This is a genomic window from Streptomyces sp. NPDC036815 (genome assembly GCF_055609205.1).
Window position 1 is genome coordinate 624,548 of the sequence record NZ_JBVJPW010000001.1, and the last position, 55,877, is coordinate 680,424.

Below are 55,877 nucleotides of genomic sequence, written 5' to 3' on the forward strand. Positions count from 1 at the left end.
AGGGCGGCAACGTATCGCTGAGCAAGGAGGCGCCGGGCCTGACCGCGGTTCTGGTCGGCCTCGGCTGGGACGTCCGGACCACCACCGGTACGGACTTCGACCTCGACGCCAGTGCGATCCTGACGAACGCGGAGGGCAAGGTCAGCAGTGACAGCAACTTCGTGTTCTTCAACAACCTGAAGAGCCCCGACGGCTCCGTCGAGCACACCGGTGACAACACCACCGGTGAGGGCGAGGGCGACGACGAGGCGATCAAGGTCGACCTGGCCGCGGTCCCCGCCGACGTGGAGAAGATCGTCTTCCCCGTCTCCATCTACGACGCCGAGAACCGCCAGCAGTCGTTCGGCCAGGTGCGCAACGCGTTCATCCGCGTCGTGAACCAGGCGGGCGGCGCGGAGATCGCGCGGTACGACCTCTCCGAGGACGCCTCGACGGAGACCGCGATGGTCTTCGGCGAGCTGTACCGCCACGGCGCCGAGTGGAAGTTCCGCGCGGTCGGCCAGGGCTACGCCTCGGGCCTGCGCGGCATCGCGCAGGACTTCGGCGTCAACGTCTGAGCCGAAGACATCTGAGCCGAAGACACCCTCGCGCTCCGCGTCCGGCGCCGCACCACACGCGTGCGGCGCCGGACGTGCTCACGACCCGCTTCTCACCTCGGGGAGGACCATCACCATGGGCGTCACGCTCGCCAAGGGAGGCAATGTCTCCCTCTCCAAGGCCGCACCCAATCTCACCCAGGTCCTCGTCGGACTGGGCTGGGACGCGCGCTCCACCACCGGCGCCCCCTTCGACCTCGACGCCAGCGCACTGCTGTGCAGCGCGGGCAAGGTCCTCGGCGACGAGTGGTTCGTCTTCTACAACAACCTCAAGAGCCCCGACGAGTCCGTGGAGCACACCGGGGACAATCTCACCGGCGAGGGAGACGGCGACGACGAATCGCTCCTGATCGACCTCTCCAAGGTGCCGGCCGGCTGCGACAAGATCGTCTTTCCGGTCTCGATCCACGAGGCCGACAACCGGGGCCAGACGTTCGGGCAGGTCAGCAACGCGTTCATCCGCGTCGTGAACCAGGCGGACGGTCAGGAGCTCGCGCGCTACGACCTCAGCGAGGACGCCTCCACGGAGACCGCGATGATCTTCGGTGAGGTGTATCGGTACGGCGGTGAGTGGAAGTTCCGTGCAGTCGGGCAGGGGTACGCGTCAGGTCTGCGCGGCATCGCTCTAGACTTCGGGGTCAACGTTTCGTAAAGCCGGGGACCGGCGCGGGGGAGACCGCTAAACGGGAGCCCGTACACACACGATTGGGTAGCCAGTGCTTCTGAAAACCTTCGGCTGGTCGTTCGCGGTCACCGCGCTCGGCTTGGTCGCCGCGGTGATCTACGGGGGGTGGACCGGGTTCGGCGTCGTGGCGATCCTGTCCATTCTCGAGATCTCGCTGTCCTTCGACAACGCGGTGGTCAACGCCGGAATCCTGAAGAAGATGAGTGCCTTCTGGCAGAAGATCTTCCTCACGGTCGGTGTGCTCATCGCGGTCTTCGGCATGCGGCTCGTCTTCCCCGTCGTGATCGTGGCCATCAGCGCCAAGATCGGCCCGATCGAGGCCGTCCGCCTCGCCCTCAACGAGAAGGACCACTACCAGCAGCTGGTCACCGACGCCCACCCGTCGATCGCCGCCTTCGGTGGCATGTTCCTGCTCATGATCTTCCTCGACTTCATCTTCGAGGACCGGGACATCAAGTGGCTGAGCTGGCTGGAGCGCCCGCTCGCCAAGCTCGGCAAGGTCGACATGCTGTCGGTCTGCATCGCCCTCGTCGTGCTCCTGATCTCGGCGATGACGGTTGCCACCCACGCGCACCAGCACGGCGGCGCACACGTGGACAAGGCGCAGACGGTCCTCATCTCCGGCATCGCGGGCCTGATCACGTACCTCGTGGTCGGCGGCCTCTCCGGCTACTTCGAGAACAAGCTGGAGGAGGACGAGGAGCGCGAGCACGAGGAGGAGGAAGAGGCCAAGCGGACCGGCAAGAAGGTGCCCGCCGTCGTGATGGCGGGCAAGGCCGCGTTCTTCATGTTCCTCTACCTCGAGGTCCTCGACGCGTCCTTCTCCTTCGACGGCGTCATCGGCGCCTTCGCGATCACGAACGACATCGTCCTGATGGCGCTCGGCCTCGGTATCGGCGCGATGTACGTCCGGTCCCTCACCGTCTACCTGGTCCGCCAGGGCACCCTCGACGACTACGTCTACCTGGAGCACGGCGCGCACTACGCGATCGGTGCCCTCGCCGTGATCCTCCTGGTCACCATCCAGTACGAGATCCACGAGGTCATCACCGGATCCGTCGGCGTCATCCTGATCGCCTGGTCCTTCATCTCGTCCGTGATCCGCAACAAGCGGATGGCGGCGGCCGAGGGGCAGGGCAGCTCGGGAGAGAAGGCTGAGGTCTCCTCGGGGGTCTGACACTGACTGATTCCCTCGCCGACCCCGTCCGATTCCGGTTCCCGGAGTGTGACGGCGGCCGGGGCGAGGAACGCTCTGTGCGGGGCGGCCGTCGAGGAGAGGTCCTCATGGCCGCCCCGTCGGTATTCGTAGGCGGCACAAGGGCACTTGGGGGCGGGAATGTCCTTCTGGGACGGTCTGTGGCGTGGGCGTTCGATGGACTTCGAATCGGGCAGCGCCGCCACCAACTCCATCGAACTGACCAAACGGCACCCGACGGTCTCGCTCTCCAAGCAGGGCGCGGCCACCGGCAACCTGCGCGTGAACCTGTCCTGGCAGATGCGCACGTCCGACCTCATCGGCGGGCCGCGCGGCGGAGGCCTGCTGCGGAACCCCTTCCAGATGTTCCGGCCCGAGCCGGTCCAGGCGCACACGCAGAGCATGGTCAACGTCGACCTCGACCTGGGCTGCCTGTACGAGCTGGCCGACGGCGACAAGGGCGTGGTGCAGCCGCTGGGCAACTTCTTCGGGAGCCTCAACTCCCCGCCGTACGTGAAGGGCAGCGGCGACGACCGCTTCGGTTCGGGGTCGGGCGAGACGCTCTACGTCAACCTCGACCACCGCGAGGCGATCAAACGGTTGCTGATCTTCGTGTACATCTACGACCAGACCCCCGCCTTCGACCGCACCCACGCGAAGGTCACGCTCTACCCCAGCAACGGCCCCCGGATCGAGATCGACCTGGACGAGCGGCAGCCGCAGGCCCGCTCGTGCGCGGTGGTCTCCATCGAGAACGTCAAGGACGAGCTCGTCGTGCGCCGCGAGGTGAAGTTCGTCTACGGATTCCAGGCCGAGCTCGACCGACTGTACGGCTGGGGGCTCCAGTGGGGCCGGGGTTACAAGTCCAAGGTGGGCTGAGCCGTGCGCCCGCCGAGCCCGCCCGCGCCCCTACCGGGGCAGGAACTGCGGCCCCTGCGGGGGCAGCCGGAAGTTCGGGTCCGGCATCGGGGTCACCGGCTGCGGATAGCCGTACGAAGGCTGCGCGACGGGCGCGGGCTGGGCGATCGGAGTGGGCTGGGTGGGCGCCGCCGGAGGATAGCCGTACGAGGGCTGGGGCGCCGGATGCCGGGGCGGCACGGGCGGATAGCCGTACGCGGGACCGGCCACGGCGGGCGGGGCCGTGGGCTGCTGGGGCGGCAGCGGGAGCGAGGCCGAGGGCGAGGGCTCCGAGGAGGCGGAGTCCGAGTCGTCCACGGAGATGCCGAAGTCCGAGGCGAGCCCCTCCAGACCGTTGGAGTACCCCTCGCCGAGCGCGCGGAACTTCCACCCCTCGCCGCGGCGGTAGAGCTCCCCGCAGATCAGCGCCGTCTCCTCGCCGGTCTGCGGAGTGATGTCGAAGTGGGCGAGCGGCTCGCCATCGGCGACGGTGGCGTCGTACAGCAGGATCCGCAGGGCGGGCACGCGCTCGAAGGCCACGCCCTCCGCCGACGCCGCGAGCAGCACCCGGTGCACCGCGGGATCCATGCCCGCCAGGTCCGTCTGGATCGTGTCGGTCAGCCCCTCGGCGACCCGCTTCTTGCCGAGCCGCCAGACCTGGCCCGCGGGGTGGCGCGGCTGGTTGTAGAAGACGAAGTCCTCGTCGGAGCGCACCCGGCCGTCGCCGCCGAGCAGCAGCGCCGACGCGTCGACGTCGGGGACGCCCTGGCCGGGGGTCCAGCGGAGCACGGCGCGGACCGCCGTGGCTTCGAGAGGGACGTTCGACCCCTTCAACATCGCGTGCGTCATGCGGTCATCCTGCCTTCCCCCGCAGCCCTCGGACAACGTGGGGGGCCCGGGGCCCCGGCCGCGTCATCAGGCTCCTGACCTGCGAGTGGTGCGAGCGTGCGACGGTTGTGTGGTGAGCATGTGTGACATGGCCGGGTTACCTGAAGTTCATGCCCTGCGGGAACCCCCGGCACCCGTCTCTACGTACTATTACCGGCCACATCCATACGGCCGACGTCTATGAAACAGGCGATGGCAAGGAGTCACATGCGTCATTTCGGGCACATCGCCCCTGAGGTGCGGCAGCGCCTCTTCCACCGGGAGCCGAGTGCCTTCACTGCCGCCTCCCCGCCGCAGCTGCTCGCGGTGGCCCTCGGAGCCACCCTCTACAGCCCCGCCACCCGCCCCCGCCTCGCCGACGACATCCTGAAACAGGCCGGGCGCGGCGTGGTCTCCATGGTGCTCTGCCTTGAGGACTCGATAGACGACGCCGAAGTCGTCGAGGCCGAGGAGAACCTGGTCCGGCAGTTCGCCGACCTGGCGGCGCGGGACGCGGAGCCGCCGCTGCTCTTCATCCGGGTGCGCACCGCCGAGCAGATACTCGACCTGGTCCGCAGGCTCGGCGCGAGCGTCCGGCTGCTCTCCGGGTTCGTGCTGCCCAAGTTCACCGAGGAGCGGGGCGTTCCGTTCCTGGAGGCGCTGGTGGCCGCGGAGGCGGAACCGACCGAGGACGACCCGGCCGGCGCCGGCCGACGGCTCTTCGCCATGCCCGTCCTGGAGTCGCCCGAGCTGCTGCACCTGGAGAGCCGGGCCGAGACCCTCGCCGGGGTCTCCCGCGCCGTCGACAAGTACCGCGACCGGATCCTCGCGCTGCGCCTCGGCGTCACCGACTTCTGCTCGGCGTACGGGCTGCGCAGGCCGCCGGACATGACCGCCTACGACGTGCAGATCGTCGCCTCCGTCATCGCCGACGTGGTGAACGTCCTGGGCAGGGCCGACGGCACCGGATTCACCGTGACCGGGCCGGTGTGGGAGTACTTCCGCGTCCAGGAGCGGATGTTCAAGCCGCAGCTGCGCCGCAGCCCCTTCCTGGAGAGCCGCGCCGACGAGCTGCGCCAGGCCCTCATCGAGCACGACATGGACGGCCTGCTCCGCGAGATCGAGCTCGACCGCGCCAACGGCCTGCTCGGCAAGACCTGCATCCACCCCTCCCACGTCCTGCCCGTGCACGCCCTCTCGGTGGTCAGCCACGAGGAGTTCAGCGACGCCGAGGACATCCTGCGCCCCGAGCGGGGCGGCGGCGGGGTCCTGCGCTCCTCGTACACGAACAAGATGAACGAGGTGAAGCCGCACCGCGCCTGGGCCGAGCGGACCCTGCGCCGCGCCGAGGTCTTCGGCGTCGCCAAGGAGGACATCGGCTTCGTGGAGCTGCTCACCGCCGGGATCCCCGGCTGATGAACGTCGAGAAGGAACGCAAGGAGCATGACGTACGTGACTGAAGACGCGACGCCGCAGACGACGGGCGCGCCCGTGTGGCCGGGGAGCTGGGTCGCCGAGCGGCTCGGGGTCGGGCTCGACGGCGACCCGGCGCTGCGCGCCATGCTCGGCCTCGCACTGCGCCGCAACCCCAAGCGGGCGCACCTCCTGGTGTCGAATGTCCTGGGCAAGCACGTACCGCAGCGCCCCTCGGTCGTGTACGCGGCCGGGCACGGCCTCGGCGTCCGGGTGCGGGACCTGCTCGGCGACGACGAGGCAGGGCGCGCCGTCGTCCTCGGCTACGCGGAGACCGCGACGGGCCTCGGCCACGCGGTCGCCGACGGCGTCGCCCTCGCGCCCTACCTGCACTCCACGCGGCGCCCCGTCCCGGGCGTCGAGCGCGCGGGCGGCTTCGAGGAGTCCCACTCGCACGCCACGTCGCACCTGCTGCTCCCCGAGGATCCGCGGCTGCTCGCCGGCGACGGCCCGCTGGTCCTCGTCGACGACGAGTTCTCCACCGGAAACACCGTCCTGAACACCGTGCGCGCCCTGCACGAGCGCTTCCCGCGCGAGCGGTACGTGATCGTGGCGCTGGTCGACATGCGCTCGCCCGAGGACCGCGGGCGCCTCACCGACTTCGCCCGCGAGATCGGCGCCCGCGTCGACCTCGTCGCGGCGGCGTCCGGGACGGTGCGGCTGCCCGACGGCGTCCTGGCGAAGGGGCAGGCGCTGGTCGCCGAGTACGAGGCGCGGCCGGCGCCCGTCGTGCCGCGGCCCCGCGCCGAGCCCGGCCCCCTCACCCGCGTCGACCTCGGCTGGCCCGCGGGCGTGCCCGACGGCGGGCGGCACGGCTTCACGCCCGCGCACCGGACCGCCCTGGACGCGGCGCTGCCGGACATGGCGGCACGGATCGCGAAGGCGCTGCCGGACGGCGTGCGCCGGGTGCTCGTGCTCGGCTTCGAGGAGCTGATGTACGCGCCGCTCGCGCTCGGCGCCGAGCTGGAGCGCCGGACCGGCGCCGAGGTGCGCTTCTCCACCACGACCCGCTCGCCCGTGCTCGCCGTGGACGACCCCGGCTACGCGATCCGCACCCGCCTCGCCTTCCCCGCGCACGACGAGCCCGCCGACGGCCCCGGGACGCGGTACGCGTACAACGTCGCGGGCGGCGGCTTCGACGCGGTCGTCGCGGTCGTCGACTCGGTCGCGGACACCCCGCAGCTGCACGCACCGGGCGGTCTGCTGGCGCGGCTCTCCGACCACACCGGGCACGTCCTGCTGGCCGTCGTCCCGTCCTACGTACCGCCGACCGGCGCGACCTCCGACCCGCCGACCGGCGCGCACGCCCCCGAAAGGCCCTCCATGCTCCCCGAGCCCCTACGCGGCCCCGCCTTCTCCTCGTACGCGCCCGAAGACGTCGGCTGGCTGCTCCAGGACCTCTCGGACGTTACGCTCGAAGCGCCCACCGAGGAGCGGGAGGAGGCGATACAGAGCGGTGGCGCGCACTACGCCGAGTCGCTGCCCGTCGAGTACCAGCCCAGCGAGCGCTACCAGGAGCTGTTCCACGCCGCGCTCGGCACGTCCGCCGCCCGCATCGCGCAGGCCGTCGGCGCGGTCACCGAGACCGTACTCGCCGAGCGGTCGCCGCGGCCCGTCCTGGTGTCCCTGGCCCGCGCGGGCACCCCCGTCGGCGTCCTCATGCGCCGCTGGGCGGCCCACCGGCACGGCCTCGACCTGCCGCACTACGCGGTGTCGATCGTGCGCGGCCGCGGCATCGACGCCAACGCGCTGCGCTGGCTCGCCGCCCACCACGACCCCGCCGACGTCGTCTTCGTCGACGGCTGGACTGGGAAGGGTGCCATCACCCGCGAACTGGCGGACGCGGTGCGGGAGTTCGAGGAGGGCGGCGGTCCCACCGGTTTCAGTCCGGAGATCGCCGTGCTCGCCGACCCCGGCTCGTGCGTGCGCACCTACGGCACCCGCGAGGACTTCCTCATCCCCTCCGCCTGCCTCAACTCCACGGTCTCCGGCCTCATTTCGCGCACCGTGCTCCGCGCCGACCTGGTCGGACCCGACGACTTCCACGGCGGCAAGTTCTACCGCGAGCTCGCCGGGGCCGACCTCTCCCGCGCCTTCGTCGACACGGTCGTGGCCCGCTTCGGCGAGGTCGACGACGCGGTGGACGCGCAGGTCAAGGAGGTGCTCGGGGCGGACAGGGAGCCGACCTGGGAGGGCTGGGCCGCCGTCGAGCGGATCAGCGAGGAGTACGACATCCACGACGTGAACCTCGTCAAGCCGGGCGTCGGCGAGACGACCCGCGTACTGCTGCGCCGCGTCCCCTGGAAGATCCTGGCCCGCGCGGGCGCGGGGGCCGACCTCGACCACGTGCGACTGCTCGCCGAGCAGCGGGGCGTGCCCGTCGAGGAGGTCGGTGAACTCCCGTACACCTGTGTGGGGTTGATCCACCCCAAGTACACGCGCGGGGCGACGGGAGCGGACGGCAGAGCGGTGGCCTCGAAGTGACGCGCCTCATCGCGAGCGACCTCGACCGCACCCTCATCTACTCCGCTGCCGCGCTCGGCCTGACCGTGCCGGACGCGGAGGCGCCGCGCCTGCTCTGCGTCGAGGTGTACGAGGGCAAGCCGCTCTCGTACGTCACCGAGACGGCCGCCGGGCTCCTCGCCGAGCTGGGCCGCGCCGCCCTGTTCGTACCGACCACGACGCGCACCCGCGAGCAGTACGGGCGCATCCATCTCCCGGGCCCCGCGCCGCGGTTCGCGATCTGCGCCAACGGCGGGCACCTGCTCGTCGACGGCGTCTCCGATCCCGGTTGGCGGACGACGGTCGCCCGCGCCCTCGCCGCCGAGTGCGCCTCGCTCGACGAGGTCCGCGCCCATCTGGTGCGTACCGCCGACCCCGCCTGGCTGCTCAAGGAGCGGGTCGCCGAGGACCTCTTCGCGTACCTCGTCGTCGACCGGGCGCTGCTGCCGCAGGAGTGGGTCGAGGAGCTCGCCGACTGGGCCGGGGCGCGCGGCTGGACCGTCTCGCTGCAGGGCCGCAAGCTGTACGCCGTGCCGAAGCCGCTCACCAAGAGCGCGGCGGTGCGGGAGGTCGCGCGGCGGACCGGCGCCGAGGAGGTCCTCGCCGCGGGCGACTCGCTCCTCGACGCGGATCTGCTGCTCGCCGCGGACCGGTCCTGGCGGCCGGGGCACGGGGAGCTGGCCGATACGGAGTTCACGGCGCGGGGGCTCACGGTGCTGGCGGAGCGGGGGGTCGCGGCGGGGGAGGAGATCGCCCGGGCGTTCCTCGGGGCGGTTAGCCTGAGCGCATGCCTCGATACGAATACCGGTGCCGGTCCTGTGGTGACTCCTTTGAGCTGAGCCGGCCCATGGCGGAGTCCGGTGCGCCCGCGGTGTGCCCTGCCGGGCACGAGGACACGGTGAAGCTGTTGTCCGCCGTTGCTGTGGGGGGTTCTGCGGTTGGCCCTCGCGGGGGGCGGGGCGGGGGCGGTGGTGGTGGTGGTTGCTGTGGTGGGGGTTGTTGCGGCTGAGGTGGTCGTCGGCGGGGGTGTCGCGCAGTTCCCCGCGCCCCTGGGAGGGGGTGTCTCCGTCGGTGGTCGAGTGGGGGTGCGTCGTGGCTTGTCGCGCAGTTCCCCGCGCCCCTAGGGGGTCTCCGGAGGTCTCGGGTGCGGGTTCGTCGTGGCTTGTCGCGCCGTTCCTCGCGTCCCTGACGGGGCCCTTGGGGGCACCGCTCAGGGTTGGCTAGCGCACCACCGTGCCCGGTTCCGCTCCCAGTAGGGGCAGTTCCGGCCTTGTGGGGGCGCCCTCCCAGTCGCCGGGGGAGGCCACCGCGAACGCGCCCGTGGTGACCGCGCGGTCCAGGCGGGATGCCACGTCCTCGTCGTCGAGCAGTGCCGACAGGTAACCGGCGACGAACGCGTCGCCCGCGCCCACCGCGTCCACGGCCCGCACCTCGCGTGCGGGGGAGTGCAGTGGGCCGTCGGCGGTGTGGGCCGTGGCGCCGTCCGCGCCGAGTTTGACCACGACCTCCCGGACGCCCCGCGCGAGGAGGAACTCCTCCGGGGCTTCGGCGGGCGCCGACTCCGGCAGGCACAGGGGCAGTTCGTCGTCGGAGGCGATGAGGACGTCCACGTACGGTAGCCACGCGCGCAGCTCGGCGGCCGCCTCCCGCCGACTCCACAGCCTGGCGCGGAAGTTGACGTCCAGGCAGACCTGGGTGCCGTGCTCGCGGGCGAGACGCAGGGCGCGCCGGCAGGTCTCGGCCGCCGACGGGCCGAGGGCCGGGGTGATGCCGGTCAGGTGCAGGAGGCGCGGCGCCGCGGAGGCGAACGCGGCCTCGACCGCGGGCGGGGCGAGCCGCGAACCCGCCGAGCCCGCGCGGTAGTAGTGCACCCGGGTCACCTCGGGCAGGCGCGGCTCGAAGAGGACCAGTGCCGTAGGGGCGTGCGGGTCACGCGTGGCGGGGGAGACGTCGACGCCCTCCGCGCGCAGCGTCCGCAGGACCAGCTCACCGGCCTCGTCGGCCCCGACCGCGCCCGCCCAGCGGACGGCGTGGCCGAGGCGGGCCAGGCCGATGGCCACGTTGCTCTCGGCGCCCGCGACGGAGACGTTCATGGTGCCGCCGAGCTTGAGGGGACCGCTGCCGCGCAGGGCGACCATGGTCTCGCCGAGGGTCAGAACGCCGTCGGGCGCCGTCGCGTCGGGCGCGGTCGTGGCGTCGCCGGGCTCCTTCATCGCCGTACCGTCCCGGCCGTCTCCGTCTCCGTCACCTTCACGAACTCCGCGGCCCGAGCCCGCAGCGCGGCGAGGTCGCCGCCGTCCGCCGCGTCGCCGATCAGCGGGGAGCCGACGCCCACCGCGACCGCGCCGAGCGCCAGATACGCCTCGGCGGCCGCCGCGTCCACGCCGCCCACCGGCACGAAGGGGGTGTCGGGGAAGGGGGCGCGCAGCGCCTTGAGGTATGCGGGGCCGCCCATCGCCGACGCGGGGAAGATCTTCAACGCGGTCACTCCCGCCGCCTCGGCGGCGATGACCTCGGTCGGTGTGAGGACGCCGCCGAGGACCGGGAGGCCGAGCCGTACCGCCTCGTCGGCGCCCGCGCCGAGCCCCGGCGTGACGATCAGGTCGGCGCCCGCGTCGGCGGCCCGCCGCGCGTCGTCGGCCGTGCGGACCGTGCCCGCGCCGAGCCAGGCGTCCGCACCCAGCTCGGCCCGCGCCCGGCGCAGCACACCGAGGGCGTCCGCGCTGCTGAGGGAGACTTCGACCAGCGGGATGCCGGACTCCACGAGCGTCATGACCGTACGGAAAGAGGCGTCCGGATCGCTGCCGCGCACGATGGCGACGAGGCGCCGTGCCCGGAGATCCGTGGGGAAGTCGCGCATCTCCCCAGATTCGCACAGCGGTGCGGGACGACCGGAACCGGGGCTTCAGGGCCTGCGCGCCGCGGGTTCCTCCCGATCCCGGATCCCGGTGGCGTGCCTTCCAGTACGGGTTGTCGTGCCGCCTCCTTGGCGTCCGCCAGGGAGGGGGCGACCGCCAACCGGGAGACCGGGGGCGCCGGGGCGCAGAGCGGGCACCCTCAGGCGCCCTGCCCCCGCTCCTCCCGTATCCGCGCGACCACGCGCGCCACCGTCGTACGGACCGCCTCGGTCTCGGTCAGGAAGTGCCAGTAGTCCGGGTGGCGGCCTTCGAGGGAGGCCACCGCGGAGTCCAGTCGGGCCACGGACTCGTCCAGCGGGCGGGCATGGCGCGGCTCCGGGGTCTGGCGGCCCGCCATCGCGAGCCGCTGCGCGTCCCGGATCGCGAACCGCGTGCGCTCGATCTCCTGCTGCGGATCCTTCGCCACCGCGTTCAGCCGCCGCAGCCGGTCGCCCGCCGCCGAGACCGCCTCGTCCGTGGAGTTCAGCAACGCCCGGACGGTGGAGAGCAGCGACGTGGCGTCCGGCCAGCGCTGCTCGTCGCGCGCCTGCTGCGCCTCCTTCAGCTTGGTCTCGGCCTGTCGTACGTTCTCCGCGGCCTGGTCAGGAACGCTCTGCAGGTCCTGCCAGCAGGCGGCCGAGAACCGGCGCCGCAGTTCGCTGAGGACCGGCTCGACCTGGCCGCTGCGGGTGGTCAGCGCCTGCGCGCGGGTGCGCAGCGACACCAGGCGCCGGTCGATCTCGGCGGCGCGCTCGGGCAGCCGCTCGGCCTCGGCGCGCACGGCCTCGGCATCGCGCAGCACACGGTCCGCGCGCTGCAGGGTCTCCGGTACGCCGTGCCGGCCCGCGCCCTGGTTGAGTTTGGTCAGCTCGGGGCCGAGGGCGGCGAGGCGGGCGGCGAGGTCGTCGGCCTTGAGCCCCGCCGCCCGCACGGCATCGAGGGCGTTGCTCGCGGCGAGCAGCGTCTGGCGGGCCCGCTCCACCGCCGGGGCGAGCCGGGCCAGCTGCGTCTCCGCCTTGTCGAGCAGCGGGCCGAGGCCCTGCCGGAAACGCTCCAGGTCCTGCTTGGCCTTGCCCAGCTCGTCCTTGGCCCGGGTGAGCTCGGTCCTGGCGCGGGCCGCGACCGACGAGTCCAGGTCGTCGCGGTCGAGGTCGTGGGCGTCCACGGCGCTGATGTACTGGTGGCTGACCTCGTCGATGCGCCGCCCCATCGCCTCGAAGTCCGATACGGCCCGCTGCCCCGCGGGCGAGGAGTCCACGGCGACGATGGTCTCGATGGAGATGCGCAGATCGCGCTGGGCGGTGTCGAGTTCGTAGAAGGCGGCGGCAGCGTCGTCCTTCGCGGCCTGTGCCTCGGCGCGCAGGCTCTCGCCCCGGCCGCCGAACCACCGGCGCGTACCGCCGCCGGCGAAGGCGGCCGGGGCGGTGGCGGCGAGCAGCGGCAGGGCGAGGGCGACGGCGCCGGTGATGATGAGGAGATCACGCAGGGGGCCGCCGCGGCGTACGCTCCCGCGGGATCGACGGGCGGGTCGGCGCGGAGCGCGAGCCGTGCCCGCCGCGCTGCCTGCCACCGTGCGCTCGGCCGCCGCGCTGTCCGGTGGGTACGGCTGTGTATACGGCTGCGTTCTGTCCGGCGTGTACGGCTGCGAAGGTGTCGCCGTCACTATCCCTCTCCCGTACTGTCATCCGCCCTGCCCGGTGTCACATTCTCCCACCGGTTGAGAACGAATACACGGGCCGGTTAGTTCGCGCTGCGCACGGAGACGCTGCCGTCGTAGCCGTCCTTGCTCCGCGCCTCGCCACGGTCGGGCACGGCGGCCAGCCGGAGCTTCACGGCATGGTCAGCGTCCTGCCCGGCAGCGCGAACGACCGGTGATCGGGATCGGAGTCGTTCCTGGAATCAACCCCCGGGAACGGGTTTGCGGGGCACTGCCTGCGACAAGGTAGGCTGTCCACTCGTCCCGGGCGCGTAGCTCAGGGGTAGAGCGCCTCCCTTACAAGGAGGATGTCGGCGGTTCGAAACCGTCCGCGCCCACCGGGCCTGACCAGCAGCGGAGCCCCGTACCATGATCGGTACGGGGCTCTTCTGTGATCGTTTAGGAGAAATTTAGGGGATCAACTCTTTGGTGATCTCAACTCGCGGCCTGGAGCGCCACCCGTTGCCCGCGCTCCCAGCGAGCCTCCAGACAGACCAGGCGGTGCCTGCGCATCTCCGGCGTCACGCGCTCGTAGGTGCCTTCAATGCCCTTCGGTACCCACCCCATCGTCAAGAACCGCAGAGCCCGGTCCACCCGGTCCTCCTTCATCCACACGTCCGCAGTGTGCCGCGCACCCCGCATCGTGAACCCGGGCGGAATCGGCAGCCACTCATCCCGGCCTACGTACCCGCGCTTGCGGGGGATTGCCTTGCGCCCATCGGCCGCGGGCCGCAGATGCCGGGACGTGAAGTTCCCGCGCAGCCACAGTGGCCCCTTCGGGGTGGAGAACGGGTAGGCGTGCGGCCACGTCTCCATGTGCGCGGAGAGGCGGGATACCAGGAACTCCGGGACATCGATCTCCCGCGCCGAGAACTTGTTCTTCGGCGGCCCCAGGTAGGTCACTAGGCGACTCTTCGGCGGCTTACGCCGGTTCGCTTTCCAGCCCCTGGCCACGCATTCCCGCAGCCGAGCGTCCTCTTCCGAGTGCCAGGCCTTCAGGCCCTCCTCGTCGAGCTCGACGGGATCCTCGTGCCACGCCCCGACCTTCGGGTCGACGCGGATCACATGCCGCACGAACTCCTTGCCGTCGATCCTGTCGACCCTCTTCAGCAGACAGTTGTCGCGGTGGACTCCAGCCAGCTCGCCCCACCACGGTCCGAGGTAGCAGTCGGTGACCACCATCAGACCGTGCACGCCGCCCGTGCGCTGGTCGAGTTGATACACCTCGTGCGGCTGCGAGGCCGTCGCCGACGCCATCGCCCACGACCACGCCCCGCACCTCGACGCCGACCGGCGCCCCCTCGCGCAGGAGTTGAGCCCCGGGGACGGGCTCCGCGCAGCCCGTACCGCCGCAGCGCGCCTGCACTCCTACCGGTGAAGGGGGCCCATGTCGAAGCGTGACCCGGCCAAGTGGCCCCGCATCCACGACGCCAGCCCCGTCGCCGACATCGCCCCTGCCGCGCCCTACGAGGTGCAGGTCAGCGTCGACGGCGGACAGAGCTGGGAGGACCCGCACCCGACCACGGGGGAGATCTTGCGCCTGGCCATGACCGAGGTGCTGTACCACGAGCGCTCGGTCGAGGTCGACGTCGTCACGGTGCAGCAGCCCACGCTGCTCGCCCGCTACACCCCCACCCACTGAGCCCCGGGGCGACCCCCGCCTGGCAGCTGACGGCCGCCCCGGTCCCCATCCCGATCACACGAGACAGGAGCATCACCATGGCATGAGACACCGGGCCCGAGACACAGGCCCTGCGCGCCCTCACCGACCAGTTCCCCGACAAGGTCGCCGACTGGACGCCCGAGCAGCGCGGTCAGTTCGCGAGTGAACACCGGGCCCCGCCGCAGCAGGGGTGCGGTGGGGCCCGGTGTCAGTCTTCTCTTCCGTCACAGCAAGCCGGAATAACGGTTCCGAGAACAACTTCTAAATATCCTCAGAACCTCGGTCGCCGATCCGCGGAACAGGTCGATACGGCCCCAGCTGTGGCCGCTGCGTTTTCCAAAGATGCCGATGCCAGAGCTTGACGCACCACACAGCGCACGCCAGGGGCACAAAGGACAAAAGTGTAGGCACCGCAGGAGGCAGCCACAGCCAAAAAGACATCGGCCACACCGTAGCGACGACAATGGGAGCAGCAAGGCATTGTCCGAGCAGCAGGACCCCCCATACATCGTCCACCCGAGACCACCAAGGGCGTCCCTGCAGGTACGGCTCGAACCGCATCATCACGGAAAGGATCAGTATCACGAATGGTGCGATCAGCCACGGTGACGCGGGCAGACCTCGATTGCCGAATAGTTCACCGATAAAGGTTGCAGGGATGTATCCCGGAAGCAGGAACATGCCCAAATAGACAGTAGCTGACCCTACGGCCCCAAGGTCGTCGGCCGATTCGGGCTGGTCAGCTGAACCATGTTCCACTGCGGCCTCATCCTCTCGCTTGGCTACAAGCATGCCTCAGCTAGCGCGGGAAGCCCCGTAGAGTTGACTATGAGGTTGGCGATGTCCTCGTCGATGTGGCCAGGGTACTTCTTGTGCTTCAAGTAGGCCCAAACTGCCTTTGCTACCTTCGCGCTATTCTTGACAATTTTGTACACCTTCGCGACGCCGATCCCATTTTCGGCAGCGAACTTTCCAACTGCTGCCACGCACTGGAACCAGCCTCGCGGGGTGGGTTGAGCGCTAGAGCTCTGCTTCAGGAAATCCTCCACCTCCTGGGCCGCCTTCTGATCACCCGCTTCAAGTCGCTGGATCAGCGGCTCGGGGATCGAAGCAATGAGGTCCAGTGCCTTCTGAATCGCAGCCTCACCCGCCTCGTCGCTAACCTTGGAGAAGTCAATACGGGACGCGGCGGTTCCGGCACCGTGCACCGTGGCCGTAGGTGCTGACGCCCTCGACCCTTGCGCGCCGTCCGCCGCAAAAGCCGGGCCGGAAATTACAGTGCCCAACATTGCTGCGGCTACGAGAGCAGCAGTACCTGCTCCGGCACGGCGGTGGCGAGTCCAGCGTGAGGACATAACGCTCCTTTGAGTCTCGATTCGGGCGGGGGGGCGTGCATCTGAATGGGAATGATCCAGTTCGCTTGCCCCAGCCGGACTTTACTCGAATCGCCATCCTTAATTAATTAGAAAATTCCTATACGGCGATAGGGGGCCCCTTTCGCTCGACTCTGGATACTGGCTAATTGATCGCTTCGTGGCGAATTGCATGCACCCAGCGCAGGGAAGCTGCACTACCTGGCAACCTCGGACTGGACCTTCGCCTGCAGATGCTGCGTTGCAGCACGCCATGCCGGACGCCGGTTGCCAACCGGGAGATCATGCTCCACGCTGGGCCACAGATCCGGTATGCCCGGAAACAACAGGCCCGCCCCGTGCGGGCCTTACTCGTTTCCCGAATCCGCAGAACCCCGCCCCTTGACCATCTACCACTGGCAGTGTGGGTCCCTCTCTCACCATCCGTACCAGGGGGGTACACGTGGGGTTCATCAACAAGGCCAAGGCCGACGCCGCAACCACGCAGGCACGCGACGCGTACGCGCGGGGGCAGAACACCATCGTCTTCAAGGTCATCGAGGCCCAGCTGAGTCACCGCTCCACCGGCATCATGACCGGCGTCGGCGAGCAGATCGAGGCCATCGAGGCGGAAGGCTGGAGCCTCTACAACATGGCCGCCGCCGAGGGGAAGGCAATCTCGGGTGAGCGCACCGCGCTGATCTGCCTCTTCCGCCGCCGCTGACACCACGACAGAACCCGGCCCGGCCGCGCCCGCGCGTGGCCGGGCCGTCGCACGTCACCAGGGACGTACCCATGGCCGTGCGGAGAGACATGCGCAGGGTCACCGACGACGAGCGCGCCAAGATCATCCACCCGCACGGTGAGGGCAAGGGCCGCAACGAGATCGCCCGCCTCATCGGCCGCGCCCAGCGCACCGTGTCGATCATCTGCTCCGAAGAAGGGCTCGTCTTCGACGTCACCATGACCAAGGACGCCACCCGCCACCGCATCGCCCAACTCGCCGACCGCCACGCGATGCTCGCCGAGGCGCCGCACCTACCGCCTGAAGGAGAAGACGATGTGGCCCACCCTCATCGCCGTACTCGGCACACTCGGAGGCACTGCTCTAGCCAGCCTCACTTGGGGCCGCCCCCGTGCGCTTCGGCGCACGGGGGCGGTCTGCGTGTGAAGCCTGCTTCGGACCCCCTGACCGTGATCGGTCAGGGGGTCTGCTCGTGTGCGGGCCCCGAGCGATACCGTCGGCGCCGTGATCACTCAGATTGTGGCTCTGGTGGGCGTGTTGATCGGTGCTCTGACGTCCTATTTCTCCGTCAGCATGGCCGAACGCGCCAAACATAGACGGGCGATAGCCACGCGCTGGGACGAACGCAAACTCAACGCCTACATCGAATACGCGGCTTGTGTGAAAGAGGTCGCGGATGCTTCGAAGTTCGCGCGCCGGGCCGAGCGAGGGTCAGCGGAGTACCTGCAGTTCATCGAGGCCATGGAGGAAGGGGAGCGCAAACGCTCGGCGCTTTTCGAAGCGCTCGTGCTGCTGGCGGCCTCTCCCGTCGTCGCTGCCGCGCACGAGGTCAACGTGGCGACCTGGAAGATGGAGAAGCAGGCGCGGGAGCATGAGCCCCCGCCCGTGCGTGGCGACCTTCATGAGCGCCTGAACACCTACCACGAGCGCGCCCGGGAGGACCTGGGCATCAACGAGGAGGCCTGGCGCATTACTTGAGTGCGCCGGGGGCGCGGCACGACGGCAGTTTCGTGGACCTGGCCGGGTACCGGGCGGGGCTCAGCGGCCCGAGCCCGGGTGGGTCCTGCGGTAGCGGCGGTCCCAGCGTTCCTGGCGTTCCTTGCGGAGGCGGTAGTCGCGGTAGGTCTTGGGGTAGCCGCCACCGCCACCGCCCGCGCCGCCACCGGAGCCGCCCGCTCCACCACCGCCCCCCGCGCCGCCGCCCGCGCTCCCCGCGGAACCGCTCTTCTTGCCGGAGCCGCCCTCGTAGAAGCGGACCAGGTAGAAGGCGAGCGCGGCCGCGGCCAGCCACAGCAGCGGTTGGTCGAAGCCCAGGCCGACGAGGGCCAGGATCGCGACGACAATCAGGACGTTCATGGCTGCACCTCCGTGACCGTAGGCAGCTCGAAGAGGGCTCGAGAGCGACTCGGAGACGACTCGAAGACGGCTCTCGTGCGTGGCTGGTAGCGAGTCAACGCCCGGCCCCTGCGCCTGTCAATGGCTTGCGGGGAGGGAGCCGTCCGGTGTCTCGTGCACGTGTTTCAGCCGGGCCCTCCCGGTGACCGCGTCCGGGCCCGCGATCTGCTCCCAGTAGCTGTGGCAGCTCACGAAGACCGCCAATTCCCGCTCCCGCGTGCGGAGTTCCTCGACCTCGGCCTGTTCGTGCGGGGTCCAGCCGGCGGAGGCGGGGCGTTCCACTTTGCGCCAGCCGCCGGTGTCGCTGAAGCCGTCGAGGGGCTCCACGGACCAGGGCAGGCGTTTGAGCAGCGCCAGGAGCGTGGAGCGGACCTGGTGCAGTTCCTCCTGGCCGGCGAGGAGGTCGCTCGGGAAGTCATGGGGTGGGGTGGGAGGCACGGCGTAATGGTACTCCTGTTCGAATTCGATGTGCGAGTGAACAGGCCCCCGTGGCGGGGCGCAGTCATGTCTGAGGGCGAGGGCGAGGGCGAGGGGGAGTGAGGGGCGAGGGAGTGAGGGGGGAGGGGGAGCGAAAGGGGTGAGGGGGAGTGAAGGGGGCGACGGTCGCGGACGGCGGATTGCCACCGGCCGACGGCCCCCCGGTGGCAAGCTGGAAGCATGTGCCGAAGCATCAAGACACTCCGCCCGCCCGCCATCCCCGACGACGCCACCGAGGAGGAGATCCGGGCCGCCGCGCTGCAGTACGTGCGCAAGGTCTCCGGGTTCCGTGCCCCGGCCGCGCACAACCGCGAGGTCTTCGACCGGGCCGTCGACGCCGTGGCCGAGGCGACCGCGGAACTGCTCGCCGGGCTGGAGGTGCGCGGGGCACGCGCCGCGTCCTAGGCCGCGGCGCCGGGTCGGACCGGTGTGGGTGGCGCCGGGTTGGTCCGCTCCGATGTGGGTGGCGGGGGCGGCCCGCCGTCGCCGGTCGGACCTGGCGGGGCAGCCCGCTGTCGCCGGTCAGGCCTGACATCCGCTGGGTAGCCCCCACCGTTGCCGGTCAGTCTTGCCGTCGGGCGGGGCAGCCCCCGACGTCGGGTAGTCCTGCCGTCCGCCGAGGCTGCCCGCCGTTGCCGGTCCCACGCCCCCCGGACCAGGCCCGCCACCGCAGGGATAGCCCGCGATCTCCCGCTCCGGCCCGTCATCACGGAGTGGGGCAGCACGCGATCACGGAGTGGGGCAGCCCGCGATCACGGAGTGGGGCAGCCCGCGTCCACCTGAGCCCGGCCCGTCACCGCAGACGCAGCCCGCGACCCCCCGTTCAGCCCGCCGCAGGCCGCCGCACCAGGAATGCCGCCCCCGCCCCCGCCGCGAACAGCGCGAGCAGGGAGACGCCCGTCGCCAGCCACGTCGCGCCCAGCCACTGGCCGCCGAAGTAGCCGAGGGCGACGCTGTAGCCCGCCCAGGCCACGCCCGCCAGCGCGGACCACGGCAGGAACTCGCGCACCTTGCGGTGCGCCGCGCCCGCGCCGAGGGAGACGATCGAGCGTCCGGCGGGGGCGAAGCGTGCGATGACGACGAGGATGCCGCCGCCCCGGGCGAGCGCCGTGCCGAGTCGTTCCTGCGCGCTGGTCAGGCGGCGGGAACGGGCGATGGCGCGGTCGAGGCGTTCGCCGCCGCGCCAGGCGAGGCGGAAGGCCGCCATGTCGCCGAGGACGGAGGCGGTGGCCGCGCAGAGGGTGAGCACCATGATGTCGGGCACCGGGTGCGGGACGGGCCCGGCACCGGTTCCCGCGGCCGCGGCGGCCGTGGCGGACATGATCACGATGACCCCGCTCGGCAGCACCGGCACGAAGACGTCGAACAGGACGGACAGGGCGACGACCGCGTAGATCCACGGACTGCCGGTCAACGCCCCCACACTCTCAAGCACCGTAACTCCCCGTTACTCCCCGATCGGCAGCGCGGTGCCGCTGTGGAGCGGAGGACGGCATGAGCAGCCTGATGACAGCTGTACAGCGTACGCCGCGAGTGCGGCGGAAGATCCACGGGGGCCTTGGATGTTCCCTACATCACGTTCACCCGGCTGCCTCCCCCGATGCGGTGTACGGCCCCGAAGTCCCGTACGAACGAGTCAGTACCCACGCTGTGGGCGAGTGACACGAGGGACGGAGCGGGCGATGGTGGCAGTGATGGTGGCCGGGGCTGTGGCGGCGGCGGTGCTGGCCGCGGGCGGTGGTGCGCCCGGCGGGACGGGGCACCCCGGGGTGCGGGCCGAGGCGCGGTTCGCGCCGCCCTCGGCCTTCGTGCCCTCGCCCGCGGTGACGTACGACATGGGGCTGGTGCCCGCCGCGTCCTGGATCGCGGTCGAGCAGCGCGAGGAGAAGGGCGGCACGGTCGTCACGCTGCGGGTCAGGGGCATGAAGCCGGGGCACGCGTACGGCGTGCACGTGCACCGGAAGCCGTGCGGCACGGTGCCGGAGGCGGCCGGCGGTCACTATCAGCACCGCGTCGACCCGGTGCAGCCGTCGAAGGACCCGGCCTACGTGAACCCGGCGAACGAGGTGTGGCTGGACTTCATCGCCTGGCCGGACGGCTCCGGCTCGGCCCGCGCGCGGCACCGCTGGGGCTTCCGGCCGGGCGAGGCCGCCTCCGTGGTGCTGCACGACGTGCCGGGCGGCGCGGGCGAGCGGGCCGCGTGCTTCACCGTGCCGTTCGAGCCGACGGGTTGAGCACCCTCGTACGTACGTAGGTAGGTAGGTATGGACTACGCGCGGACGGCGCCCTTTCCCCGTACGTACGAGGAAAGGGCGCCGTCCTGAGCGGAGCCAGTGCGCCGATGCGCCGGTGCGCCGTGCCGCCCGCGGGGATCAGGCCGCGACAGCCGTGCCGCGCTTCGTGTCGGCGTCCGCGTCCTCGTCGGCCCTCTCGCTCGTGCCCCGCGAGGGGAACAGCCGGTCCAGGCCGAACGCGCCGGGGCCGGTGAAGACGAGGAGCAGCATCGACCAGCAGAAGATCGCGGCGGCCTCGCCGCCGTTCTCGATGGGCCAGAGGGCCTCCGGCTGGTGGACCTTGAAGTAGGCGTAGGCCATCGAGCCGGACGAGACGAACGCGGCGGCGCGGGTGCCGAGGCCCAGCAGGACCAGGGTGCCGCCGACGAGCTGGATGGCGGCCGCGTACCAGCCGGGCCAGGTGGCGACGGGGATGGTGCCGCCGCCCGGCGCGCCGCCGAGGACGCCGAAGAGCGAGGCGGCGCCGTGGCAGGCGAAGAGCAGGCCGATCACTGCGCGGAACAGGCCGAGGGCGTAGGGCTGGGCGCCGTTGAGGCGTCCGGTCATGGTGGGGCTCCTTCGGTTGGGGACGGTCACCGAGCGGAGGCCCAAGATTAGGAGAACCTAATTAGTACTTGCAAGTTCAACATTCGGTTATCCGGAGATTCCGCTTCCGCTCTCCACCGGGTTCGGGCGGCACCCCGGCGGCCCCGACGGCAGTGCGCAGCGCGGCCCGCGCCACCGCGTCCGCGTCCGACAGCGTGACCGAGTCGACGCCGGGCCTGGCACCGGCCGCGGTCACCCAGTGGACCCCCTCGGTGGGCACTCCGAACGCGAACCTCCGCGCCTGCGCCCGGCCGTGACGGTCCATCAGGCGGTAGGGGCGCGGAGTGACATCCACGCCTCCGGTTTCATAGCCGTCGACCACATGGGGGCGGCATCCGCCGTCCGCGAGGAGCCGTGCGAGGAGCGCGTCGGCGGTGCGGCGCACGTCCGGCTCGGGGAGCCGGGCCTCGATCAGCGTGGTCACCCTCACAGCGGAGCCCGGCACGTCGGGGGAGTGCGCGCGGAACGCCCCGCCCTCGGCGCGCACGGCCAGGCGCGGACCGAGCACCTCCAGGACGCCCGCCTCGATCAGTGCGGCCATCTCCTCGATGCGGCGACGCGGCGGGCCGATCGAGAGGAACGCGTTGAGCGGCGTGTACCAACGGTCCAGGTGGTCGCGGCGCGAGGTGCCGGACAGGCCGCCGTGGTCGACGATCCCGCGGAGCTCGTTGCGCAGGTCGCGCAGGACGTCGATCGCGGCCTTCAGCGGGCCCGCGACATTGCCGAGCGCGGCCTGCGCGGCGTCCTCGCGCAGCCGGTCGAGGAGCCAGGCGCGGTGGGCGTCGGGGGAGGCGAAGGGGCGGTCGGGGTGTGGGCGGGAGAGCCGGTCCCAGGACCAGCGGTCGGCGTCGGCGACATCGAACTCCGCCAGGACGAGGGCCTCTTGGGGGCTCCGGTGCTCCGTGGCGAGAAACCGCTCCCGGAAGCTGCTCGGGTCGCGGTGGCCCCGGTCGCCCCGGTCGCTCCGGCCGCGGTCGGCGTCGCCCGGCGCGCCGCCCCGGCTCGCGAGCAGCGCCGCGTAGTAGACCGTCTCCACCTCCTTCGCGATCAGCGGCCATATCTCGGCGAGGAAGTCGGGCGCCTCGCCGCTGTCCGCGCGCTTGCGGAAGCGGGCCACGGCGTCGGCGGTGAGGAGGGCGGGCTCGTGACGCCCGTACGGGCCCTTCGCGTTGTCGCCGCGCGCCTGGTACGGGATGCCGCGCCGCGACCCCGCGTACAGGCGCGGCTCGTGGCCCGAGGGCTCGTAGCGCAGGACGCCGTCGGGCGTGCGCAGGTACCGGCCGCCGCGGCCGCCGGTCAGCAGCGCCATGTGGTCGAAGAAGTTGAGACCGAGGCCGCGCAGCAGGACGCGCTCACCGGGGGCGATGACGGACAGGTCGAGGTCGGCGGGGTTGGCGGGCGGGAAGTGGCGCAGGCCGTACCGCGCGGCATGAGCCGTCAGGCGCACCTGTTCGTCGTCGCCGGCCGTCGGCAGGTGGCCCTGCGCCAGCACGACCGCGGCGAGCCCGGACAGTTCGACTCCGTCGTCCAGTGCGAGGGTCTGCAGCCCGTCGGGCGTCTCGCCGAGGCGTACGGCGCGTGCCGCGTGGACCTGGACGTGGACCGTGGCGGGGGCGCCGCGCACCGTTTCGGCGAAGACCCACTCCAGGTAGCGGCCGTAGCAGGCGCGGGTCGGGTAGTCGTCGGGCCCGAGCTCCGGTACGCGGCCGTCGGCGGCCCACTCGTACAGGCTCGGACCCGGGCGGATCGGGCCCGAGCAGTCGACGCTCGCGTCCGTGAAGAGGGTCACCTGCGAGGCGACGGTGTTCATCAGGAGCTCGCCGGACTGCGCCGTCCGCCAGACGCGGCCCGCGCCGGGCGGGTCGGGGTCGACGACATGGACCGTCAGGCGCGTCCCCGGCGGGAGGAGTTCACCCGCCGACGCACAGAGCCGTTCGAGCACGCTGGTGCCACGGGGGCCCGCGCCGACCAGGGCGAGGGCGGACGCGTCCGGGGCGGACCGGCGCGGCGCGGGTGGGAGCGGCGCGGATACAGGTGCGGACAAAAGCGTGGCTCCCGGGGCGTAGAGGGCGCTGGAAGAGGCAAGTCCGCCTCATCATGCCGTCGGACGCCCCGATGGCGAACCCCGTCCGGAGGATGCGCTTCCGGGTGTGGGGTGCGTCACGGGGGGTTGGTGTGGCCGGTGTGGACGCGGGGTGTGAAGCCTGTGCGGACGCCGTACAGGGGGTTACGTCGGGCTCGCGTACGGGGTGTACGTCGGGCTCGCGTACGGGGTGTACCTCGGGCTCGCTACGGGGTGAACACCCTGCCCGCCGCGCACGACGGCCGCGTCACCTCCGCCGTACCCCCGCCGATCGCGACGGCCGCGTCACCTCCGCCCTTCCCGCCGCCGCTCACGACAGCCGTAGCTCCTCCGCCGTCTCCAGGCGCACCGCGCCACCCCGCTCGGCCCGTGCCTGGTCGAGGCGGAGCCGGGACGAACGGCCGTGCAGCGTCAGCGTCATGAGCTGGTTGCCGAACCACGGCCCGCCCGTCCGGTCCCAGTCGATGCCCGCCTCCGTCACCCGGGCGTGCCGCGCGATCCGGCGGCCGAGGGCGCGCCCCACCCGGCTCCAGCCGAAGCGGAAGCCGAGTCTGATCGAGGCGGGGATCGAGTTGTGGACGGGGGAACAGGTCAGCTGCAGGACGCGGGCCTCGGGTCCGGCGCCCGCGGGCCAGCTCGGCTCGGCGATGTAGGCGTGGTGGACGTCGCCGGAGAGCACGCACACCGTCGCGGGGGCCCGCGGTCCCGTACCCGCCTCCCCGATCAGCTCGGTGAGCGCCTCGAAGGAGGCGGGGAAGGCGGCCCAGTGCTCCAGGTCCGCGCGCCTGCGCACGTTCTCGCCGAACCGGGCCCAGCGGCCGCCGCGCTCACCGCGGCACAGCGCGGCGTTCCACCCCTCGGCGTCGTGGATGAGGTGGGGGAGGAGCCAGGGCAGGGACGTGCCGATGAGGAGGTGGTCGTATCCGCCCGGGTCGGCGTGGACCTGCTCGCGCAGCCAGCGGGCCTCGTCGGGGTCGAGCATGGCGCGCTCGTCCTCCTCCAGGACGCGGGCCGCGCGGGTGTCGACCATCAGGAGCCGCACGCGCCCGAAGTCCCGTCGGTAGCTCCAGCGGACGGAGGCCGGGTCCGCGTCGGCCGCGGAGGCGAAGGCGCGCAGCGCGTCCGTGCCGTCGGGGGTCGCGCACACGGCGGCGTAGACCGCGTCGGTCGCCAGCTTCTCGGGCGGCAGATTGCCGAGGTGCTGATGGACCCAGTACGACATCAGGCCGCTCAGGACGCGCTCGCGCCACCAGGGCGTGGCCCGCATCTCGGCGAGCCAGGCGGCGCTGGTGTTCCAGTCATCCACCACGTCGTGATCGTCGAAGATCATGCAGCTGGGGACGGTGGAGAGGAGCCAGCGGACCTCCGGGTCGAGCCAGGACTCGTCGTAGAGGCGGGTGTACTCCTCGTAGTCCGCGACCTGGGCGCCCGGCGGCTCGGAGAGGTCGCGGCGGGAGGCGAGCCAGCGCTGGGTGGCCTGGGAGGTCTGGTCCGCGTACACCTGGTCGCCCAGGAGGACGAGGACGTCCGGGCGCTCGGCGTCCGGGGCGGCAGCGATGCGGGCGGCGAGGGTGTCCAGGGCGTCGGGGCCCACGGGGTCGGCCCCGTCGGAGGGCGGCGCGGCCCAGCGGCAGGAGCCGAAGGTGACGCGCAGCTCGGCGTCGGCCCCCGCGGGCGTGCGGATGGTGCTCGCGGGGAACGGCGCGTCGGGCAGCGGCCAGACGGCGGCCCGCGCGCCCTCGCCGAGCCACACCTCGTACGCCGTCGTCGTGCCCGGGGTCAGGCCGGTGACCGGCACGAGGGCGTAGTGGTGGCCCGCGATCTGGAAGGTGCGGGCCGCGCCGCGCGCGCCGTCCGCGCACCGCACCTCGGCGGTGCAGGGCCGGTCGGCCTCGACCCAGACGGTCGCCGTGGACCCGTCGACGTACCTCAGCAGTGGACCAAGGCGCAGGCGTGCCACAGGTGATCCCCCTCCTCCGTCGCCCCGTACGGTACGGAACGACGGAGGAGGGCGGGGTGGTTCCGGGATTTCCCGCGGGGGCCCGGGTACGCGGCCGCCTCGGGCTCAGCAGCCGTTGAGGATCGAGGACAGGGCGCTCTTCTCCTCGGAGTTCACGTTGAGCTTGTAGTGGTACTTCACGTCGACCCACATCCGGGCGTAGTAGCAGCGGTACGACGTGGTGGGCGGCAGCCACTCGGCCGGGTCCTTGTCGCCCTTGGCCTGGTTCACGTTGTCCGTGACGGCGATCAGCTGGGGCCGGGTCAGGTCGTTGGCGAACCCCTGGCGCTGCGCGGTGGTCCAGCCGCTCGCCCCGGACTTCCACGCCTCGGAGAGCGGCACGACGTGGTCGATGTCGAGGTCGGACGCGGCGGTCCAGGTGGCGCCGTCGTAGGCGGACTTCCAGGTCCCGGAGGTGGCGGCGCAACTGGAGTCCTGCTGGACGTCGGTGCCGTCGCGCTTGAGGACGACCTCGCGGGTGTTGCAGGCGCCGGACTGCGTGATCCAGTGCGGGAACTTGTCGCGGCTGTAGCCGTCGGAGGAGCCCTCGGCCTTGACGGTGAGGCCGCCCAGGTAGGTGCGGGCCGTGGCGGCGCTGACCGGTGCCGGGGGTGCGGCCTGGGCGGGGGCGCCGGTGAGGAGGGCGGTGGCGGACGCCAGGGCGAGGGCCGCGGCGGCGAAGGTGGAGCGGGGGTGTCGACGCGCGTAGACGACGGACATGTGAACTCCCTTGATGTGGGGGGTGGTTGGCCGGTGGGGCGGCCATGGTCGCGGAGCGGGGTTGCCGGTGGATGAGCAGTTGGTGACAGGGTCGCGTCAAATGGGTGCGGACTTCAATAGTTCTGGCGGTGTGTCATGTGCGGGGCATGTTCCGGAAGTTGGCTCCACGCGACCCACGTCACGCCATCGGGTGTTCCGTGTCGCGTCGGGGAGGGCCGAAAGGCCCTGGCTGGGGGCGGGCGGAGGTCGCGTACCATGGACGGCGCAGAAGGGGAGTAGCTCTTCGCCGGACCGTCGACATACTGCTCAGCTCGTCTGAGCCGGCGCCCGGAGGCAGGCCCTGTGGGGTAGGCCAGCGAGACCTTCGGCAAGCAGTGCCCGGCGTACGCATCCGCGTGCGTCCGGACGCCCACATCCGTGTGCGTCCATGTGCGCTGCCGTGCCGAGGTGTCGTACGCGAAGCGGTGGAACACTCTCGGTGGGGCAGTCCCGACCGATTGAGGAACCTTGATCAGCTTCAGCGTGATGGCGCTCGTCTTCGGCGTCGTCTTCCTGGCCGAGTTGCCCGACAAGACGGCACTGGCCGGACTCGTCCTCGGCACGCGCTACCGCGCCTCGTACGTCTTCGTCGGCGTGGCCGCCGCCTTCGCCGTCCATGTGGTGCTCGCCGTCGCGGCGGGCAGTGTCCTGACCCTGCTGCCCCAGCAGCTGGTCCACGCGCTGACGGGCGTCCTCTTCCTCGGCGGCGCCGCGATGCTGCTCCTCAAGGGCGGTGACGACGACGAAGAGGTCCGTCAGCCCGCGGACCAGAGCTTCTGGAAGGTCTCCGGGGCGGGCTTCATGCTCATCCTGGTCGCCGAGTTCGGCGATCTGACGCAGATCATGACCGCGAACATGGCGGCCCGCTACGACGACCCGCTCTCCGTCGGCCTCGGCGCGGTGCTCGCGCTGTGGGCGGTCGCGGGCCTGGGCATCGTCGGCGGAAAGGCGCTGATGAAGCGGGTACCGCTGGCGCTCATCACGAAGATCGCGGCGCTGCTGATGCTGGGGCTCGGGGTGTGGAGTCTGTACGAGGCGATCGCCTGAGCCGGGGGTGGGGGCGAGGGCAGGGGCGGTTCGCGGTCTGCGGGTCTGCGGGTCCGTGGATCCGTGGATCCGTGGGTCTGCGGGGCTGACGTCGACCTCGCGCCCATTGCCACGATGTGCCGCGACGTCGGATCCGGATGCGAAACTGGTCCTTTTTGGGGTGCATGGGCGGTGTGACCTGCGGCGTTGGCTTTTGCCGCCTTCGTTTTGTACCGTGCAGGAACAAAGTGGCTCCGCCCGTACTCCCTGACCGGCGGGCGGGGCTGCCTTGATCTTCCGCTGCCGCCGCGCTCTGGAGCTCCCCGATGACGGCCACGACCGCCGACCCTGTCGCACCCGTTCTGACCGCCGGGGCCGTACTCCTCGACATGGACGGCACCCTCGTCAACTCGGACGCCGTCGTCGAGCGCTGCTGGCGGCGCTGGGCCGAGCGGCACGGGCTCGACTTCGACGAGGTCATCAAGGTCGCCCACGGGCGGCAGGGCTACGCGTCCATGGCGATACTCCTGCCGGACCGCCCCGTCGCCGAGAACCACGCGGAGAACCGCGAGATGCTCGCCGCCGAGACCTCCGACATGGAGGGCGTCGTGCCGGTGCCGGGCGCGCCCGCGTTCCTGGCGTCCCTGGCCGACCAGCGCCTGCCGCACGCGCTCGTGACCTCCGCCGACGTACCCCTGTCCACCGGCCGGATGGCCGCGGCCGGGCTCGCGCTGCCGGACGTGCGGGTGACCGCGGAGAGCGTGGGCGCCAGCAAGCCGGACCCCGAGGGATTCCTCAAGGGGGCGGCGGCGCTCGGCTTCGAGCCTGCGGACTGCGTGGTCTTCGAGGACTCCGAGGCCGGAATCCTCGCGGGCCGGGCGGCCGGTATGAGGGTCGTGGGTGTGGGCCCCCGGGCCGCCGAGTTCGGTCCCACCGTGCACGTCGAGGACCTGACCCAGGTGCGGGTCGCCGACGCGGGTGACGGGACGATCCGCCTGACGTTCGGCTGATCGCCGAGGGCAGCGCTTCGCACGGTCGGCGGGACGCGTCGGCCGCAGGTCAGGGCTGACAGCTGACGGCGGTCTCCCGTACCACCCGCGACAGCTTCTCGGGGTTGCGTACGTGGTAGGCGCCGGTGACCCGGCCGCTCTCCACCCGTACGGCGAGCACGCCGTCGATCCCCCCTCGATCCCCCCTCGATCCGGATGAGCAGCGCCGTACCGCCATTGATCTGCACGGGCTCGAACGTCCTCCTGCCGCCGAGCTTCCACCTGCCGCCCGCCAGCGGTCGGGCCAGTGCCCGCCGGGGCCCGCCGGGGCATCGAGGTCGTCGCGGTCGACGGCTCCGGCCTGCCCGATGCGGGGATCGAGGCGGTCGGCGGGTTTCTGCCCGGCCGCACGCGAAGCTCGCGGGGGCCCTCGTTCCGGGAGTGGCTCGAAGCCCAGCCTTGAGGCGGGGGGCCCGGCAGGCGGTAGCCCTGTCCCTGGGCCGGCCCCTGTCCCTGGGCCAGCCCCTGTCTGTGTCCGGGTACGCCCTCGGCTGCGGTTGCGTGCGCGCCGTGTGCGAAGGCGCAGCTCGGGCGCCGTTCCGATCAGGTGCGTCAACCCGATATCCTCGCCGAGGAGTTGGGACGAAGCTCCGTGACCACACCGGCATCCGTCCCGCCTGCTCCCGCACTCGTGGCCGATGCCGACCGGATGTCCAGCGGACCGCTGGAGCCGCAACGCCGACACCACGGCTCCAGCTCGGTCCTCCCTGGGGGAGATCTCCCGCGGTCCCCCACGGAGGACACCGCGTGAGGGGCTGACGAGGGCAGCCTCACTCCTCACGCCCAGGCGGCCGCCGCCACCCGAATGGGCGGTGGTCGCCGTGGCGGCGGGGCGTGGGACGCGCGGGTTCTCAGGGTTCCCTGGTCTCCGACTCCAGGCTGCGGCGCGTCTGGCGGCCGTACTCGCCCGGGGCGTCGTCCCGCAGACCGCGGGCCCACTGGTAGCGGGTGACCGCGTCCGTGACCTGTGACGTGTAGATGCCGTCGCGCTCGCCGATGTACAGATACAGCTGCGTGAGCCGGGCCTGCAGCTCCGCGACCTGGGGTCCCTTGTCGCCCTCCCGCAAGGTCGGGTCGCTCGTCCTGCGGGGTGGCGGCGGCGGGGAGGTACCGACCGACCCCGTGGCGCGCGCCGTCGACGGCGGCGGTGCGGAGGAGGACGGCGGCTGGGAGCGCGCGGGCGCGGAACGCGAGGGCTTCGCGCTCGGCGGGGCGGAGGGCACGCGCGACGGGGACTCGGACGGCCTCGCACGCGACGGCGCGGGCTTCGTCGGGTCCGCGCGCACCGGTGCGGACATCGGGTCGCCCGGCAGGGCACGGTCCCGGGTCGGCCGGTCCGTGGCGGAGGAGAGGAGGCCGATGGCGAAGACGGTGGCAGCGGCCGCGGCGGCGACGGCGCCCGCCGCCCCGACCAGCAGCGTGACGCGGCGCTTGCGGGCGGGTGGGTTGTGCGGGGGCGCCGGGAGCGCCGGGGGCGCGGTGCGCTCGGGGGCGGGCTCGGCTGGGGGCCTGGGCGGCCGGGCTGACGGGGGTGCGATCTCCGACGGGAGCCGGGCCGGGGCGGAATGGTCGGGGTCCGGCAGCGATACGTAGGGACGTATCCGCAGCGGATCGTAGTCCTCCGCGGCGGCGGCCTCGGCCGACCGGGTCCGCGTGCGGGTGCGGTGGGCTGCGTCGGCGTCGGCCGAGGAGACCGCGCTCGCAGCCGAGGTGGTCGACGTCGTGCCGGTCGTTCCGGTCCGACCGCTTGAGCCGGTCCGACCGACCCCACCCCGTTCTCGTCCCTCACGTCCTTCGTTCTCCTCGGTCACCGGCCGTCCTCCCCTCAGCTGTCCCGCCCGCCCCGAGAGCTTCAGTGATTATGCCGACCCACGGTGGCGCGGAGCCCTGCTTCAACAGGCCATAACCCGTGACACGGACCAGGATGGAGAGAGGAAAGGGCGAGGGGAGAGCTGCCTCGGGACCCCTGGAGGTGTCCATGACGCAAGATGTCGGCGCACGCCCCGCGGGACAGGGGCCGGAGCCCGCCCCGAGCCGGGGCGGCAACGGGCACCCGCCCGGCGGCGTACTCGTCTCCATCGGCGCGTTGCTGCTCGGCATGCTGCTCGCCGCCCTCGACCAGACCATCGTGTCCACCGCGCTGCCGACGATCGTCAGCGAACTGGGCGGCATGGACCATCTGTCCTGGGTCGTCACCGCGTACATGCTGGCCGCGACCGCCGCCACCCCGCTGTGGGGCAAGCTCGGCGACCAGTACGGCCGCAAGAAGCTGTTCCAGACCGCGATCGTGCTCTTCCTGGTCGGCTCGGCGCTGTGCGGCATGGCGCAGAACATGCCGCAGCTCATCGGCTTCCGCGCGCTGCAGGGACTCGGCGGCGGCGGCCTTATGGTGCTGTCCATGGCGATCGTCGGGGACATCGTGTCGCCGCGCGAACGCGGCAAGTACCAGGGCCTGTTCGGCGCGGTCTTCGGCGCGACCAGCGTCCTCGGCCCGCTTCTCGGCGGTCTCTTCACCGAGCATCTCAGCTGGCGCTGGGTCTTCTACGTCAACCTGCCGATCGGCGTGATCGCCCTGCTGGTCATCGCCACCACGCTGCACATTCCGGTGCGCGCCACCCGGCACACCATCGACTACCTCGGCACGTTCCTCATCGCGTCCGTCGCCACCTGCCTGGTCCTGGTCGCCTCGCTCGGCGGCACCACGTGGGCCTGGGGCTCGCCGGGGATCATCGGGCTCGCGGTGCTCGGCGTGGTCCTCGCGGCGGTCTTCGTGGCGGTGGAGCGCAGGGCCGTCGAGCCGGTGCTCCCGCTGAAACTGTTCCGCATCCGTACGTTCACGCTCTCCGCGGTCATCAGCTTCGTCGTGGGCTTCGCGATGTTCGGGGCGATGACGTATCTGCCGACGTTCCTCCAGGTCGTGCAGGGGGTCACGCCGACCATGTCGGGCGTGCACATGCTGCCCATGGTGGCCGGGATGCTCCTGTCCACCACCGCGTCCGGCCAGATCGTCAGCCGTACCGGGCGCTGGAAGGTCTTCCCCGTCGCGGGCACGGCCGTCACCACGATCGGCCTGCTCCTCCTCCACCAGCTGGACGAACACAGCGGCACCGGCGAGATGAGCGCGTACTTCTTCGTCTTCGGCCTGGGCCTCGGCCTGGTCATGCAGGTGCTCGTCCTCATCGTGCAGAACGCGGTGAGCTACGAGGACCTGGGCGTCGCGACGTCGGGCGCGACCTTCTTCCGGTCGATCGGCGCCTCCTTCGGCGTCGCGATCTTCGGCACGATCTTCACCAACCGGCTCGGCGACAAGCTCACCGACGCCCTCGCCGGGCAGCAGCTGCCGCCCGGCCTGAGCGTGGGCACCCTGGAGGCCGACCCGCGCGGCATCGCGCGACTCCCCGCCGAGCTGCGGCCCAGCGCCCTGCACGCGTACGCCTCGTCGATCACGGACGTCTTCCTGTACGCGGCGCCGGTCGCCCTGGCCGCCTTCGTCCTCGCCTGGTTCCTGCGCGAGGACAAGCTGCGCGTCTCGGTGACGGCGCCCGATCCGACGCAGACACTGGCCAGCAACCCCGTGGAGCGTTCGTCGCACGACGAGTGCGCGCGGGCGCTCTCGGTGCTCGGGACGCGCGAGGGCCGGCGTGCGATCTACGTGACGATCACCGAGCGGGCCGGGTACGACCTGCTGCCCGCGGCGAGCTGGCTGCTCCTGCGCATCGCCCGGCACGGTTCCGTGGAGCCCGGCGTGCTCGCCGAGCGCACCACGGTCCCGCTGACCGTCATCACGGCGGCCGCCCGGCAGGTCGAGGAGCGGCGCCTGGCGGTACGGCGCGGCCTGGAGATGGTTCTGACCGAGCGCGGGCGCGAGGTCGCGGCCGATCTCGCCAAGGCCCGCGAGGCCTCCCTGTCGGAGTTGCTCGGCGACTGGTGGAGCCCCGACCGGCCGACGGACCTGACCCAGCTGGTCGAGGAGCTCAGCTCCGAGCTGTGCGGTTCTGAGTCGGAGCGGCCGCACAACGGCGCGACGGTGGTGCGGGCGGCCTGAACCGGGCGCCTCGCGGTCGGCTCAGCCCCGGGTGAGCTGCTTCGCGTACCAGTGCTCGGCGTACGGCCGTTCCGTGAGCGGCCCGGTCTCCTCGTACCCGTGCCGGGAGTACAGCGTGCGGGCCTCCACCAGGTCGGTACGGGTGTCGAGGACGATGCGCCCGGCCCCCAGCCCGCGGGCCGCGTCCTCGGCGGCCGCGAGGAGGCGGGGCGCGGCGCCCCTGCCGCGCATGTCCTCGCGCACGAAGACCCGCTTGAGCTCGGCGGTCTCCGCGTCGAGCAGCCGCACCCCCGCCGTCCCGACGGGCTCGCCCCCGCACCACGCGACCAGCAACACCCCGCCCGGCGCCGCGAGATCGGCCCCCGTCTCCGCCGCGACCTCGCGCTCCAGCTCCACCGGGTCGGTGACGTGCCCTTCGCGAAGCAGATACCAACGGTCGCTGACCTCGGTGTAATACGCACGCCAGAGCGCGGCCGCGACGGGCGAGTCGTACGGCTCGGGGGTGACGGTCCAGTCGGCGGTGGGAGTGGGAGTGGGGATGGCGGAGGCGGTGTCGGTCATGGCGCCATTCTGGGCTCGTACAGCCGCCGTCCGGCAAGGGAATTAGCGCCGGGCAGTGGGTCGAGCGTCGAGCACGTGGCTGTGCCCTCGCACCCGGCTCCGGGTGCGAGGGCACATCACAGGGCACAGCACAGTCGGCCGAAGGCCAGGTGAAGCCGTGTCACTCGCCCTTGGGCGCCGCCTGCTGCACGACCTCGAAGGACCACACCGAGGAGCCGCTGGCGGCGGGCTTGGGGCGCTCGCCGCCTCCCTCACCGCCGCCCTGGTGCGCGGCCTTCATCGGGCCCTCCATCCACGCCTGGAACGACTCCTCGTCGCGCCAGCGGGTGTAGACGAGGTACTGATCCGTCCCTTCCACGGGGCGCAGGAGTTCGAACCACTCGAAGCCGTCCGAGTTCTCGACCGCGCCCGCGCGGGAGGCGAAGCGCTTTTCCAGGATTTCGCGCTGTTCGTCGGGGACGGTGAGGGCGTTGATCTTCACGATGCTCATGGCGCCATCCTGCCGCACGCGGGCGTCGGGACGGCGTGAGCCCCGGGGGCCGGCCCCCGGGGCTCACGAGCGGGTGGTGCTCACAGGCACCTCACAGGTGCCTCACAGGCACCTCACAGACGCAGCAGGCGTTCGGCCGTCTCGCGGTAGTCGCGCAGGGCGAGGCGGAGCTGTTCCGTGTCACCGGCGGGGGGTTCGGCGGGCGGGGCGGCGCCCTCGGAGGGCGGGAGCGCGCCGGGGGTGCCTTCGGCCGGGAGGGTCTCCCAGCTCGTGCGCAGGGTGCGGCGGCGTTCGGTGAGGGTGCGCGTCAGGTCGGCGATCGCCTCCTCCAGGACGCTGTCGGCGTTCTCGACGGCCGTCCGGGGGTTGTCGACGAAGCCGTTGACGGCGTTCTGGAGGCGCAGCGTCAGCTTGTCGCGCGCGTCGGGCGGATAGAGAGCGGACGCCTCAGCCATGCTGAACTCCCTTGTGGGTGATGCCGGTCGAGCGCTTGTGGGTGTCGTGCCGGTCGGTGTGGGCGGCGCCGGTGTCGGACCGCTGCTCCGCGACGAGGGCGTCGAAGAGCGCCCGCGCCTCGATCATGGCCGCGCGCATCTCCTCGGTGCCGGCCGCCGTGTCGGCCTCGGTGCCGGAAAGGGTGCCGCCCAGCGTGCCGGTCCTGCCCTCCTCGGGGCCCGTCGTACCGAGGGCTGCACGGTGCACCTTGCGGTAGCCGTGGACGTGGTGGGCGTGGTGCACGGAGAGTGCCTCGACCTGGTCCTCGTAGTGGCCCGCGTCCGGGAAGCCGCGGGCGCCTGCCAGTTCGGCGATCAGCCGGTCGGCATCGGTCACCGCGTCACGGGGGGAGTCGACGAAGCGCTCCTGGGCGACGGTCCAGCGGGCCGCGTACTGCTCGCGCGCGGCGGGCTCCAACGGGCGTATGCGCAGGGAACCGTGGCGCTTCACACGCTCGCCGAGGTCGCGTTCGGCGGCCTTCGTGTCACCGTCGTGCCGGGCGACCGCGCGGTCGTACTCGGGCCCGAAGCGGCGCCGGAGTCCGCGGCCGCCGCCCGCGCCCCGCTTGCTGCGCACCACGGCGACGGCACCGACGACGATGACGGCGACGACGACCACGATCAGAGCGATGATCAGGACTGTGGACATGAGTGGGTGCCTTCTCGCTCGGGGATCGGCCTCGGGCGCGAGACCCGGTGGGCCTCGGCACCCGTACCCCGGAACGAGTTGCCCGGAATCGGCCCGCCAAACGGGCCGGGCGGCGCTCCCCCTAGAGGTGGCGTGCCCGCCAGTCGCGGGCCATCTGCTCAGTCATGGGGTCATTGTCCCAGGAGACCGTGCGCCCCACCCGGGCGGGCACTTAGGATGCGGCAGCGCGCGACACCCCAACGGCGCCCGTAGCGCCGCGAGTTGAAGGAGCGTACCCACGTGCTGGAGCTGACCATGGTCGCGGTGTCCGGGGCGGACGCGGGTGCGGGTGCCACCGCAGGCATGCTCATGGCGGAGGCGCCGAGTCGGCCGGGCGCCGTGCTGCGCGTCGGGCGCGACCGCAACGTGTGCCGCCTGGTGACCCCCGACGACTGGCTCTTCGTCTCCCGTACGCACCTGGAGTTCCGCTGCGGACCCGACGGTTCGTGGTCCGTCAGCTGGCTGCGCGGCTCGAGCCCCGACCCGGCGTCCGAGGTGCGGCTGGTCTCCGAGGGGGCGGCGCGGTTCCTCACGTACGGAGGGACGGCGCCGCTCGCCCGGGGCGGCTCCGGCGAGCTCGTCATCAAGGACAGGTCGGGGCCGCGCAGCGTGAACGTCGGTTATTTTCACGAGGGTTGAGGGTTGAGGGAGCAGGGGGCTGGTAGTGGGGAGCGTGCGGTTCGGTCAGGGGAGTACGCGGGCCAGCGCGAAGCCGTCGTACCCCTTGATGCCCACCGTCTGCACCGCCGTGGCGCTCAACTTGGGGTGCTCCGCCATGAGTTCCAGCGCGGCGCGGGTGCCGAGCACGCTCGGGTCGGTGCTGCCGGCGTCCGTGACGGCGCCGCTCCGTACGACGTTGTCGAGGACGATCAGGCTGCCGGGGCGGGTGAGTTCGATCGCCCACTCCAGGTAGTGCCGGTTGTTGGCCTTGTCGGCGTCGATGAAGACCAGGTCGAAGGGATCGGGGCCGGCCGCGTGCTCGGCGCCGAGTGCGGTGAGCGAGTCCAGTGCCGGGCCGACGCGGACCTCGACGGTCTTGTCGAGCCCGGCACGGGCGAGGTTGCCGCGGGCCACTTCGGCGTGTTCCGGGCTGAATTCGAGGGTGATGAGGCGGCCGTCGGCGGGCAGGGCCCGGGCCAGCCAGATGGTGCTATAGCCGCCGAGGGTGCCGATCTCCAGGATGCGGCGGGCGCCCTGGAGCTGGGCGAGGAGGTGGAGCAGCTTGCCTTGGTTGGGGGCGACGTTGATGTGCGGCAGGCCGGCCGCGTCGCTGTCGCGCAGGGCGGCGGCGAGGGCCTCGTCGGCCGGGGCGAGGAGGTCGGTGAAGTAGTGGTCGACGGAGTTCCACTGCTGCTGGTTCATGCGGCTGGCACGTTCCCTTCGACTGTCTAGTTAGGCTCGCTAAGAAGTCTACGGGGGGTGCGGTGAATTGTCAGTGGCGGCCGCCCCTCGCGCGTGGCTCGGTTCTCGGGGCGCCGCCCCGGACCCCGCTCCTCGAACGCCCGAGGGGCTGGACCGCCACGCCCGGCCTTGAGCCCGTCCGGCGTTCGCGGACGAGCCTGGCGCGGCAGGCTCTCAGCCGTTCCGGCGCAGAGCCATCGCCTCCGCCTCGGTCTCCACCGCCGGAGGCGACCCCGGCAGGGGCCTGCGCGCCGATTCCGTCAGGTACCAGACGGCGATTCCGCCGATCACGGCCGCCGCCATCATGTAGTACGCGGGCATCATCTTGTCGCCCGTCGCGCCGATCAGCGCCGTCACGACCAGCGGTGTCGTACCGCCGAAGACCGAGACGGAGATGTTGAAACCGATGGAGAGGGAGCCGTAGCGGACCTTCGTCGGGAAGAGGGCGGGGAGCGTCGACGGCATCGAGGCCGTGAAGCAGACCAGGAGCAGGCCGAGCGCGCCGAGGCCGAGCGCGATCGCCCACAGCGAGCCCTCGCGGATGAGGAGCAGGGCGGGGATCGAGAGCGCGAGGAAGCCGGCGCAGCCCGCGGCGATCACCGGGCGGCGGCCCACCCGGTCCGTGAGCGCGCCCATGAACGGCTGGACGCACATCATCAGCGCCATGACGGCCAGGATGACCAGGAGGCCGTGCGTCTCGTCGTACTTCAGCTCGCTGGTCAGGTAGCTGGGCATGTACGAGAGCAGCATGTAGTCCGTGACGTTGAAGACCAGGACCAGGCCCATGCACAGGAGGAGGGCCTTCCACTGGCCCGTGACCATGTCGCGCAGGCGCACCTTCGCGCGGGACTGCTCGTCCTTGTGGGCCTTCTCCAGCTCGGCGGCGAACGCCGGGGTCTCCTCCAGCTTCATCCGCAGGTAGAGGCCGATGAGGCCCATCGGACCGGCGATCAGGAACGGGATGCGCCAGCCCCAGGAGAGCAGGTCGTCCGTGGACAGCAGGGCCGTCATCAGGGTGACGAGGCCCGCGCCGCCGATGTATCCGGCGAGCGTGCCGAACTCCAGCCAGCTGCCGAGGAAGCCGCGCTTCTTGTCGGGCGCGTACTCGGCGATGAAGGTGGAGGCGCCCGCGTACTCGCCGCCGGTGGAGAAGCCCTGCACCAGGCGGGCGAGGAGGAGCAGGACGGGGGCCCAGACGCCGATGGCCGCGTACGACGGGATCAGGCCGATCGCGAACGTGCCCGCCGCCATCATGATCATGGTGAGCGCGAGGACCTTCTGGCGTCCGACGCGGTCGCCGAGCGGGCCGAAGACCATGCCGCCGAGCGGCCGGATCAGGAAGGCCGCGGCGAAGGCGCCGAAGGTGGAGAGCAGCTGGGCCGTCGGGTTGCCCGAGGGGAAGAAGACCTTGCCGAGCGTCACGGCGATGTAGCTGTAGACGCCGAAGTCGAACCACTCCATCGCGTTGCCGAGGGCGGCCGCCTTCACCGCGCGCTTCACCATCGCGGGGTCGGTGACGGTGACGTCCCCGGCGGCTTTCCCGCCCGCCCCCGGATTGCGTCCGGCCGAGGGCAGCGGTCCTTTCGAAGGCCCGGGCTTCCGTAGTGCGACGGGTGTGGCGCTCGCCAAGGGTTCGCTCGCCTGCTCTCGATCGACGACAAGGACGAGGCCGCGCCCGGAAACCGGGGCGGCCCGAAAAGCGACCATAGGTGCAGGGGGCATCATTACGGACGGTGTCCGATCGGCCGCACTGCGCGCGGAAACCGCTTCTGTCCAGGTCAAACGGTGTTTCCGCAGGCAGTGGGGATAAGGCGCCTTTGTGATCTATGTCGCTGCTCCGGCCGGGAACCGCGCGCCGGGGGCCGAGCAGTCATCCTGGGGTTGGGGACCCGCCGCTCCGGCAGGGGCACCCCGGTGGCGGACCGAGGCCGGGAGGCCGATAGAAATCGATGTGGCTGCCAGGTGAAACGGTGGTTGCGTGCGTCTCACAACAGGGCGCGGAACTCTACGGGCCGTACACCGGCCCTTCAAAGACAGGGGCCGCACACATGACGGACGGGGCAGGAGGGCCGACGGCGCGTGGCGAACGTTGAGCACAGGGGACCGGGCAATGCCTTGCGGGCCGGACAGGCGGACGACCCCGAGGCGCGCATCGGCGCGGCCAGGGTCGGCCTCTGGCTGATCGCCGCCGTCCTGGCCGTCCGGCAGGTCGCCGACGTCCTGCGCACCCCCAAGGGCGAGCGGTTCACCGATCTGGACGCCTGGATCGGTCCCGAGGGCGTCCTGCACGTCAACGGCTCCTTCTACGACGCCGACAAGTTCACCGGGCCGCCCTTCGCGGGCCTCGTCCTCAAGCCGCTCGCGCGCGCGGGCGAGCAGGCGCTCGGCTGGGCCTGGACGTTCGGCACGCTCGGCCTCGTCGTCGTGCTCGGCCTGGTCGCGGCCCGCGCCCTGCCGCAGCCCGTCACCCGGCGCACCTCGCTGCTTGCCGCCCCCGTCGCGATCAGCCTGCTCATCCTGTCGCTGCCGGTGCGCAACACCCTGCACCTCGGCCAGACCAGCATCCTGCCGGTCCTGCTCGTCCTGCTCGGCCTCTTCACGGTCCGCGGCGAACGGGCCGGCGGCGTCCTGGTCGGCATCGGCGTGGCCCTGCAGCCCACCATGCTGCTCTTCGCCGGACTGCTCTGGTTCACCGGCCGCAAGAAGGCCGCCGCGTCCACCGGCGCGGCCTTCGCCGTCTGCACCGCCCTCACCTGGGCGGCGATGCCGCACGACTCGTGGACGTACTGGATCCACCACTTCGCGGGCGCGGGCCTGGGCACGGACCCGGACGCCACCGCCAACCAGTCGCTGCACGGCATGCTGCTCCGCTTCGGCCTGGAGGGCCCCCTGGAGTCGGGGCTCTTCATCGCCCTGAGCCTGGCCCTCGTCTACGTGGGGCTGCGCCGCGCCGTGCGGTACGCGAAGGACGGGCAGCTGCTGCTCGCCGTCGCGATCACCGGCTGTGTCGTGGTCGCGGTGTCGTCGACGACCTGGCAGCACCAGCTCCTGTGGGTGCTCTTCGCGGTGGTCGGCCGGGTCGGCAAGCGCCGCTCCGACCGCTACATGTGGCCGGTGGCCGTCGTCCTCGTGTCGACGCTGCCCGCCAAGATGATGCTGCCGAACATGCCGGTCACCGAGCCGATCCGCGACAACGTCGTGCTGCTCGCGGCGCTCGCCGCGGCCACCGTCGTGCCGTTCCTGTCCCGGTCGCACCCGCAGTACGGCGGCCCCATCCCCACGGACTACGCCGAGCCCGTCCCGGCCCGCTGGAGCCGGGTGCCGCTGGTGCCGTTCTGGCGGCGCGTCCTGACCCGCCCGAACCTCCTGCTCGAACTGCTCCTGATCCGCGTCGGCTACTCCGCGTACCAGCAGGTCAGGCTCGCGGCGACGGGCGGCACGATCTCCGGCGGCCGGGCCACCGCCGAGCAGCACGGCGAGCAGGTCCACTCGGTCGAGCAGTTCCTGCACATCGACATCGAGCACTGGTTCAACCACCTGGCGGCGCGCACCGACTGGCTCCAGGACTTCTTCAACTTCTACTACACGTCGTTCCACTTCGTGGTGCCGCTGTCCGTCCTCGGCGTCCTGTACGTCCGCAGGCCCGCCGACTACCGCTGGGCGCGCTCCGCGCTCGGCTTCGCGACGGTCCTCGCGCTCATCGGCTTCTGGGCCTACCCGCTCGCCCCGCCGCGGCTGATGCCGGACCTCGGCTTCATCGACACCGTGCACGGCGTGCAGGACTTCACACAGCCGGACTACGGCACGCTGACCCAGCTCACCAACCAGTACGCGGCGATGCCCTCGCTGCACTTCGGCTGGTCCCTGTGGTGCGGTCTGGTCATCGCGGTCGTCGCGCCCAGGTGGTGGATGAAGGCGCTCGGCCTGGTCCACCCGTTCTTCACGGTCTCCGCGATCGTGGGCACCGGCAACCACTGGGTGCTCGACGCGGTGGGCGGCGCGGCCGTGGTGGGCGCGGGCTTCGGGCTGACCTACCTGCTCTCGGGGCCCCGGGTGCGCCGACCGATGCGGGTGGCCACGGGCGCGGAGCCGGTCGTCGGCCCGTCCGAGCCGGTCGGCGATACGCCGAAGTCCCTCACTGGCACGTCGAAGGACGGCCCGACGAGCGACCGTACCCGGAGCTGATCTCGTAGGTGCCGGGCGCGGGCACCGACAGGCGGGTGAACTCGCCGTGCCGCTTCAGGCAGGCGCCCTCCGCCCGCAGCCACGGCGAGTACACCAGGCGCAGCGTCACCGAGCCCCGCTTGGGCACCCGCACCACCACGTTCGACCCGGTGGAGCGCACGACGGCGGCGGGCTCGGAGACCAGCGGCACCGGGTTCTTCACCCGGAAGATCTGCCAGTGCGCGTCGCTCCACACCGGTTCGAGCCACTTCGGGCCGCTCGCCACCAGCTCCGCCTCGTCCTCGGCGAAGCCGTCCGGCTTGCCCGAGGGCAGCACCACGTACCCGACGGCCCACTTGTCGAGCCACTTGCGGTAGCTGGCCCCCGAGAACGAGCCGTCGTAGAAGAGCCGGCCGCGCTCGATGTCGAGCTGGCGGTTCCAGCCGCGCGCCATGTTCACGTACGGGGCAAGGGCGGTGGCCTCGCGGTGGTTGCGGGTCGGGACGACCTCGACGCGGGTGCGGTTGGCCTCCAGACGCTCCAGTTCGCGCACCACGCCCTGGGTGTCGACCGCCCACTTCGGCACCTTCGTCGAGACCGCGAGGTCGTCGACGGTCTTCTGCGTCACCCAGGCGGAGGAGAGCACGAGCGCCACGGTCAGCGCGATCCTGGGCGCCCGGGACAGGCCGGGGACGAGCAGGGCGGCGAGCAGCAGGGCGGGGCCCACCAGCTCCGCGAGCCGTTCGACGTTGGTGCCGATCGGGGACGGGATGAGATACGTGAGGACGGTCCCGACCGCGTAGACGCCGGCGCCCCACCGCAGCACCCGCCACCGGCGCGGCCCCGCCAGGATGAGGGCCAGGCTGAACAGCACGGGCGGGAAGATCCGGTCGAAGGGCATCAGGTGCTCGCCGGTGAACGGGAAGAGCACCGTGGTGACCGCCACGACCACGGCCGGGGGCAGGATCAGCGCCGCCGACCGCACCCAGTCGCGTACGAAGAAGTAGCCCGCGCCCGCCACGACGAGGAAGAGCCCGGCGACCGGGGAGCCCATGGTGGCGAGCACCGCGCACACCACCGCGACGACCACCCGCCGCTGCCCCACCAGGGCCAGACAGGCCGCGAGGCCGAACGCGAGGCCGAGCGCGAACGTCGTGCGTCCGGAGGCCACGTTGCACCAGATGGCGAGGGAGGCGAGGACCGCGGGCCAGAGCGGTCTTCGGATGCCGGTGCGCTCGATCAGGGCGGCGACCAGCCAGGCGCCCGCGACCCCGGAGAGCACCGTCACGGTCCGCACGCCGAGGGCGGCCATCAGGTACGGCGAGATCAGGCTGTAGTTGGCGGTGTGCATGCCGCCGTACCAGAAGAGGTTGTACGCGGCCGTGCCGTGCTCGGAGGCGAACCTGGCCCAGGCCTCCTGCGCCGCGAGGTCGCCGCCGCCGGTGGCGAGGAACGCCACCCAGACGGCGTAGAGCGGGAGGGTGGGGACGGTGGCGAGCAGCGGCACGCGATGGCGCCGCAGGAAGGGGCGGAGGGGAGAGTTCCGGCCGGTGGACGCACTGCCGGGCGGGGAGAGCGAGACATCGGCAGAGACCACGGCCACCGTTTCCGTTCGAGTCCTGGGGAGGCAAGGTTCACTTCTCAGGACGCTTCGTGCAACGGAAACGTTGGTTCAGTAAACGTGATTGACCTGATAGGTCGCCTTGCCGTGCCCCATCGGCCCAGGGGGTGCGCCGCGGGCGGCCGACCGGCTCGGGCCGCTCCGGGGGAGGCAGGGGCGGGGGCGTGGGAAAGGCGCCCCTGCCTCCCTGGAGGCGGGTCAGCAGGTGCTGACCTGCAGCTCCTTGACGCCGTTGAGCCAGGCGGAGCGGAGCCGGCGCGGGTCGCCGGTCAGGTGCAGGCCGGGCATGGCGTCGGCGATCGCGTTGAAGATCAGGTTGATCTCCAGGACCGCGAGGGACTTGCCGAGGCAGAAGTGCGGGCCGCCGCCGCCGAAGCCGAGGTGCGGGTTCGGGTCGCGGGTGATGTCGAACTTCTCCGGCGATTCGAACACGTCGGGGTCGTGGTTGGCCGAGGAGTAGAAGATGCCGACCCGGTCGCCCTTCTTGATCCGCGCGCCGCCGAGCTCGGTGTCCTGGGTGGCCGTGCGCTGGAAGGAGACCACCGGTGTCGCCCACCGCACGATCTCCTCGGCGGTCGTCGCGGGGCGCTCGCGCTTGTAGAGCTCCCACTGGTCCGGATGGGTGAGGAAGGCGTGCATGCCGTGGGTGATCGCGTTGCGGGTGGTCTCGTTGCCCGCGACCGCGAGCAGGATCACGAAGAAGCCGAACTCGTCGCCGGAGAGGTTGCCCTCGTTCTCGGCCGCCACCAGCTGGCTGACGATGTCCTTGGCGGGGCACTCCTTGCGGGCGGCGGCGAGGTTCATCGCGTAGGAGACGATCTCCATCGCGGCCTCGGCCCCGACCTCCTCGGTGATGGCGTACTCCGGGTCGTCGTACGCCGCCATCTTGTTGGACCAGTCGAAGATCTTGGAGCGGTCCGCCTGGGGGACGCCGATCAGTTCGGCGATGGCCTGCAGGGGCAGCTCGACGGCGACGTTCGTGACGAAGTCGAAGGAGCCGTCGGCGCCCGCGTTGGCGAGGGCTGTCCCGACGATGGAGGCGGCGCGGGTGCGCAGCGCGTCCTCCAGGGAGCGGATGGCGCGCGGGGTGAAGCCGCGCTGCACGATCTGGCGGACCCGGGTGTGCTCGGGCGGGTCCATGTTCAGCATGATCATTTTCTGGACTTCGATCTGATCCCGGGTGATCGTCTCGTTGAAGCGGATGATCGCGGTGTTCAGATTGGAGGAGTACAACTCGGGGTGCGTGGAAACGTACTTGACGTCCTCGTGCCGCGTGACGGCCCAGTAGCCCGCGTCGTCGTAACCGGAGATCCGCGGCGGCTGGTCGACCCAGCGCACCGGTTGCGTCCGGCGCAGCTGGGCGAACTCCGGCAGGGGCACGCGGTCTTGGAGCAGGTCGGGGTCGGTGAAGTCGAACCCGTCGGGCAGCGCTGGACAGGTCATCGGCAACTCCAGGCGTGGGCATGGTTCTGACGGTCCATCAGGGCAGCTCGCTCGAAAGGTAGTAACGGGTTCTACAAGAGGCAAGGCCCAGGGCGGGTCCGGTTGCGGGCGGGTCCCGCGCAAGATGCGTGCAAGACCCTTGCGGCGCCGGGGTCGCGCTCAGCAGACTGCTGCACGGAACTAGAACGCGTACTAGTTCCACTCGCGAGCCGCCGGGACGACTCGCGGGACGTGGAGGGAGAGGACGAGCCCATGGCCGCGGAACCCGTCATCGTCGAAGCAGTACGCACGCCCATCGGCAAGCGCGGAGGCGCGCTCGCCAATCTCCACCCCGCCTACCTGCTCGGTGAGACCTATCGCGAACTCCTCGGGCGCACCGGCATCCATGCGGACTGCGTCGAGCAGATCGTCGGCGGCACGGTGACGCACGCCGGGGAGCAGTCCATGAACCCGGCGCGCACGGCCTGGCTCACGATGGGGCTGCCGTACGAGACCGCGGCGACCACCGTGGACTGCCAGTGCGGCTCCTCGCAGCAGGCGAGCCACATGGTCGCCAACATGGTCGCGGCCGGTGTCATCGACGTCGGGATCAGCTGCGGCGTCGAGGCGATGTCGCGGGTGCCGCTCGGCTCGGGGTCCAAGCACGGGCCCGGCAAGCCCTTCCCCGACGAGTGGAACGTCGACCTGCCCAACCAGTTCGAGGCCGCCGAGCGCATCGCGCGCAAGCGCGGCCTCACCCGCGAGAACGTGGACTCGCTCGGCCTCATCTCGCAGGAGCGGGCGGCCGTCGCCTGGGCCGAGGAGCGCTTCAAGCGCGAGACGTTCGCCGTGCAGGTGCCCACCACGGAGGAGGAGCAGGCCGCCGGGCAGGGCATGTGGCGGCTCGTCGACCGCGACGAGGGGCTGCGCGACACCACGATGGAGGGCCTCGGCCGCCTCAAGCCGGTCATGCCGACCGCGGTGCACACCGCGGGCAACTCCTCGCAGATCTCGGACGGCGCGGCGGCCCTCATGTGGGCGTCGAAGCGGATGGCGCGGGCGCTGAAGCTGAAGCCGCGGGCGCGCATCGTCGCCCAGGCGCTGGTCGGCGCCGACCCGCACTTCCACCTCGACGGGCCGGTCGACGCGACGCGTGCGGTGCTCGGCAAGGCGGGGATGTCCCTGAAGGACATCGACATCGTGGAGATCAACGAGGCGTTCGCCTCGGTGGTGTTGAGCTGGGCGCAGGTCTTCGGGCAGGACCTGGAGAAGGTGAACGTGAACGGGGGCGCGATCGCGCTCGGGCATCCGGTGGGGGCCACGGGGGCGCGGCTCATCGCGACCGCCCTGCATGAACTGGAGCGCAGGGACAAGGAGTTCGCGCTGGTGACGATGTGTGCGGGGGGTGCGGTGGCTACGGGGACGATTTTGCAGCGGTTGTAGGGGGGCGGGGGCACGGGGCTCGGTCTGTCACCGGCTTCGCCGAGTTCGTCCTCAAGCGCCGGACGGGCTGGGTTCTTCGCCGGGGTCGTCCTCAAGGGCGGGACAGGCTGGGTTCTTCGCTGGGGTCGTCCTCAAGGGCGGGAGGACGGGCTAGAACTTCGCCGCGTTCGACCTTCAGCGGTGTTTGTGGTGGGTGTAGGTACACCCTCGGTCGGGGGTCTCTCGGATGTCGTCCGGGCTGTCGGCTTCGTAGCGTTTCGGTATGACCAACTCACCTCTTCAGCATGCCCGTTCCTTACGACGCGGGGGCGCCGCCCTCGCCCTCCTGATGCTCGGTGGCCTCGTCGCCGCGCCCGCCGTTTCGGCGGCGCAGGTGGTGCCGTCCGCCGGGCGGGGGGTCCTCCTCGACGTCACTCCCGTCGCCGACCTGAGCCGCGCCGAGGTCGCCGCGTTCCTCGCGGAGGGGAAGTTCGACAGCGGTACGGTGCGGTACGGCGTGAGTGCGTACCGGCTCACCTACCGCACCGTCGACACCCGGGGAGGGGCCACGACGGCCACCGGCCTGTTCGTGCTGCCCAAGAGTGCGCAGGGGCGGGCGCAGGGGCGCGGGCTCGGCCTCGTCTCCGACACCCACGGCACCATGGTCCACCGCGACTACGCGCCCTCCGTGGCCGAGGACTCCGGGCGGTTGAGCCCCTTCCTCCACGCCGCCGCGGGCAAGGCCGTCGCCGCCCCGGACTACCTCGGGCTCGGCGAGGGTCCGGGCACCCACCCGTACATGGACACGCGCTCGGCGGTGACCGCGTCCGAGGACATGCTGCGGGCCTCGCGCACCGCCGCGGCCCGGCAGGGGCGGACGCTCTCCGGCGATCTGTACCTCACCGGCTTCTCGCAGGGCGGTCAGGTGGCGATGGCGCTGGCCCGGGAGCTGAAGGGCAAGCACTCCGGGTTCACGACGCGGGCCGTCGCCCCGGTCAGCGGCCCCTACGACCTCTCGGGCGAGGAGATGCCCGCCCTCCACGACGGCCGGGTCAACGGCACGAGCGGCGTCTTCTACCTCTCGTACTTCCTGGTGGCCCAGAACCGTCTGCACCCGCTCTACAAGGACCCCGCCGAGGCGTTCCGCGCCCCCTACGCGGACCGGGTCGAGAAGCTCTTCGACGGCCGGCACGGCGAGGAGGAGGTCATCGGCTCGCTCCCCGGGTCCGTGAAGGAGCTGATCACGCCCTCCTTCTACGAGCGCCTGATGCACCCCTCGGGCGGTCTGGAAGAGGCGCTGGTGGCCAACGACGGCTCCTGCGACTGGAAGCCGGCGGCTCCCGTCCGGCTCTACGCGGCCCGCGGCGACACCGACGTGCCCATCGGGAACGCCCGCAGCTGCGCGGCGGACCTCGCCGCGCACGGGGTGCGGGCGCCCGTCATGGACCAGGGCGGCGTGCCGCACATGCGGTCGGTGGCGAAGGCGGCGCCGAAGATCGCCCGGTGGTTCGCCTCGGTGCGCTGAGCCGGACCCGGTGGCGGTACGCGGAAGAGGCGGCAACCCCGCGGTGGGGTTGCCGCCTCTTCCGGTGCCGCGGTGGCGGGGGCGTGGCGGCTCAGTACCAGCCGTTGGCCTGCCAGTGGTTCCAGGCGCCGACCGGGCTGCCGTAGCGCTCGTTCATGTACTTCAGACCCCACTCGATCTGGGTCTCGGGGTTGGTCTTCCAGTCCGCGCCCGCCGAGGACATCTTCGAGCCGGGCAGGGCCTGGACCAGGCCGTAGGCGCCGGACGAGGAGTTGGTCGCGCTCGGGTTCCAGCCGCTCTCGTGCGAGACGATCTTGTCGAACGCGGCGAACTGGGCCGGGTCCGTGATCTTCTTCTTGGCGATCGCCTTGGCGGAGGTGGGGGCGGCGGCGTGGGCGGCGGCCGGCGCGGCGGCCTTCGTGGTGGTCGGGGTGGCTGCCTGAGCGGGGGCCGCGGCGAAGACCATGCCGGAAGCGGCGGCGGCGACGAGACCGCCGGTGATGGCCTTCTTCGGGGAAGCGATGCGGCGGATGAGCGAGGCGGACACAGAGGACCTTCCGGTGGGGGACGGGGCGTCGCGGCGCACGTCGTGGAACGTGGGGGACATGCGGCGGCGCCGCGTCCCCGGGGGGTCGTCGGCGCCTTGCGACTCATCCACAGAAACAGCCACCCCCGGGTGGACGCAATGTCCGTATTTACTAGTGGAAGTCGCATCCGTGCCGAACGTCCATCGTGTGACGTGGCTCTCAACACGCAGGTCGGACCGCGTTTTGATGTGGGCGCGTCAGGATGCGGAGCTACGTCCTCGCTTAGTAGAGGACCAAAGACCTGTGGGCCGCCTCACCCCGACGGGACCCCGATGTGACGGTGGGTGGCGGCCTGCCTACGGCTTCGGGGCCTCGAATGTGACGGGCGCCTCGAACGCCGCCCGGCGCGTGGCCCGGCGCAGCGCCTTCAGGACGGCGGGCCCCAGCGCCAGGCTCAGCAGGACCGTGACGACGGCCCGCGGCAGGTCCCAGCCGAGCGAGGTGGCCAGGCAGTACGCGACGAAACGGCCGAGGTTGTCCACGAGGGGGTCGCCCGGCACGAAGGAGACGCCGGTGGCCATACCGCCGAGGTAGGGCCAGCCCTGCAGATTCATCACCGTGCCGTACAGGACGGAGGACACCGCCCCGTAGACGGCGAGCAGCCACAGCTCGCGGCGCCCGCGCAGGGTGTCGGGGCCCGGCAGCAGCCCGGCGCCCATGCAGACCCAGCCCATCGACAGCATCTGGAACGGCATCCACGGCCCGACCCCGCCCGTGAGCAGCGCCGACGCGAACATCGACACCGCCCCGAGCACGAACCCGAAACCCGGCCCGAGCACCCGCCCGCTCAGCACCATCAGGAAGAACATCGGCTCGATGCCCGCCGTCCCCGCGCCCAGCGGCCGCAGCGCGGCACCCGCCGCGGCGAGGACGCCGAGCATGGCGATGGCCTTGGCGTCGAGGCCGACGTCCGCGATCGTCGCCACCACCACCGCGAGCAGCAGCGGAAGCAGCGCCGCGAACAGCCACGGCGCGTCCTGCGCGTGCTGGACGAGCCCGGAGTCGCCGCCCGCGAGCAGCGGCCACCCGAAGGCGGCCACTCCCACGGCGCTGACCAGCGCGAGCGCCGCGATCGAGCGGGGGCCCAGGCGGACGGGGCGGGCCTGCGCCCGCGCCTTCGTGGCGGCCCTCACGACGAGCCCGCCCCGCCCGCGTCCAGGGCCCGCCGCACCTGCGCCACCGTCAGCCACTCCTGCGGCGCGAGGACCTTCGTGACCTGCGGCGCGAAGGACGGCGACGACACCACGATCTCCTCGGTCGGGCCGTCCGCGACGACCTCCCCGTCCGCGAGGATCACCACCCGGTGGGCGATCTCCGCGGCCAGCTCCACGTCGTGCGTGGCGAGGACGATCGCGTGCCCCTCGGCGGCGAGCCCCCGCAGGATCGTGACCAGGCGGGACTTGGCCGCGTAGTCGAGGCCGCGGGTCGGCTCGTCCAGGAGCAGCAGGGGTGGCCGGGCGGTCAGGACGATCGCCAGGGCGAGCGCGAGGCGCTGGCCCTCGGAGAGGTCCCGCGGATGCGTGTCGTCCGCGATGCCGGGCAGCAGCTCGCCGACCAGGGCGCGGCACGCCCCTGGCGGCGCGTCCGCGTCACGGTCGGCGGCCACGCACTCGGCGGCCACGGTGTCCGCGTAGAGCAGGTCGCGCGGCTCCTGGGGGACCAGGCCCACGTGCCGGATCAGCTGCCGCGGGGGCGTGCGGTGCGGGACCGCGCCGCCGACGCGGGCCGTGCCCGAGGTGGGTTCGAGCAGGCCGACCAGGGTGGACAGGAGGGTGGACTTCCCGGCGCCGTTGCGGCCCATGAGGGCGACGGTCTCGCCGGGCACGACGGTCAGGTCGACGCGGCGCAGCGCCTCGACGCGGCCGCGGCGCACGGCCAGGCGCTCGACGGCCGCGGCGGGCGACGCCTCGGGCGTGCGTTCCGTGCGCGGCCGGGACCGGCGGCGCGGGGCGGGCGCCCGCTGCGCGGCGGGCGCGCGGGGCCCGGCCTCCCGGGGCGGGACCGCGTCGGCGAGCCGCTCGCGCAGCGCGCCCGCCCTGCGCCGCGCGTCGCGCACGGTCAGCGGCAGCGGCGACCAGCCCGCAAGGCGGCCGAGCGCGACCACCGGGGGGAAGACGGGGGAGCGGGCCATCAGCGCGGCCGGGTCGCCGAGCACCGGCGGCTCGCCCGGCGCGCCGAGCAGCAGCACCTGGTCCGCGTACTGCACGACCCGCTCCAGGCGGTGCTCGGCCATCAGGACCGTGGTGCCCAGGTCGTGGACGAGCCGCTGCAGCACGGCGAGGACCTCTTCGGCGGCCGCCGGGTCGAGCGCGGAGGTCGGCTCGTCCAGGACGAGGACCCGGGGGTGCGGGGTGAGCACGGAACCGATGGCGACGCGCTGCCGCTGGCCGCCCGAGAGGGTCGCGATGGGGCGCTCGCGCAGGTCCGCGAGGCCGAGCAGGTCGAGGGTCTCCTCGACGCGCCGCCGCATCACGTCGGGGGCGAGGCCCAGCGACTCCATGCCGTATGCCAGCTCGTCCTCGACGGTGTCCGTCACGAAGTGCGCGAGGGGGTCCTGGCCCACCGTGCCGACGACGTCGGCGAGTTCGCGGGGCTTGTGCGTACGGGTGTCGCGGCCCGCCACGGTCACGCGGCCGCGCAGGGTGCCCCCGGTGAAGTGCGGCACGAGCCCGCTCACCGTGCCGAGCAGGGTCGACTTGCCGACCCCGGAAGGCCCGACGAGCAACACCAGCTCCCCCTCGGGCACGGTGAGGTCGACCCCGTGCACGGTGGGCGCGGCCGCCCCGTCGTAGGTCACCGAGACGTCCTCGAAACGGATCATGAGGTCTCCTCGGGTGGGGCGGGTGCGTCGGGCGGGGTGCCCGCGGGGCGCGGGGAGGGTGCGGACCGCCAGGCCGCGGGGGAGAGGGTCCGCGCGGGGGCGGGCTCGTGCGGGTCGGCGGGTGTGGCCTCCGGGGCGGGCGCGCGGCCGGGCCCGCCGGGCGCCGCCTCGCGCGGTGCCGGTGCCACGAACGCCGGGAGCAGGCCGAGCAGGACCGCCGCCGCGGGCCACAGCGGCAGCGCGGGGGCGGTCAGGGGGACGACTCCGGGGTGCAGCGCGGCCGGGTCGGACGACGCGGCCCAGATGGTCAGGCCCGCCACCGCCACGCCGGACCCGGCGACCAGCCAGGCGCGCACGCCCCACGGGTCGGGCCGGTAGCGGGTGCGCACCGAGCGGCGGCCGCCGAGCCGGAGGCCCGCGAGCGCGGCGGCCAGGCCGACGGCGAGGACGGGCAGTCCGTAGGCGGCGCCCTGCGCGGTGAGCAGTCCGTACGTCCCCACGCAGACGCCAAGGAGCCCGCCGAGCGTCAGCACGGCCGTCGCCCTGCGCACCCCGGCGGGGACGGGGGCGGTGCGGCCGAAGCCGCGCGCGTCCATCGCGGCGGCCAGCGCGACCGACCGCTCGAGGGCGCCCTCCAGGACCGGGAGCCCGACCTGCAGCAGTCCGCGGACGCCCTTGTCGTGGCGTCCGCGCAGCCGCCGGGCGGCCCGCAGTCGCTGCACGTCGGTGATGAGGTTCGGCGCGAAGGTCATCGCCACCACGACGGCGACCCCGACCTCGTACAGCGCGCCCGGCAGCGACTTGAGCAGCCGCGCCGGGCTGGCCAGCGCGTTCGCGGCACCGACGCAGATCAGCAGGCCGGCCAGGCGGATGCCGTCGTAGAGGGCGAAGGTCAGGCCCTCGGCGGTGACCCGGCCGCCGATGCGGACGCCCCTGGCCCAGTCGGGCAGCGGCACCTCGGGCAGCGTGACGACGGTGTGCGTGCCGGGGATCGGCGAACCGAGCACGGTCGCGAAGACCAGCCGGATCGCGATGACCACGAGCCCCAGCTTCACGAACGCGCCGTACGACTTCGCCCACGGCGCCGACGTCCGCCGCGCCGCCACCACATAGCCCGCGACGCCGATCAGCAGCCCGATGAGCAGCGGGTTGGTGGTGCGGGACGCGGCGGTGCCGAGGCCGATGGCCCACACCCACCAGGCGCCCGGGTGCAGGGCGTTGCTCCGGTGCGCCTCGGGGGCGAGGCGGCGCCGCAGGAGGCCGGGCGCGCCGCTGCCGTGGTCCGTCATCGTGCTGTCCGTGTCCGGCCGGGTCAGCCGCGGCGGCGGCGGGCCTGCCAGACGGCCGCACCGCCGAGCAGCGCGACGGCGGCGGCCCCGGCGATCAGTCCGAGGGAGGGGCCGCCGCCGTCCTCGTCGTGGTCGGGGTCGGCGTCCGGGGCCGTCTCCTGCCGCGTGCCTCCGTCACCGGCGACCTGTTCGCCGCAGCCCGACTTCGGGTAGCCGTCGATGGCGCAGAGCAGGGCCTTGCTGTCGTAGCGCAGCGGCTTGGCGACCGAGGCGAGGGCCTCGGCGCTGGTGGCGTCGTCGGGGACCCGGGCGCAGGCGGTACGCGGCTTCGGCGGCGTCTCCCCGTCGGGGGCGTCGCCCGCCGTGCCGAAGTCGACGACCAGCGCGACGCGCTTGCGGCCGTCCTCGGCCGGGGTGTCCGCGCAGATGTCCGCGAAGTCCGCGGCGCCGCGCGGCTTCGCGGCGTCCTTGGAGTCCTCGGAGACCGCGAACCGGAAGCCCTGCACGGCGCCGTCCTCGGGGCGGGCGGTGCCGGGGCCCTGGCCGGCGTACGTCCACTGCCCGCCGTCCCGGTCCCAGAACGACCAGTAGCGGTAGCCGGCGGCCTGGGCGGGCGCGGCCACGAGGATGCCGACGAGGGCGGTGAGGAGCGCCCCGAGCAGCAGCCGCCCACGGCCTGCCGTCACAGCTGCTTCTTCTTGCGGTTGCCGCTGTACAGGAAGCCGATGCCGATGCCGGCGACCATGCCGACGCCGATGATCCACCAGACGCTGACGCCGCCGTCGTCGTCCTTCTTCTCGTCGCTCTTCGACGCGGACGCGGAGTCCGTCGCGGACTGCGGGGCCGGGCCCTGGGCGTTCAGCCGCTCGACGAGGTCGGCGCCGCCGAAGTCGCGGGGGTCCAGGCCCGCCGCTTCGGCGGCGAAGACCAGCTGGGCGTAGGCGGCCGGGCCCGACTGCTTCGCCCAGTCCGCGGAGTTCTTCGCGAGCCACCGGGCGGACTTCTCGGCCTGCTCCTTCTGCCCGGCGGCGGCGAGGGCGACCACGGCGTCCGCGGTGTTGCCCACGTCCGGCTGGTCGGTGGCGCCCGGCATCGACGACATCAGGTGGTCGTCGGTCTTGCCGAGCGTGTCGAGGAGGTAGCCGGTGCCGTTGCTCGCGGCCTGCGCGGTGGTGTCCGGCTTCGCGCACTCGGGGGCGCCGGGCGCGGCCTTCTTGGCGGGTGCCACGACGAGGCCGCGGCCGAGGCTGCCGAGCACCCCGGCGGCGGTGGCGTCGGCGTTCGGCGAGAGCTTGCCGGACTTGGCGTCGGCGAGGCCGAAGGCGCCGCCGTCCTTGCCGCAGTCCATGGCGAGCCCGGGCAGCGCGTCGTAGGGGGACTTGCCGTCCTTGGACTTGGCGGACGCGGGGTTCTCACCGGCGGCGACGAGCGCGCCGACGACGATGCCGGTGGAGTTCGCGTCGGAGGGCAGGCCGGGGTTGTAGCCCCAGCCGCCGTCCTTGTTCTGGACCGACTTCAGCCACTGGACGCTCTTGTCCACCGTCTTGTCCTGGCCGCCGAGCGCGGCGAGGGCCTGCACGGCGGCGGCGGTGGAGTTGCTGTCGACGGTGGTTTTGGAGTCGCACGGCGCGGTCGCGTCCGCGCGGAACGGGGCGAAGCCGCCGCTCGCGCACTGCTGGCCGGTCAGCCAGTCGACGGCCTTCGCGGCGGGTTCGACGCCCTCGGTGTGCTGGGCGAGCAGGGCGTACGACTGGCGGAAGACGCCGTCGAACTTGGGGTCCTTCTTGCCGTAGAGACCCGAGGGGAGCGCGGTCGAGGGCGACGGCGAGGAGTCGTCCGCGATGGCGGCCGGTGCTGCGGCCGAGCCGATCACGGCGACGGCGGCCAGGACCGCTGCGCTGCGACGAACGTTCATGATGGGGCGGATTGCCTCTCCCTGCGGGGGAGCCGGGCGCCGCGGACCGCGCGGGAGCACGGTGTCCGGGCGGCTCCGGCTCCGTATACCTCGACGGTGCCGCTCACCGGGGGTCCCGGTGAAACGAGCCGGTCACGCTCCGCGCCGGGCATTCCGGCTCTCCGCGCGGACGCGGAACACGGCTGCGGGTCAGCGCCGGATTCGCACCGGCTTCCCCCTGCGCGGACGTGAGGACGACGCACTCACTCTACCGGCCGGTCCGCGGGCGCCTCGGGTCACACCGCCACGAACGTGAGCGGATCGCTCCCGGCCACGGCCTCGGCGCGGCCCAGCTTCACCAGGCGCCGCAGATGGGCTTCCGCTTCCGAGACGGCGATGTTGCGCGAGCCGTAGGGGATCTCGGCCCAGGGCCGGTTCCACTCCATGCGCTGGGCGGTCTGCCAGGGGGTGAGGGGCTCGGCGAGCAGGGCGCGCAGGCCCGTCAGGCGCTCCTCGTGGTGGGCGAGCAGTTCGCGGACGCGGGCGGGGGCGTCGGTGAACGCGTGCTGGTGGGCGGGGAGCACCTCGGCGGGGGCCAGTCGGCCGACGCGCTCCAGGGAGTCGAGGTAGTCGCCGAGGGGGTCCGTGGCGGCGGCGTCGCTGTCGGGGTCCTCGTAGAGCCCGATGTGCGGGGTGATGCCGGGCAGCAGGTGGTCACCGGAGAAGAGGCGGCCGTTGCCGGGGCGGCCCGTCGGGTGGTCCTCCTCCAGGTGCAGGCAGACGTGGCCCGGGGTGTGGCCGGGGGTCCAGATCGCCCGCAGGCGCCGTCCGGGCAGTGCGAGGAGCTCGCCCGGGGTGATGTCGCGGTCGGGCAGGGCGGGGCGCAGGCCGGGCAGGGCGCGGGGCCTGCCGTCGTCGCGGGCCCGTAGGAGAGGGGCGACGTGGTCGGCGGGGGCGCCCGCGGCGGTGAGCTTCGCGGCCATGTAGCCGTACCAGCGATCAGTGGATGTCTGCCCGGAGGGCTGTCCTTGGGGGGTGGTGGCCGGGTGACGGGCGGGAGGGTCGGAGAGGGTGCGGCGCACCACGGCGGTGTCCGCCTCGTGCATCGCGATCCACGCGCCGGAGGCCTCGCGGACCGCTCCGGACAGGCCGTGGTGGTCGGGGTGGTGGTGGGTGACGACGACGCCGTGCAGGTCCTCGACCGCGGTGCCGCACGCGACGAGTCCGGCGGCGAGGGCCTGCCAGGAGCCGGGGTCGTCCCAGCCGGTGTCGACGAGGACCGGTCCCGCGTCGGTGTCCAGGAGGTGGACGAGGGTGAAGCCGAGCGGGTTGTCGGGGATCGGGACCTTGATGCTCCAGACGCCGCCGCCGTGTTCGAGCACCGGCGGGCCGCTCGGCTGCGTGCCGCTCACCTGCGTCATGGGCGCCTCGTCTCTGTCGCTGGTCCCGCCACTATAACTAGAACTGGTTTCAATGCATGCTCAAGTCGGCGGACTCCCGCGCCAGTTGGCCCTTCCTTCCGTGGACTACTCCAACTAGAACTGGTATCAGTTCTGAAACGGTGTCAGGAAGCGCTCCGCAGGAGGCAGTCAGCCATGACCGAGCTCGTGGAACACGGACAGCTGTTCATCGGCGGGGAGTTGGTGGACCCGCTCGGCAAGGGCGTCATCGACGTCGTCTCCCCGCACACCGAAGAGGTCTTCGCCCGCGTGCCGCACGCGGCGCCCGCCGACGTGGACCGCGCCGTCGCCGCCGCCCGCCGTGCCTTCGAACACGGGCCGTGGCCGCGGATGACCCCCGCCGAACGCATCGAGGTCATCAGCAGGCTCAAGGACGGCTTCGCGGCGCGCCACGAGGAGATCGCCCGCGTCATCAGCTCCGAGAACGGCACCCCGTACACGTCCAGTGTCATGGTGCAGGCCCTCGCCGCGATGATGGCGTGGGACGCGGCCCTCACCGTCGCCCGCGACTTCACCTACGAGGAGGAGCGCACCGGGGTCCTCGGGAACCTGCTCGTGCGGCGCGAACCGGTGGGCGTCGTCGCGGCCGTCGTGCCGTGGAACGTCCCGCAGTTCACCGCCGCCGCCAAGCTCGGCCCCGCGCTGCTCGCCGGCTGCCCGGTGATCCTCAAGACCTCGCCGGAAGCGCCCCTGGACGCGTACATCCTCGCCGAGGTGGCCGCCGAGGCCGGGCTCCCGGAAGGGGTGCTCTCGATCGTCTGCGCCGACCGCGAGGTGAGCGAGTACCTCGTCGGACACCCGGACGTCGACAAGGTCTCCTTCACCGGGTCCGTCGCCGCGGGCAAGCGCGTCATGGAGGTCGCGGCCCGCAATCTGACGCGCGTGACCCTGGAGCTCGGCGGCAAGTCGGCCGCCGTCGTCCTGCCGGACGCCGACGCGGCGGCCGCGGTCGCGGGCATCACCCCGTTCGCCTGGATGATCAACGGCCAGGCGTGCGTGGCCCAGACCCGCATCCTCGTGCCGCGCACCCGCTACGACGAGTTCGCCGAGGCCTTCGCCGCGGCCGCCGCCGCGCTCAAGGTCGGCGACCCGCTCGACCCCGCCACCGAACTCGGCCCGCTCGTCGCCCAGCGGCAGCAGCAGCGCTCCCTCGACTACATCCGCATCGGCCAGGAGGAGGGCGCCAAGATCCTCGCGGGCGGGGGCCGTCCGGCCGGCATCGACCGGGGCTGGTACGTCGAGCCGACCCTCTTCGGCGGTGTCGACAACTCGATGCGGATCGCCCGCGAGGAGATCTTCGGACCCGTCATCTGCCTGCTGCCGTACGGCGAGGAGAGCGAGGCGGTGCGGATCGCCAACGACTCCGACTACGGGCTCAGCGGCAGCGTGTGGACGGCCGACGTCGAGCGCGGCATCGACATCGCGCGGCAGGTGCGCACCGGCACGTACTCCGTGAACACCTTCAGCCTCGACATGCTCGGCCCCTTCGGCGGCTACAAGAACTCCGGCCTCGGGCGCGAGTTCGGGCCCGAGGGATACGGCGAGTACTTCGAGCACAAGATGATCCACCTCCCCGCGGGCTACGAGAGGAGCGGTGCCTGATGGGGGACCGCTGGCGCGTCGAGGTCGACCGGTCCGTCTGCATCGGCTCGGGGATGTGCGTGCTGACCGCGCCCGGCGGCTTCGAGCTGGACACCGCCCGCCAGTCGCATCCCACCGCGCCCGAGACCGACGCCGACGAGAAGGTCCTCGAGGCGG

Annotated in this window: 51 protein-coding genes, 1 tRNA gene and 1 riboswitch (2 of these 53 running past the window's edge); of the genes, 23 read left to right on the top strand and 29 right to left on the bottom strand. The window is 72.3% G+C overall.

Features of this window, described 5'->3' with window-relative positions:
- From ACZ69I_RS02755 to ACZ69I_RS02770, 4 genes are all read left to right on the top strand, one after another.
- Window positions 1-557 carry the 3' portion of a TerD family protein gene (locus ACZ69I_RS02755; protein WP_389723573.1) on the top strand. Its footprint begins 19 nt before the window's first position, so the window shows 557 of its 576 coding nt (coding positions 20-576); its start codon lies beyond the left edge, outside the window; the stop codon is at window positions 555-557.
- A gap of 115 nt (window positions 558-672) precedes the next feature.
- Window positions 673-1,248 carry a TerD family protein gene (locus ACZ69I_RS02760; protein ID WP_467668762.1) on the top strand — a complete coding sequence of 192 codons (576 nt, stop codon included), beginning with the start codon at window positions 673-675 and terminating at the stop codon, window positions 1,246-1,248.
- Between the two features lie 64 nt (window positions 1,249-1,312).
- Window positions 1,313-2,458, top strand: coding sequence for a DUF475 domain-containing protein (locus tag ACZ69I_RS02765; RefSeq protein WP_467668760.1), 1,146 nt, complete (start codon window positions 1,313-1,315; stop codon window positions 2,456-2,458).
- Window positions 2,459-2,617: 159 nt separating this feature from the next.
- A complete protein-coding gene (locus ACZ69I_RS02770) occupies window positions 2,618-3,355 on the top strand; it encodes a TerD family protein (protein ID WP_470830225.1) in 738 nt (245 codons plus the stop codon).
- 30 nt (window positions 3,356-3,385) lie between these two features.
- On the opposite strand, the gene ACZ69I_RS02775 is transcribed toward ACZ69I_RS02770, so the two are convergent.
- Window positions 3,386-4,222 carry a TerD family protein gene (locus ACZ69I_RS02775; protein WP_470830226.1) on the bottom strand — a complete coding sequence of 279 codons (837 nt, stop codon included), beginning with the start codon at window positions 4,220-4,222 and terminating at the stop codon, window positions 3,386-3,388.
- 246 nt (window positions 4,223-4,468) lie between these two features.
- On the opposite strand from ACZ69I_RS02775, the gene ACZ69I_RS02780 reads away from it, so the two are divergent.
- From ACZ69I_RS02780 to ACZ69I_RS02795, 4 genes are read left to right on the top strand one after another with little or no spacing between them, the layout of a single operon-like run.
- A complete protein-coding gene (locus ACZ69I_RS02780; RefSeq protein ID WP_470830227.1) occupies window positions 4,469-5,656 on the top strand; it encodes an HpcH/HpaI aldolase/citrate lyase family protein in 1,188 nt (395 codons plus the stop codon).
- Window positions 5,657-5,683: 27 nt separating this feature from the next.
- Complete coding sequence (locus ACZ69I_RS02785; protein ID WP_470830228.1) at window positions 5,684-8,197, top strand: phosphoribosyltransferase; 2,514 nt, start codon at window positions 5,684-5,686, stop codon at window positions 8,195-8,197.
- A complete protein-coding gene (locus ACZ69I_RS02790) occupies window positions 8,194-9,054 on the top strand; it encodes an HAD family hydrolase (RefSeq protein ID WP_470830229.1) in 861 nt (286 codons plus the stop codon). The genes ACZ69I_RS02785 and ACZ69I_RS02790 overlap by 4 nt, the downstream gene beginning before the upstream one ends.
- The gene (locus tag ACZ69I_RS02795; protein WP_467668748.1) at window positions 9,003-9,224 is read left to right on the top strand and encodes an FmdB family zinc ribbon protein; all 222 of its coding nucleotides are present in this window, start codon (window positions 9,003-9,005) and stop codon (window positions 9,222-9,224) included. Before ACZ69I_RS02790 ends, ACZ69I_RS02795 begins: the two co-directional genes overlap by 52 nt.
- Window positions 9,225-9,435: 211 nt before the next feature.
- Here the strand turns inward: ACZ69I_RS02795 and ACZ69I_RS02800 are convergent, their stop codons facing one another.
- From ACZ69I_RS02800 to ACZ69I_RS02810, 3 genes are all read right to left on the bottom strand, one after another.
- Window positions 9,436-10,428: a sugar kinase gene (locus tag ACZ69I_RS02800; protein WP_470830231.1), complete on the bottom strand. Its 993-nt coding sequence runs from the start codon at window positions 10,426-10,428 to the stop codon at window positions 9,436-9,438.
- On the bottom strand, window positions 10,425-11,075 hold the full coding sequence (locus tag ACZ69I_RS02805; protein WP_470830233.1) for a bifunctional 4-hydroxy-2-oxoglutarate aldolase/2-dehydro-3-deoxy-phosphogluconate aldolase: 651 nt from the start codon (window positions 11,073-11,075) through the stop codon (window positions 10,425-10,427). The genes ACZ69I_RS02800 and ACZ69I_RS02805 overlap by 4 nt, the downstream gene beginning before the upstream one ends.
- Window positions 11,076-11,272: 197 nt before the next feature.
- Window positions 11,273-12,775, bottom strand: coding sequence for a hypothetical protein (locus tag ACZ69I_RS02810; protein ID WP_470830234.1), 1,503 nt, complete (start codon window positions 12,773-12,775; stop codon window positions 11,273-11,275).
- Between the two features lie 299 nt (window positions 12,776-13,074).
- On the opposite strand from ACZ69I_RS02810, the gene ACZ69I_RS02815 reads away from it, so the two are divergent.
- Window positions 13,075-13,146 (top strand) — tRNA-Val (locus tag ACZ69I_RS02815).
- Window positions 13,147-13,243: 97 nt separating this feature from the next.
- Here ACZ69I_RS02815 and ACZ69I_RS02820 read toward each other — a convergent pair.
- Window positions 13,244-14,065 (bottom strand): hypothetical protein, encoded by an 822-nt coding sequence (locus tag ACZ69I_RS02820; protein ID WP_470830236.1) that lies wholly within the window; start codon window positions 14,063-14,065, stop codon window positions 13,244-13,246.
- 130 nt (window positions 14,066-14,195) lie between these two features.
- On the opposite strand from ACZ69I_RS02820, the gene ACZ69I_RS02825 reads away from it, so the two are divergent.
- Entirely contained in the window at window positions 14,196-14,450 is a 255-nt protein-coding gene (locus ACZ69I_RS02825) for a hypothetical protein (protein ID WP_470830237.1), read from the top strand.
- 803 nt (window positions 14,451-15,253) lie between these two features.
- Here the strand turns inward: ACZ69I_RS02825 and ACZ69I_RS02830 are convergent.
- Window positions 15,254-15,679, bottom strand: coding sequence for a hypothetical protein (locus ACZ69I_RS02830; protein WP_467668736.1), 426 nt, complete (start codon window positions 15,677-15,679; stop codon window positions 15,254-15,256).
- Between the two features lie 607 nt (window positions 15,680-16,286).
- On the opposite strand from ACZ69I_RS02830, the gene ACZ69I_RS02835 reads away from it, so the two are divergent.
- Together ACZ69I_RS02835 and ACZ69I_RS02840 are read left to right on the top strand one after the other, a co-directional pair.
- Complete coding sequence (locus ACZ69I_RS02835) at window positions 16,287-16,547, top strand: hypothetical protein (protein ID WP_470830238.1); 261 nt, start codon at window positions 16,287-16,289, stop codon at window positions 16,545-16,547.
- A gap of 525 nt (window positions 16,548-17,072) precedes the next feature.
- Window positions 17,073-17,546, top strand: coding sequence for a hypothetical protein (locus ACZ69I_RS02840; RefSeq protein WP_470830240.1), 474 nt, complete (start codon window positions 17,073-17,075; stop codon window positions 17,544-17,546).
- Window positions 17,547-17,606: 60 nt separating this feature from the next.
- On the opposite strand, the gene ACZ69I_RS02845 is transcribed toward ACZ69I_RS02840, so the two are convergent.
- Window positions 17,607-17,924 (bottom strand): hypothetical protein, encoded by a 318-nt coding sequence (locus ACZ69I_RS02845; protein ID WP_470830241.1) that lies wholly within the window; start codon window positions 17,922-17,924, stop codon window positions 17,607-17,609.
- A 117-nt stretch (window positions 17,925-18,041) separates the two neighbouring features.
- A complete protein-coding gene (locus ACZ69I_RS02850) occupies window positions 18,042-18,401 on the bottom strand; it encodes a hypothetical protein (RefSeq protein ID WP_470830243.1) in 360 nt (119 codons plus the stop codon).
- 219 nt (window positions 18,402-18,620) lie between these two features.
- Here ACZ69I_RS02850 and ACZ69I_RS02855 point away from each other — a divergent pair, with 219 nt between their 5' ends.
- Window positions 18,621-18,845, top strand: a complete 225-nt coding sequence (locus ACZ69I_RS02855; protein ID WP_467668726.1) for a DUF2277 domain-containing protein — start codon at window positions 18,621-18,623, stop codon at window positions 18,843-18,845.
- Between the two features lie 418 nt (window positions 18,846-19,263).
- On the opposite strand, the gene ACZ69I_RS02860 is transcribed toward ACZ69I_RS02855, so the two are convergent.
- Window positions 19,264-19,875: a DedA family protein gene (locus ACZ69I_RS02860; RefSeq protein WP_467668724.1), complete on the bottom strand. Its 612-nt coding sequence runs from the start codon at window positions 19,873-19,875 to the stop codon at window positions 19,264-19,266.
- A gap of 247 nt (window positions 19,876-20,122) precedes the next feature.
- Here ACZ69I_RS02860 and ACZ69I_RS02865 point away from each other — a divergent pair, with 247 nt between their 5' ends.
- Window positions 20,123-20,674 carry a superoxide dismutase family protein gene (locus tag ACZ69I_RS02865; protein WP_470830244.1) on the top strand — a complete coding sequence of 184 codons (552 nt, stop codon included), beginning with the start codon at window positions 20,123-20,125 and terminating at the stop codon, window positions 20,672-20,674.
- 138 nt (window positions 20,675-20,812) lie between these two features.
- On the opposite strand, the gene ACZ69I_RS02870 is transcribed toward ACZ69I_RS02865, so the two are convergent.
- From ACZ69I_RS02870 to ACZ69I_RS02885, 4 genes are all read right to left on the bottom strand, one after another.
- Window positions 20,813-21,280, bottom strand: coding sequence for a DoxX family protein (locus ACZ69I_RS02870; RefSeq protein WP_470830246.1), 468 nt, complete (start codon window positions 21,278-21,280; stop codon window positions 20,813-20,815).
- Between the two features lie 76 nt (window positions 21,281-21,356).
- Window positions 21,357-23,363 (bottom strand): FAD/NAD(P)-binding protein, encoded by a 2,007-nt coding sequence (locus tag ACZ69I_RS02875; RefSeq protein ID WP_470830247.1) that lies wholly within the window; start codon window positions 23,361-23,363, stop codon window positions 21,357-21,359.
- Between the two features lie 349 nt (window positions 23,364-23,712).
- On the bottom strand, window positions 23,713-25,362 hold the full coding sequence (locus ACZ69I_RS02880; protein ID WP_470830248.1) for an alkaline phosphatase D family protein: 1,650 nt from the start codon (window positions 25,360-25,362) through the stop codon (window positions 23,713-23,715).
- Window positions 25,363-25,467: 105 nt separating this feature from the next.
- Window positions 25,468-26,121, bottom strand: coding sequence for an HNH endonuclease family protein (locus ACZ69I_RS02885; protein ID WP_467668712.1), 654 nt, complete (start codon window positions 26,119-26,121; stop codon window positions 25,468-25,470).
- Between the two features lie 507 nt (window positions 26,122-26,628).
- Between ACZ69I_RS02885 and ACZ69I_RS02890 the strand changes: the two genes are divergently transcribed.
- Window positions 26,629-27,207: a TMEM165/GDT1 family protein gene (locus ACZ69I_RS02890; protein ID WP_467668710.1), complete on the top strand. Its 579-nt coding sequence runs from the start codon at window positions 26,629-26,631 to the stop codon at window positions 27,205-27,207.
- Window positions 27,208-27,512: 305 nt separating this feature from the next.
- The gene (locus ACZ69I_RS02895; RefSeq protein WP_470830250.1) at window positions 27,513-28,196 is read left to right on the top strand and encodes an HAD family hydrolase; all 684 of its coding nucleotides are present in this window, start codon (window positions 27,513-27,515) and stop codon (window positions 28,194-28,196) included.
- Window positions 28,197-29,086: 890 nt separating this feature from the next.
- Here ACZ69I_RS02895 and ACZ69I_RS02900 read toward each other — a convergent pair.
- The gene (locus tag ACZ69I_RS02900) at window positions 29,087-30,046 is read right to left on the bottom strand and encodes a peptidoglycan-binding domain-containing protein (RefSeq protein ID WP_470830251.1); all 960 of its coding nucleotides are present in this window, start codon (window positions 30,044-30,046) and stop codon (window positions 29,087-29,089) included.
- Window positions 30,047-30,213: 167 nt separating this feature from the next.
- Between ACZ69I_RS02900 and ACZ69I_RS02905 the strand changes: the two genes are divergently transcribed.
- Window positions 30,214-32,280, top strand: a complete 2,067-nt coding sequence (locus ACZ69I_RS02905; protein ID WP_470830252.1) for a DHA2 family efflux MFS transporter permease subunit — start codon at window positions 30,214-30,216, stop codon at window positions 32,278-32,280.
- A gap of 21 nt (window positions 32,281-32,301) precedes the next feature.
- Here the strand turns inward: ACZ69I_RS02905 and ACZ69I_RS02910 are convergent, their stop codons facing one another.
- The 4 genes from ACZ69I_RS02910 to ACZ69I_RS02925 form a co-directional block, all read right to left on the bottom strand.
- Window positions 32,302-32,841: a GNAT family N-acetyltransferase gene (locus tag ACZ69I_RS02910; protein WP_470830253.1), complete on the bottom strand. Its 540-nt coding sequence runs from the start codon at window positions 32,839-32,841 to the stop codon at window positions 32,302-32,304.
- A gap of 160 nt (window positions 32,842-33,001) precedes the next feature.
- Window positions 33,002-33,331 carry an antibiotic biosynthesis monooxygenase family protein gene (locus ACZ69I_RS02915; RefSeq protein WP_467668696.1) on the bottom strand — a complete coding sequence of 110 codons (330 nt, stop codon included), beginning with the start codon at window positions 33,329-33,331 and terminating at the stop codon, window positions 33,002-33,004.
- A 113-nt stretch (window positions 33,332-33,444) separates the two neighbouring features.
- Entirely contained in the window at window positions 33,445-33,786 is a 342-nt protein-coding gene (locus ACZ69I_RS02920) for a hypothetical protein (RefSeq protein WP_467668694.1), read from the bottom strand.
- Window positions 33,779-34,474 carry a hypothetical protein gene (locus ACZ69I_RS02925; protein WP_470830256.1) on the bottom strand — a complete coding sequence of 232 codons (696 nt, stop codon included), beginning with the start codon at window positions 34,472-34,474 and terminating at the stop codon, window positions 33,779-33,781. Before ACZ69I_RS02925 ends, ACZ69I_RS02920 begins: the two co-directional genes overlap by 8 nt.
- A gap of 279 nt (window positions 34,475-34,753) precedes the next feature.
- Here ACZ69I_RS02925 and ACZ69I_RS02930 point away from each other — a divergent pair, with 279 nt between their 5' ends.
- Window positions 34,754-35,152, top strand: coding sequence for a hypothetical protein (locus ACZ69I_RS02930; protein ID WP_470830257.1), 399 nt, complete (start codon window positions 34,754-34,756; stop codon window positions 35,150-35,152).
- Window positions 35,153-35,197: 45 nt separating this feature from the next.
- Here the strand turns inward: ACZ69I_RS02930 and ACZ69I_RS02935 are convergent, their stop codons facing one another.
- Entirely contained in the window at window positions 35,198-35,875 is a 678-nt protein-coding gene (locus ACZ69I_RS02935; RefSeq protein WP_470830258.1) for an O-methyltransferase, read from the bottom strand.
- 213 nt (window positions 35,876-36,088) lie between these two features.
- Window positions 36,089-37,621, bottom strand: a complete 1,533-nt coding sequence (gene proP / locus ACZ69I_RS02940; protein ID WP_470830259.1) for a glycine betaine/L-proline transporter ProP — start codon at window positions 37,619-37,621, stop codon at window positions 36,089-36,091.
- Between the two features lie 372 nt (window positions 37,622-37,993).
- Here proP and ACZ69I_RS02945 point away from each other — a divergent pair, with 372 nt between their 5' ends.
- The gene (locus ACZ69I_RS02945) at window positions 37,994-40,099 is read left to right on the top strand and encodes a bifunctional glycosyltransferase 87/phosphatase PAP2 family protein (protein WP_470830260.1); all 2,106 of its coding nucleotides are present in this window, start codon (window positions 37,994-37,996) and stop codon (window positions 40,097-40,099) included.
- Here the strand turns inward: ACZ69I_RS02945 and ACZ69I_RS02950 are convergent.
- Both ACZ69I_RS02950 and ACZ69I_RS02955 read right to left on the bottom strand, forming a co-directional pair.
- On the bottom strand, window positions 40,050-41,681 hold the full coding sequence (locus tag ACZ69I_RS02950; RefSeq protein WP_470830261.1) for a hypothetical protein: 1,632 nt from the start codon (window positions 41,679-41,681) through the stop codon (window positions 40,050-40,052). The two genes, ACZ69I_RS02945 and ACZ69I_RS02950, sit on opposite strands and share 50 nt — an antisense overlap.
- A gap of 216 nt (window positions 41,682-41,897) precedes the next feature.
- Window positions 41,898-43,142: a cytochrome P450 gene (locus ACZ69I_RS02955; RefSeq protein WP_470830263.1), complete on the bottom strand. Its 1,245-nt coding sequence runs from the start codon at window positions 43,140-43,142 to the stop codon at window positions 41,898-41,900.
- 252 nt (window positions 43,143-43,394) lie between these two features.
- On the opposite strand from ACZ69I_RS02955, the gene ACZ69I_RS02960 reads away from it, so the two are divergent.
- Both ACZ69I_RS02960 and ACZ69I_RS02965 read left to right on the top strand, forming a co-directional pair.
- The gene (locus ACZ69I_RS02960; RefSeq protein WP_467668678.1) at window positions 43,395-44,564 is read left to right on the top strand and encodes a steroid 3-ketoacyl-CoA thiolase; all 1,170 of its coding nucleotides are present in this window, start codon (window positions 43,395-43,397) and stop codon (window positions 44,562-44,564) included.
- A 262-nt stretch (window positions 44,565-44,826) separates the two neighbouring features.
- Window positions 44,827-46,068, top strand: a complete 1,242-nt coding sequence (locus ACZ69I_RS02965) for an alpha/beta hydrolase (RefSeq protein WP_470830264.1) — start codon at window positions 44,827-44,829, stop codon at window positions 46,066-46,068.
- Window positions 46,069-46,159: 91 nt separating this feature from the next.
- Here the strand turns inward: ACZ69I_RS02965 and ACZ69I_RS02970 are convergent, their stop codons facing one another.
- From ACZ69I_RS02970 to ACZ69I_RS03000, 7 genes are all read right to left on the bottom strand, one after another.
- The gene (locus ACZ69I_RS02970) at window positions 46,160-46,615 is read right to left on the bottom strand and encodes an aggregation-promoting factor C-terminal-like domain-containing protein (RefSeq protein WP_470830647.1); all 456 of its coding nucleotides are present in this window, start codon (window positions 46,613-46,615) and stop codon (window positions 46,160-46,162) included.
- A 336-nt stretch (window positions 46,616-46,951) separates the two neighbouring features.
- Window positions 46,952-47,788, bottom strand: a complete 837-nt coding sequence (locus tag ACZ69I_RS02975; protein ID WP_470830265.1) for an ECF transporter S component — start codon at window positions 47,786-47,788, stop codon at window positions 46,952-46,954.
- Window positions 47,785-49,476, bottom strand: a complete 1,692-nt coding sequence (locus tag ACZ69I_RS02980; protein ID WP_470830267.1) for an ABC transporter ATP-binding protein — start codon at window positions 49,474-49,476, stop codon at window positions 47,785-47,787. The genes ACZ69I_RS02975 and ACZ69I_RS02980 overlap by 4 nt, the downstream gene beginning before the upstream one ends.
- Window positions 49,473-50,765, bottom strand: a complete 1,293-nt coding sequence (locus ACZ69I_RS02985) for an energy-coupling factor transporter transmembrane component T (RefSeq protein ID WP_470830269.1) — start codon at window positions 50,763-50,765, stop codon at window positions 49,473-49,475. The genes ACZ69I_RS02980 and ACZ69I_RS02985 overlap by 4 nt, the downstream gene beginning before the upstream one ends.
- A 23-nt stretch (window positions 50,766-50,788) precedes the next feature.
- The gene (locus ACZ69I_RS02990; RefSeq protein WP_470830271.1) at window positions 50,789-51,451 is read right to left on the bottom strand and encodes an SCO2322 family protein; all 663 of its coding nucleotides are present in this window, start codon (window positions 51,449-51,451) and stop codon (window positions 50,789-50,791) included.
- Window positions 51,448-52,680, bottom strand: coding sequence for a prenyltransferase/squalene oxidase repeat-containing protein (locus tag ACZ69I_RS02995; protein ID WP_470830273.1), 1,233 nt, complete (start codon window positions 52,678-52,680; stop codon window positions 51,448-51,450). The genes ACZ69I_RS02990 and ACZ69I_RS02995 overlap by 4 nt, the downstream gene beginning before the upstream one ends.
- A 146-nt stretch (window positions 52,681-52,826) precedes the next feature.
- Window positions 52,827-52,897, bottom strand: a riboswitch (cobalamin riboswitch).
- Window positions 52,898-52,955: 58 nt separating this feature from the next.
- The gene (locus ACZ69I_RS03000; protein ID WP_470830274.1) at window positions 52,956-54,080 is read right to left on the bottom strand and encodes an MBL fold metallo-hydrolase; all 1,125 of its coding nucleotides are present in this window, start codon (window positions 54,078-54,080) and stop codon (window positions 52,956-52,958) included.
- 174 nt (window positions 54,081-54,254) lie between these two features.
- Here ACZ69I_RS03000 and ACZ69I_RS03005 point away from each other — a divergent pair, with 174 nt between their 5' ends.
- Together ACZ69I_RS03005 and ACZ69I_RS03010 are read left to right on the top strand one after the other, a co-directional pair.
- Entirely contained in the window at window positions 54,255-55,721 is a 1,467-nt protein-coding gene (locus tag ACZ69I_RS03005; RefSeq protein WP_470830276.1) for an aldehyde dehydrogenase, read from the top strand.
- Window positions 55,721-55,877 carry the 5' portion of a ferredoxin gene (locus ACZ69I_RS03010; protein WP_467668658.1) on the top strand. Its footprint extends 77 nt past the window's final position, so the window shows 157 of its 234 coding nt (coding positions 1-157); it begins with the start codon at window positions 55,721-55,723; its stop codon lies off the right edge, out of view. The genes ACZ69I_RS03005 and ACZ69I_RS03010 overlap by 1 nt, the downstream gene beginning before the upstream one ends.

Excerpts from the sequence above, each read along its gene's own strand:
- ACZ69I_RS02760 (WP_467668762.1), top strand. The coding sequence starts at position 673 with ATGGGCGTCACGCTCGCCAAGGGAGGCAATGTCTCCCTCTCCAAGGCC.
- ACZ69I_RS02770 (WP_470830225.1), top strand. The coding sequence starts at position 2,618 with ATGTCCTTCTGGGACGGTCTGTGGCGTGGGCGTTCGATGGACTTCGAA.
- ACZ69I_RS02775 (WP_470830226.1), bottom strand. The coding sequence starts at position 4,222 with ATGACGCACGCGATGTTGAAGGGGTCGAACGTCCCTCTCGAAGCCACG.
- ACZ69I_RS02780 (WP_470830227.1), top strand. The coding sequence starts at position 4,469 with ATGCGTCATTTCGGGCACATCGCCCCTGAGGTGCGGCAGCGCCTCTTC.
- ACZ69I_RS02785 (WP_470830228.1), top strand. The coding sequence starts at position 5,684 with ATGACGTACGTGACTGAAGACGCGACGCCGCAGACGACGGGCGCGCCC.
- ACZ69I_RS02795 (WP_467668748.1), top strand. The coding sequence starts at position 9,003 with ATGCCTCGATACGAATACCGGTGCCGGTCCTGTGGTGACTCCTTTGAG.
- ACZ69I_RS02800 (WP_470830231.1), bottom strand. The coding sequence starts at position 10,428 with ATGAAGGAGCCCGGCGACGCCACGACCGCGCCCGACGCGACGGCGCCC.
- ACZ69I_RS02805 (WP_470830233.1), bottom strand. The coding sequence starts at position 11,075 with ATGCGCGACTTCCCCACGGATCTCCGGGCACGGCGCCTCGTCGCCATC.
- ACZ69I_RS02820 (WP_470830236.1), bottom strand. The coding sequence starts at position 14,065 with ATGGCGTCGGCGACGGCCTCGCAGCCGCACGAGGTGTATCAACTCGAC.
- ACZ69I_RS02825 (WP_470830237.1), top strand. The coding sequence starts at position 14,196 with ATGTCGAAGCGTGACCCGGCCAAGTGGCCCCGCATCCACGACGCCAGC.
- ACZ69I_RS02845 (WP_470830241.1), bottom strand. The coding sequence starts at position 17,924 with ATGAACGTCCTGATTGTCGTCGCGATCCTGGCCCTCGTCGGCCTGGGC.
- ACZ69I_RS02855 (WP_467668726.1), top strand. The coding sequence starts at position 18,621 with ATGTGCCGAAGCATCAAGACACTCCGCCCGCCCGCCATCCCCGACGAC.
- ACZ69I_RS02865 (WP_470830244.1), top strand. The coding sequence starts at position 20,123 with ATGGTGGCAGTGATGGTGGCCGGGGCTGTGGCGGCGGCGGTGCTGGCC.
- ACZ69I_RS02870 (WP_470830246.1), bottom strand. The coding sequence starts at position 21,280 with ATGACCGGACGCCTCAACGGCGCCCAGCCCTACGCCCTCGGCCTGTTC.
- ACZ69I_RS02885 (WP_467668712.1), bottom strand. The coding sequence starts at position 26,121 with ATGTCCGTCGTCTACGCGCGTCGACACCCCCGCTCCACCTTCGCCGCC.
- ACZ69I_RS02895 (WP_470830250.1), top strand. The coding sequence starts at position 27,513 with ATGACGGCCACGACCGCCGACCCTGTCGCACCCGTTCTGACCGCCGGG.
- ACZ69I_RS02905 (WP_470830252.1), top strand. The coding sequence starts at position 30,214 with ATGACGCAAGATGTCGGCGCACGCCCCGCGGGACAGGGGCCGGAGCCC.
- ACZ69I_RS02910 (WP_470830253.1), bottom strand. The coding sequence starts at position 32,841 with ATGACCGACACCGCCTCCGCCATCCCCACTCCCACTCCCACCGCCGAC.
- ACZ69I_RS02915 (WP_467668696.1), bottom strand. The coding sequence starts at position 33,331 with ATGAGCATCGTGAAGATCAACGCCCTCACCGTCCCCGACGAACAGCGC.
- ACZ69I_RS02920 (WP_467668694.1), bottom strand. The coding sequence starts at position 33,786 with ATGGCTGAGGCGTCCGCTCTCTATCCGCCCGACGCGCGCGACAAGCTG.
- ACZ69I_RS02925 (WP_470830256.1), bottom strand. The coding sequence starts at position 34,474 with ATGTCCACAGTCCTGATCATCGCTCTGATCGTGGTCGTCGTCGCCGTC.
- ACZ69I_RS02935 (WP_470830258.1), bottom strand. The coding sequence starts at position 35,875 with ATGAACCAGCAGCAGTGGAACTCCGTCGACCACTACTTCACCGACCTC.
- proP (WP_470830259.1), bottom strand. The coding sequence starts at position 37,621 with ATGGTCGCTTTTCGGGCCGCCCCGGTTTCCGGGCGCGGCCTCGTCCTT.
- ACZ69I_RS02955 (WP_470830263.1), bottom strand. The coding sequence starts at position 43,142 with ATGACCTGTCCAGCGCTGCCCGACGGGTTCGACTTCACCGACCCCGAC.
- ACZ69I_RS02960 (WP_467668678.1), top strand. The coding sequence starts at position 43,395 with ATGGCCGCGGAACCCGTCATCGTCGAAGCAGTACGCACGCCCATCGGC.
- ACZ69I_RS02965 (WP_470830264.1), top strand. The coding sequence starts at position 44,827 with ATGACCAACTCACCTCTTCAGCATGCCCGTTCCTTACGACGCGGGGGC.
- ACZ69I_RS02980 (WP_470830267.1), bottom strand. The coding sequence starts at position 49,476 with ATGATCCGTTTCGAGGACGTCTCGGTGACCTACGACGGGGCGGCCGCG.
- ACZ69I_RS02985 (WP_470830269.1), bottom strand. The coding sequence starts at position 50,765 with ATGACGGACCACGGCAGCGGCGCGCCCGGCCTCCTGCGGCGCCGCCTC.
- ACZ69I_RS02995 (WP_470830273.1), bottom strand. The coding sequence starts at position 52,680 with ATGAACGTTCGTCGCAGCGCAGCGGTCCTGGCCGCCGTCGCCGTGATC.
- ACZ69I_RS03000 (WP_470830274.1), bottom strand. The coding sequence starts at position 54,080 with ATGACGCAGGTGAGCGGCACGCAGCCGAGCGGCCCGCCGGTGCTCGAA.
- ACZ69I_RS03005 (WP_470830276.1), top strand. The coding sequence starts at position 54,255 with ATGACCGAGCTCGTGGAACACGGACAGCTGTTCATCGGCGGGGAGTTG.